The organism is Nitrincola salilacus (assembly GCF_046271865.1).
Taxonomy (GTDB): domain Bacteria; phylum Pseudomonadota; class Gammaproteobacteria; order Pseudomonadales; family Balneatricaceae; genus Nitrincola; species Nitrincola salilacus.
Genome location: NZ_CP176580.1, coordinates 3,339,797 through 3,397,467, shown reverse-complemented (window position 1 = coordinate 3,397,467; position 57,671 = coordinate 3,339,797). Strand labels below are relative to the sequence as shown.

The window sequence follows — 57,671 nt, the reverse complement described above, 5'->3', positions numbered from 1 at the left end:
TAAAATCGCCGAAACCACATGCTGCGTCAGGTTTTCATCTATCCTGATACATGACTGAGGACGTGCCGGGTAGTCAGGCACAGTCAGAAATAATGTCATTAACAGGAGTGTGATATGGATAACAAGAATACCGGTTCTGCTGGTCAATGCCCCGTGATGCATGGCGCCAACACTGCCAGCAGCAAAACCAATATGGCCTGGTGGCCAAATTCACTCAACCTTAACATCCTCCACCAGCACGACACCAAGACCAACCCTCTGGGAGAGAGCTTCAACTATCGTGAAGAGGTGAAAAAGCTTGATGTCGCTGCCCTGAAAAAAGATCTCACCGCTCTGATGACCGACAGTCAGGATTGGTGGCCAGCCGACTGGGGCCACTATGGTGGTCTGATGATCCGTATGGCCTGGCATGCTGCCGGCACCTATCGTGTCGCGGATGGTCGCGGTGGCGCGGGGACAGGTAATCAGCGTTTTGCACCGCTCAACTCCTGGCCGGATAACGGTAACCTCGACAAGGCGCGCCGTCTGCTCTGGCCGATTAAGAAAAAATATGGCAACAAGCTCAGTTGGGCCGACCTGATCATTCTCGCCGGTAACGTGGCCTATGAATCGATGGGCTTCAAAACTTTTGGTTTTGCGTTTGGTCGCCCAGATATCTGGCACCCGGAAGAGGACATCTACTGGGGCTCCGAGAAGGAGTGGCTGGCGCCGACCGATAATCAGAACAGCCGCTATTCCGGCGAGCGTGATCTGGAAAATCCGCTGGCTGCGGTGATGATGGGGCTGATCTACGTTAACCCGGAAGGGGTTGATGGCAAGCCTGATCCGCTGAAAACCGCGCAGGATGTACGCGTCACCTTTGAACGCATGGCGATGAATGATGAGGAAACAGTCGCGTTGACCGCTGGTGGTCATACTGTCGGTAAAGCACATGGTAATGGTGATGCCAGCCTTCTTGGACCAGAGCCTGAAGGCGGCGATGTTGAGGATCAGGGTTTTGGCTGGCTGAATAAAACCAAGCGTGGAGTCGGGCGTGATGCCGTCACCAGTGGCCTGGAAGGTGCCTGGACCACCAATCCCACCAAGTGGGACAACGGCTATTTCGAGTTGCTGCTCAACCATGAGTGGGAACTGAATAAAAGCCCGGCTGGTGCCTGGCAGTGGGAGCCGGTCAGCATCAAGGAGGAAGATAAGCCGGTGGATCCGGAAGATCCATCCATCCGTCATAACCCGATCATGACTGATGCCGATATGGCGATGAAGATGGACCCTGAGTATCGCAAGATCTCCGAGCGCTTCTACAAGGATCCGGCAGCTTTTGAAGATGCCTTCGCCCGTGCCTGGTTCAAGCTGACTCACCGTGATATGGGGCCGAAAGCCCGTTATATCGGTCCTGAAATACCCCAGGAAGACCTCTCCTGGCAGGACCCGGTCCCAGCCGGCAACAGCAATTATGATGTGGCTGACGTGAAAGCAAAGATTGCAGCCAGTGGCCTGAGCGTCAGTGACATGGTCACAACTGCCTGGGACAGTGCACGGACTTTCCGTGGTTCCGATATGCGCGGTGGAGCCAACGGTGCCCGTATCCGTCTGGCACCTCAGAAAGACTGGGAGGGTAACGAGCCCGCCCGTCTGGCAAAAGTGCTGAAAGTGCTGGAAGGCATTGCAGCTGAGACAGGTGCCAGTGTGGCGGATGTGATCGTATTGGCCGGTAATGTCGGCATCGAGCAGGCTGCTCAGGCCGGTGGTGTGAAGGTTGATGTACCTTTTGCGCCGGGCCGGGGTGATGCCACACAGGAGATGACTGATATTGATTCCTTCAGCTATCTGGAGCCGGTTCATGATGGCTTCCGTAACTGGCAGAAGAAGGACTATGTGGTCAGTCCTGAAGAGATGCTGCTGGATCGCGCCCAGTTGCTCGGCCTGACGGCACCTGAAATGACGGTGCTGATCGGCGGGATGCGTGTGCTCGGCACCAACCACGGTGGTACGTCACATGGCGTGTTTACGGATCGTGTCGGTGCCCTGACCAACGACTTCTTCGTCAACCTGACCGATATGGCCAACACCTGGAAGCCGGTGGGCAGGAACCTGTACGAGATCCGTGATCGTAAAACCGATCAGGTGAAGTGGACTGCCACCCGTGCGGATCTGGTATTCGGTTCCAACTCCATTCTGCGCTCCTATGCTGAGGTCTATGCTCAGGACGACTCGAAAGAGAAGTTCGTGCAGGATTTCGTCAAGGTCTGGACCAAAGTGATGAATGCCGATCGGTTTGATCTGGCCTGATCCACGCTGAGTGATCCGCAGGGCACCTCCTTCGGGACGTGCCTTGCTTCCTTTCTGCTTCCCCGTTATCTGCTCCCTGTCAGTTTTTGCTCACCCCTTGCCATTGTCCATTGTTACTGATAGCCGGATAGATCCTGTATCATGGCCGTTTTCAACGACCAAGACCAAGCCATGCTGATCTTTAACCGTGCAGATATTGCCCTGATAACGAGCCAGGCGGCCTTTCAGCGGGGTGAGCGATATTATGAACAGGGACGGGTAATCCTGCTGACTCAGAAACATGATGCCAGCCGTATCCGCGCACTGGTGGCAGGCTCCGGCTCAAGGCCCTATGAAGTGGATCTGCAGCAGGATGAGGATGGTCTGTATGGGCTCTGTTCCTGCCCGGTGGGTCATGACTGCAAGCATGTGGTGGCAACGGCTCTGACCTGGCTGGAGGAGTATGGCAGCCATATGTCACGTGAGACAGTGGATGAGGCTCTGCCATCCTGGGAACTCTGGCTGGCATCGATGCCGACGTCGGTGGCTGATAAAGTGCCCGGCGCGCTTGAGCTTGCCCGTCACTATCTACTGTATGAGCTTCAGCAGTCTACCACCGGGCGTCTGGAAATGAGCATGCAGAAGGGGTATCTGAAGAAGAATGGCGACTGGAGCCAGTTGCGTCACTACAACCCGGATCTGTACCGTATCAGCTACGACGCGCCTGAGTTTATGACCCCGCAGGATCTGGCCGTGTTGCGGTTGCTCAAGGGCAGTGAGAACCCCTTCTATGGTTATGTGCTGGAGGGGGAGCGTGGTGCACTGTTGTTACAGCAGATGTTGCTGACGCAACGTCTGCGTATGAAAGAGAGTGGGGTATGGATCAGAGCGGGCGCCGAACAGCCACTGCTCTGGCATTGGCAGGAGGTAAGGGAGTTCTGTCAGTTGCAGCCGACTTTGAGCGATGGGCGGGTGTGTCAGGTCCTGCCCCTGACACCTCCTTTTTACCTCTGTGAACACCCGACTGACCTCTCGACCGAACACTCGACTGAACAACAGTATGAAACAGGCCGTTTGCTGACCGATATGCCGGCCAATCAGGTTGCTCATCTGGCATCGATGCCGGCAATTCCCCAGTCTGATCTGCCGCGCGCTGCACTGATGCTGCGCCATCGGTTCCGAACTGATCAGCTGCCCTTGCCCGAAACGGTTGATGAGGTGGAGGAGATCAACACGTTCACCCCGATCCTGACGCTGATCTCATCGGTGGGTGACGATGACATCCGCTTACCCGGGATGCTGGTGACATTCGACTACGGAGGTTATCGGATAGCCTTCAATACAGATGAATATTCCGATCAGCAGGTGGATCAGGTGGTCACCCTGGAGGGCAAGTCCCGGTTGGTACGGCGGGACAACGAGGCCGAAGAGGGCGTATTGCAGCAGCTCGCTCAACTGGATCTGCGGATCTATGGGTATGATGAGTCCGGGGCATGGATCTGGCAACCGATCAGCAGTTCTGCAACTGAGTTTCTGAGCCGTTGGCAGTCCCTGCTGGATAACTCCCTGCCAGCGCTGCAGGCACAGGACTGGCAGGTGGAGATAGACCCGAGTTATAACTTTGAGGTGAGTCGTACCGCCTTTGAAATCAATGTCAGTGATGGCGCTGATCACTGGTTTGAATTTGGTCTGCGCCTGCCACTGGGTGAGCAGTTGCTGGATACCCGCGAGGTGATCGCCGAGTGGCTGGCGCAGGGGATGCCGGATGAGCTGGTATTGATGTCTGAGAAGGGCTGGTTGCGGGTTGATGCAGCCCCGTTGCACCCTGTGCATGGTCTGATTCTGGAGCTCTATCAGCAGAACAGGTTGCAGTCTCCGGTCACACTACCGCCTTTCCAGGCGGTGCAGTTGATTGAGCAGGCGGATCTGGATCTGCGCGAAGCACCACTGACCGAGGAACTGATGCAGCAGCTGAAATCCTTCAATGGGCTGCAGCCTGTTCAGACCCCCTCAGGGCTCAGGGCAGAGTTACGGCCCTATCAGCAGCAGGGGCTGGCCTGGCTGGATTTTCTGCAGCAATACGGCTTTGGCGGCATCCTCGCAGATGATATGGGGTTGGGAAAAACCCTGCAGACACTGGCCCTGATTCAGCGGATGAAGGAGCTGGGCAGACTGACCAGTCCGGCTATGGTCATCGCACCGACCAGTCTGATGGGGAACTGGCTGCATGAGGCCCGTCACTTCACACCGGATCTGCGTGTCTGCCTGGTACATGGCCCTCAGCGTGCTGAGCAGTTTGAGCAGATGGTCGGCAGCGATCTGGTCGTGACCAGCTATCCGTTGCTGCTGCGGGATCAGCCACACTACGCCGATATCAACTTCAGCCTGCTGGTATTGGATGAGGCGCAGGCGATCAAGAATCCCAAAACCAAACTGGCGAGCGCCGTGCGCAAGCTGACGGCACAGCGCCGCCTATGCCTGACCGGCACACCACTGGAGAACCATCTGGGCGAACTCTGGGCGTTGATGGATTTTGCACTGCCTGGCTTGTTGGGCGGATGGGCAGCGTTTAATCAGAATTTCCGCAACCCGATTGAGCAGGATGGCGATAGCAACGCTCAGCAGTTGCTGGCCAGGCAGGTCGCGCCCTTCATGCTGCGCCGAACCAAGCGTGAAGTGGTGGCAGAGCTGCCGCCGAAAAGTGAGATGGTGCAGCATGTCGAACTGGGTGGACGTCAGCGTGAGCTGTATGAAGCGATCCGGGTCAGTATGGAAAAACGGGTGCGGGATCTGATTGCCAGCAAAGGTCTGGCCCGCAGCCGGATCGAGTTTCTGGATGCGCTGCTGAAGCTGCGCCAGGCCTGCATTGATCCGCGGCTGGTCAAACTGGATCAGGCCGCCAGCATCACCCAGAGCGCCAAACTGGAGTGGTTGGCGGATAATCTGCCCGAGATGGTGGAGGAGGGACGCCAGATCCTGCTCTTCTCTCAGTTCACTCAGGCGCTGGCGCTGGTCGAAGCACTGCTGATCAAGCAGGGCATCGAGTATGCCAAACTGACCGGCCAGACCCGCAAGCGTCAGCAGATGATCGACCGTTTCCAGTCGGGTGACGCGCGGGTCTTTTTGATCAGCCTCAAGGCCGGTGGTAGTGGTCTTAACCTGACTGCCGCCGATACGGTGATCCATATCGATCCTTGGTGGAATCCGGCAGTCGAACAGCAGGCAACCGATCGCGCCTACCGCATCGGGCAGGACAAGCCTGTGTTCGTCTACAAACTGGTGGCCTCCGACACAGTCGAAGAGCGTATTCAACAGATGCAACAGAAAAAACAGGCACTGGCCGATGCACTGTTTGATGCCACAGGCAGTGCCCGCCTGCCATCCGATGGTGAGCAGTTACTCGCACTGCTGGCGGGGTGAGACTAGCCTGTCTGCTCCAGAATCTGGATGGTTTTTATCGGATCAGCCTCAATCAGTGTCAGTAGCTTCTTGGTTGGACCAGACGGATTGCGGCGTTTGGTCTCCCAGCTTTTAACAGACTCAATGCTTGCGCCAATGATGCGGGCGAACTCCTGTCGTGATTTGCCAGAAACCTCCCGTATTTTTTTTACATCCGGGGTGCTGAAATGATGGACAGCAGAGTCTGCTGGTAAGAGATCGCCTTTCTCAATGGCAACCATCTCCTCGGCACTGGCGAGGAGATCAGAGAACAGTTCGTCTTTCATGTCTAACTCCGTCAGTTGAGCTTATCTGTGATCGCTTTGAGTTGGGTTTTCTGGCTATCAGTGAGGTTGTCCTGCTCATTTCATTTTCCGTGTACCTAGTACATGGCAATAGGTACATTGTACCCTTTTTAGGGAGGATGTACAGAGGCCCTCATGTTGGGAGATGGATATTCACAAGATCGGAGATTTGTCTGACTCAGGAGAGAAATCCCGCTGTGCGCGGTGTATCGACAGCGGGTCATGCGGTGACTACTTCGCCTCCATCCTTATTCCGCCATCCAGTCTGATCACTTCTCCGTTGAGGTAAGGGTTCTGGATGATATGAGAGGCCAGTGAGGCGTATTCGGCTGGGGCACCGAAGCGTTTCGGGTGTTGTACCATCTTGATCAACGGCTCGCGCACCTCATCCGGCATCGCCATCATCATCGGTGTATCAAAGATACCCGGTGCGATGGTCATGACACGGATACCGACTCCGGCCAGGTCGCGTGCGATCGGCAGAGTCATGCCGCAGACACCCGCTTTGCTGGCACTGTAGGCGGCCTGGCCGATCTGTCCATCGAAAGCGGCAACAGATGCAGTGTTGATGATCACGCCACGCTCGCCGTTGGCATCCGGTGTGTTGTTGGCCATTTCGGCAGCAGCCAAGCGCAGTACATTGAAGGTGCCGATCAGATTGATGTTGATCACCTGAGAGAACTTCTCCAGCGCCAGTGGGCCATTACGTCCGACCGTCTTGCCGGCTGGGGCGATACCGGCGCAGTTGATGCAGACATGGATCGTGCCGAAGGCTTCCACCACCTGGCGAATGGCGCTCTCGACAGAGGTGGCATCGGTGACATCCACGCGGGCAAACAGGGTATTACTGCCGAGCTCTGCTGCCAGTGCCTCTCCAGCCTCCTGATTCAGATCGAAGATCGCCACTTTGGCTCCCTGAGCAGCCAGTTGTTGTGAGGTGACCAGGCCAAGGCCCGATGCGCCGCCGGTGATGATGACGACTTTGTCTTTGATATCCATGGTGTAATCCTTGAAAGGTTCAGTATCTGGTTGTCAGTAAAATCACGTTATCGCTCAGCGAATCTCATTAAGCAGTTCTCGGGCGATGATAATGCGCTGTATCTCGCTGGTGCCCTCGTAGATCGAGGTGACGCGCACATCACGCGCATGGCGTTCCAGTGGGTAATCCTGAATATAGCCATAACCACCGAGCAGCTGCAGCGCGGTGTAGCAGGCCTGGTTGGCTTTTTCCGATGCAAACAGCTTGGCCATCGAGGCTTCCTTGGAGAAGGGCAGGTCGCGAGATTTACGATCTGCCGCGCTCATCAGCAGCAGACGGGCAGCTTCCAGGTCAGTATAGGTATCCGCCAGCATCCACTGCAGGCCCTGAAAGTCGGCCAGAGGTTTACCGAACTGCTGGCGCTCGGTGATGTACTGGCGCGCATAGTCCATGGCCGCCTGCGCGACGCCAAGTGCCAGGGAGCCGATACCGATGCGCCCACCGGCTAGTTCAGTGATCGCAATCCGGTAGCCCTGATTCAGCTCGCCCATCAGCGCATTGGCTGGCACGCGGCAGTTCTCAAAGCGCACTTCGTTGGTACAGGAGGCGTGTTGGCCCATCTTCTTTTCCGCCTTGGAGATGATCAGGCCGGGTGTGCCACGCTCCACCAGAAAGCAGGAGATCCCTTTGCCACGCGGCAGGGTGGAATCGGTCACCGCCCAGACAACAAAGACGCCTGCATACTCGGCGCTGCTGATAAACTGTTTTGTGCCGTTCAATACCCATTCATCGCCATCGCGCACGGCGGTGCTGCGCATGCCGGCCGGGTCGGAACCGGCAGTGGCTTCGGTCAGGCAGAAGCTTCCAGCCGGATATTCGCCGCTGCAGATGCGTGGCAGATAGGTGGTTTTCTGCTCTTCGCTGCCGACTGCCTGAATCACCTCTGCCACCATATTGGTGACTGACACTGATACTGCCGTTGAGGCACAGCCTCGGGCCAGCTCGGTGATCGCCAGGCTGAAGGCGATACTGTCGGCACCAGTGCCGCCATACTCGGGATCGATCGTCAGCCCCATAAAGCCAAGTTCAGCCAGCTGCGAGAGGATGTTCAGAAACATCTCTCGGTCACCTGTCTGATCCAGTTTTTCGGCAACCGGTGCGAGTTCGTTGTCGGCAAACCGGCGGGCCATCTCCTGAATCATCGTCTGTTCTTCTGTGAAGCTGAAATTCATGGGGCTCTCCTCAGTCTATGAGCAATAACAACTACTATCGCCTGAATACAGGTTACATAAAATGACAAAAATTGACTGATTGAGTCACATAATGTGACACTTGTATCGATTATCCACTCCTAAGGGCAAAGCATGGCAACGGTCGATATACAGTATGTCAGAGCGGCACTGAACTGTGTGCGGCGCAGGGGGGTGGGCGTGGACAGGTTGCTGATCGAAAGCGGCATCGATGGCGCTCTGCTGGATCAGCCAGGTGCACGGGTGCATGGTGACCGCATGACACGGCTGGTGCAGCTGATCTGGATCTGGCTGGATGATGAGTTCATGGCCTGCACCGAGCATCCGTGCAAGCGGGGCGTATTTGCGCTGATGGCGCGCCATGCGTTGCATTATGAAACCCTCGATGCGGTGCTGGAGCAGGGGATACAGTTGTATAACCTCTTTACGGATGATATCTGGATGCAACTGAGCCGACAGGGGGATCTGGCGCGTATCGAGATCCGCTTTGCCCGGCCCGACCTGGACCCGGACGGCTTCTTCAGAGAGTTCTGGATGGTGATCTGGCACCGTTTTGCCAGCTGGCTGGTGGGGGAGAAGATACTGCTCGACAGCGCCGGGTTTGATTTTGCTGCCCCTGCGCATCTGAATGAGTTGAAGTATCTGTTCCCCTGTCGGCATCAGTTCGATCAACCCGCACTGACCTTGGCTTTCAGCGCCGACTATCTGGAGCGCGCAGCGGTCAGAACACAGCAGGATCTGGCGGTGTTCCTCAGGCGCTCACCGGCGGATCTGATCACGATTCCTGGGCGTGAGAGCAGTTATGAGGCACGTATCCGTTCTTTGCTGCTGCATCAGAGTACAGAGGTGCTCCTGTGTCCCTCACTGGAGGTGCTGGCCCATCACTTCAATATCAGCAGTCAGACTCTCAGACGTCGGTTACGGCGCGAGGGCACCTCCTACCCGGCGATCAAGGCAGGTATCCGTCAGGATCTGGCGATCGAAAAATTGCTGTTGCACAAGCTCAGTATCGCGGAGGTCTCGCGGCAACTGGGATTCAGCGAGCCGCGAGCATTCAGTCGTGCTTTTCGGCAGTGGACCGGGTTGACGCCTGCGGCATATGTGGAGCAGCAGCGGGGTGCTCAGCGCTTCAGATGATCCAGCGGCAAGTCTGTTTTATAGCGCACCTGCTTGAGTGAAAAACTGCTGCGGATGCTGTCGATCCCCTCGATCAGTGTCAGGTGATTATCCAGAAAACGTTGGTAGGCCATCAGATCCGGCACCACAACACGGATCAGATAATCAAAATCGCCGGTCATCAGGTAACACTCCATCACCTCCGGCCACTGGGTCACGGCCTCCTCAAACGCCTGCAGATCCTTCTTCAACTGATGGCTGAGCGACACCTGAATAAAAACATTCACCGAAAGACCCAGCTTCTGTGCTTCCAGCAGCGTCACCTTGCCACGGATAAAACCCTGCTCCTCCAGAATCCTGACCCGGCGTGAGCAGGGAGAAGGGGAGAGGTTCACCTTATCGGCCAGTTCAAGATTGGAGATGCTGCCATCTGCCTGCAGCTCCTCCAGAATCCGGTAATCGATCTTATCCAGTGGATGTTGGTTCATCTGTATTCCTGACGACTGATGTGCATATTGAGCAGAAGTGTAGATGGCCTTTATTGAGCCTGATGGGCTGTCATGGTGTCAATATTGGCTTATCTGTAATGTGTTGTCTTATTTATTAGTGATCTGTGCCAATAATTATTTATCCCGCGCAGACTTTGGCACAAGTAACTACGCCTCTCATGGTAATTTTTTACACATTAAAAATATAAGATTCTGAGGCCTGCTAACCATGCTGTTCGACAAGGAATACCAGCTTACCGACCGTTATGCTCTGAATGAGGGGCGTGCATTCATGACCGGCATTCAGGCGCTGGTTCGACTGCCATTGATGCAACGCCAACTGGATATCCAGCAGGGGCTGAATACCGCTGGTTTCATATCCGGCTATCGTGGTTCACCTCTGGGTGCCTATGATCAGGAGTTGTGGCGCAGCAAGTCATTTCTGGCTGAGCATGATGTGCATTTTGAGCCAGCAATTAACGAGGACCTGGGTGCGACTGCCGTCTGGGGCACGCAGTTGATCGACTACTACCGCGAAGATGCCACCAAGGATGGCGTCTTCTCTATCTGGTATGGCAAGGGGCATGGTGTCGATCGTTCGACCGATGTGTTCCGCCAGGCCAATGTGCAGGGCACGGCAAAGCATGGTGGCGTGCTGGCGCTGGCAGGCGATGATCACACCGCTGAGTCCTCCATGTTTCCACACCAGACTGACCAGGTGTTTGAAGCAGCGATCATGCCGATCCTGTTTCCTGCCTCGGTGGATGAATATCTGACGATGGGGCTGGCCGGTATCGCCCTGTCGCGCTACTGCGGCCTCTGGGTGGCGATGAAAACCATCACCGAAACGGTGGAAAGCGGCGCCTCGATCGAGATTCCTGAACTGCCACAGTTTGTGATCCCTGATGATTTCGAAATCCCGAAGCATGGCTTGAACTACGACTGTCATCTGAGCTGGCCCGCTGAGCGGATCGAATATGAGCGGCGCATGATCGAGGAGCGTGCCCCGGCAGCTCATGCGTTTGTGTATGCCAACAAGATTGACCGCGTGGTGCTGCAGGCACCCCAACACCGTTTCGGTATCGTGACGGTGGGTAAGGCGCATGGTGATCTGCTTGAAGCGTTTCGTCAGCTCAAGATCAGTGACGCCCAGCTTCAGGCGGCCGGTATCAGCATCTATAAGGTGGGCATGAGCTGGCCGCTGGAGCCGCGCGGTATCCGTGAGTTTGCCGAAGGGATGGAGTCGCTGCTGGTGGTGGAGGAGAAGCGCCCGCAGTTGGAGAAGCAGATCAAGGAGCAGCTTTACAACTGGCCAACTGATCGTCGCCCCCATATCTACGGCAAGCGCGATGAGCAGAACCGTGTACTGCTGCCCGAGGTGTTTGCTTTCACGCCCGAGATCGTGGCGCGTGCGTTGGCTTACTGGCTGCGCGATACCCCGCTGGGTATGCAGATGATGCAGCAGCTCGATCTGATCCCTGTGCCCTGTACCGCGGCAGGCAATCCTGGCATTGCACGTGCGCCCTATTTTTGTGCCGGTTGTCCGCACAACACCTCGACCAAGGTGCCTGATGGCAGTATCGCCGGTGCCGGAATCGGTTGCCATATCATGGCGTTGAGCATGGATCGCAAGGCTAAAACCTTCACCCATATGGGCGGCGAGGGAGTCCACTGGGTGGGGCTGCACCGCTTCTCCACCCGCAAGCATATGTTCCAGAATCTGGGTGATGGCACCTATCAGCACTCAGGGCTGCTGGCGATCCGGCAGGCGGTGGCGAGCAATATCAACATCACCTACAAGATACTCTACAACGATGCCGTTGCGATGACCGGCGGGCAGAAGGCCGAGGGTGAACTGTCACCTACACGCGTGGCCCGACAGGTGCTGGCCGAAGTGGTTAACCGGGTTGCGCTGGTCAGCGACGATATCGCCAGGTTTGCCACCGATCGTGAATTGCCGGCTGAAGTGACACGCCATGATCGGGAAGAGCTGGATGCTCTGCAGCATCAGTTCCGGGAGATAGAGGGGGTCACGGTGATTATCTATGAACAGACCTGTGCGGCGGAGAAACGTCGTCGTCGCAAGAAAGGATTGTTGAGCGATCCTGATCGGCGTCTTTTTATCAATGACCGAGTATGCGAGGGTTGTGGTGATTGTTCGGTGCAGTCCAACTGCATCGCGATTGAACCGAAGGAGACTGCTTTCGGGCGTAAGCGTCAGGTGAATCAGTCCACCTGCAACAAGGATTTTTCCTGCGTGAAGGGTTTCTGCCCCAGCTTTGTCTCGGTCGAGGGCGCCCGGATCAGCAAGCCGGATCAGGGACAGGTCGAGTCTCTGGAGCAGCATGCGCTAAGCAATATACCCTCTGTTGTACCGCCTGAGATTCAGGACAACTATGCAATTCTGGTTGCCGGAATCGGTGGCTCCGGGGTGCTGACGATCGGTGCGCTGCTGTCGATGTCGGCTCATCTTGAGGGTAAAGGTGCCACGACGCTTGATTTCACAGGCCTGTCGCAGAAGAACGGCGCAGTGGTCGCGCATGTCAAACTGGCACCGACTCCCGCCGATATTCATGTACCGCGTATTCTGGATGGCAGTGCCAATCTGCTGCTCGGCTGCGATATGGTGGCAGCGATGGGCAGCATGGTTAAGTTATGCAAGGGGCTGACCCGCTCGGTGATCAACACCGCCGAGGTGCCGGTGGCCGCCTTTGTCGAGAACAACGATCTGTTCTTTCCCGCCAGTGAAATAAAGAATGCTTTTGTGGCCCAGACCTCGGCTGAGGCGGTGGATCTGATCGATGCGACCGGCTTGGCGGAAGCTCTGTTTGGTGATGTGATCGCCACTAATCTGTTCATGGTCGGCTTTGCCTTCCAGAAGGGACTGATCCCGCTGAGCGAATCTTCCATCGAACGGGCGATTGAGCTTAACGGTGTTGCCGTGACCTTCAATCAACGCGCTTTCCGCTGGGGGCGTCTGGCAGCAGCCGACCGGCAGGCGGTGTATCACCTGATTGAGCAGTACAAAGGGGGATCTGAGAGCAGTAATCAGAGCACTCCTCAGAGCCTGCAGACCTTGGATGAGAAGATAGCGCAATTCCACCGTGAACTGATTGACTATCAGAATGAAAACTATGCTCAGTCCTATATGAATCTGATCAATGAGGTGCGCCAACAGGAGCGGGAGCGACTGGGAGCTGAGGGTGAGCTGAGCAGTCTCGCAGCCCGATACCTGTACAAGGTGATGGCCTACAAGGATGAGTATGAGATTGCACGTCTCTATACCGATGATGTCTTCAGACAGAAGCTGTCGGCGCAGTTTGATGGCGACTTCCGACTCACCTTCCATCTGGCACCACCATTGCTGGCTCGTCGTGACAAGCTGACTGGTCAGCCAAGAAAGATGGCGTTTGGTGAATGGGTGCTGCCGCTGTTCAAAGTGATGGCACGAATGAAGCCACTGCGAGGTAGCCGTTGGGATCTGTTCGGTTATACCCAGGAAAGAAGAGCAGAGCGCCAGTTGGTTCAGGACTATCGGGCACTGATTACAGAGGTGATGGGCGGTGTCACCCAGCATAACCGCGCACTGGCCTGCCAACTGCTGGCTTTGCCGGAGCAGGTGAAGGGCTATGGGCATGTCAAAGAAAAAAATCTGACCCGCATGCAGGACGAATGGACCCAACTGCGAGCACGCTGGGAGGGGGGTGGGCAGGAGGTGGCAGAGCTACCGCTACGATTGATGGAGGTTTGATCCGAATAAACTGCGTATTCAGCAGGACAAGAATGAGTAATATTCAGGTTATTGAGAGGCTTCCTGCTTGTCTTGATGAATGGTTTTGCTACACTGTACATAATTTGAACAAAAGCAGAGTTGTGTTAAATGGATATCAGTTCAGCGCTGAGCAGTTTTTCCAATCTTGGTGCCAATATCGGTGTTGCCGCTAACCCGACTGGTGCCAATGCTGATCAAGCGTCTACTAATCGTAATGAGCCCTCTACCTCCTCTGCGGTCGCGCAGGGTCGTGCCGAGGCGGGTATTCAGGTCAATATCAGCAGTGCAGCACAGGAAGCGTTGCAACAGGAGCTCAATGGCCAGCGTGTCGGCAATGTGAGTCAGACAGAGTTGACTTATAACAATGCCGGTCAGTTGGGAAACAATCCAGTAGCCGCTGGCCCGTCTGACAATGCCGGTGCCCAGGCCAGTCCACAACCAGCGTCTGACGCTGATGATATCCGCAGCAGCGCGCTGGATAATCTGACATTGGGTCTTGGCGCTGGCGAACCACAGCAAACATCCGCTCTTGAAAACTCTGAGCGTGAAGCCGTCGAGTCCATCGGTGGCGAAGTCTTCTGATTTTCCTCTTTCCACACCAGCCTGAATCATTGATTCGGGCTGGTGTTTCTTTGTGTAACTGATCATCGCTCAAGGATCGATAAGCTTTCCACCTTTGCCAAGATAATTGGGTTGCCTGCAGGACAGGTGTATGATGGGTCACTGATGTAAGAGCTTCTGTTCGCAGAGGTTTTTGCTGTCCGGTTGCAAGGCATATCTATCCAGGGATTGAGCGCATGCTGTCTTTTCTGCAAGGCTTTGCCATAGGTCTTTTTCTTATGTGTGGCCCATGGTTTATTACAGGGCTGTTCAATCCGGGGCTGGTGCTGCCGGATGATCGGGCCGATCGTTTGAATGTGTTCAAACGCTATCTGTTCGTGATCCCTTTTCTCAGTTTTATTTTGGGCCTGACCTCTCTCTGGGGTGGTTTCGGGCCTAGTCTTGCCGGTTGGTTGTCGGGGCTGGGTGCGCTGTTTGTCTGGGTGCCTGTTGAGCACAGGGTGCGTGGCTTTCTGAACAGGCGTCGGCTGAAAAAAGCGCAGCAACAGGCGCAGGCTGAACTCCAGGCAAACAGGGCCGCACATCTGAAAGAGCAATCGACCGCGACCCTGGATCTGGATGACCCGGCAGAGCAGAGTGATCCGCTTGTTAAATCCCTGCAGCGGTGCAAACGCCAGCTCAAGAATGTGGCGCTGGATCTTGCGCAGCCGGACAGGTTCTATACTCGATATATAACCCTGCAAAGCCTGCTCGCGCAGCGCTTTGAGTCGGGAGAGCTGGCGATGCAGCGTTCACAGACGTTGATTCAGGATGTGTATGGCAGCGTCATTCATCGGCTTGATCGCATGGTTGAGCTGCAGGTGCAACTCAATGCTCTGGATCCGGCTTTTATCCGGCGTCGACTGGATGATACAACTCTGGTGGGCACAGAGCGGCAGGCGCTGCAGGCACGCTGGGCGCTGGTAGAGACAAGCAAGCAGCATCTGGACAAGCTCACGGCAGATAATGAAGCGGCGCTGACGGCACTGGATACCACCAGTATTGCGCTGATGCAGTTGCAGACATCCGATCCGGGTGTTCCTGATGCCGATAGAGTCATGGCCGAGCTGGATCGATTCAATCAACGTGTTGCTCAGTATGAACACGCCACACAATCAAGGAAGGCACAATAATGAAGCCACTGGCATTACCTTCACCGGAGCAGCTCGAAAAGGAGCTGGAACTGAACAGTGCGGCACCTGAGCCGGAGCAGACGGCCGATGAAGCGGCCCGTTATGTCGAATCTTTACTTAAACAACCCCCTCAGGCACAACGCAGCCAGATTGATCAACTGGGGCTGGAAGCTCAGGCTGAGTCAGCTCGCCAGGCCAACTTGTTGAATACACCGATGGAGCAGCTCGCGGGTCATAGTAATGATGCCAGCGAGGTGGCCCGCGCCTTGAGTGATCTGCGCAACATGATGCAGCAGCTCAAACCGGATCACCAGGCGCTTGAAGCAAAAGGGGTGGCGGGCCTGTTGAGCCGACTGCCTGGCGTTGCGACACCAGTACAGCGTTACTTCAAGCGGTTTGAAACCGCACAGGATACCCTTGATCGACTTATCAAGGGACTGGAAGCGGGCCGGGACCGACTGAACCGTGACAATGTCACGCTGACCCATGATCAGCAGGATATGCGCACTGCACTGGGCGCCTTGCAACACCATGCCGCGCTTGGGCAGAGGATAGATGAGTCCTTGCAGACACATATCGCCCAACTTGATGGCGAGACTGAGTCGCCCGCATTTATTGAAGAGGAGCTGATTTTTCCATTGCGTCAGCGGATTATGGACCTGCAACAGCAGCAGGCCGTGTGCCAGCAGGGGATACTGGCGATAGAGGTGATTATCCGCAACAATCGCGAGTTGATCCGCGGTGTTGATCGTGCGCTGAATGTAACCCTCTCAGCGCTTCGTGTGGCTGTCACGGTAGCGCTGGCATTGGCCAATCAGAAACTGGTGCTGAACCATATCGATGCCTTGAATGAGACCACCAACGATATGATCGCCGGCACTGCTCAGGCGCTACGCCAGCAGGGTGTGGATATTCAGACACGGGCAGCATCAGCTCAACTGGATATGCAGGTGCTGGAGCAGGCCTTTGAAGATATGCTGGGCGCTCTGGATGATCTGTCGAGCTATCGGCAAAAAGCGTTGCCGACCATGGCTGAGCAGATCAAGCGTATGCAGGATCTTACCAAACGTGGGCAGGCATCAATTGATACGCTGGCCTCTGATGAGCAGGCAGCAACCTGATGTGGCGCCATTCGTGGCGCCTGCACCCTGTTTCAAACTGTCTGTGACAAAAACTGCCAGAGCATGCGCAGCGCCAACAATGTGAGCAGCACGGCAAAGGTGCCTTCAATCCAGGGCCTGAAGGTCAAAAATTTCTGACGTGTGGCGGTGGCTGACAGTAGCAGTGCCACCAGAAGGTACCACAGGGTGTCGATACTCATCGCCAGTAGTGCAATCAGCCCTTTGGTGCCCAGTGCATTTCCGGCTTCAAAGAACTGGCTGAACAGGGCAACAAAAAACAGCGGGACTTTAGGGTTCAGAAACGCAATCAGAAAGCCATCACGCCAGGCCTTCCTGGATGTGGTCGGTTCAGACAGTGTTGTGGGAGCGGGACGAAGCGCACTGCGGCCAGCCTGCGTGGCGAGGTATAACAGAAAGAGTGCTCCTGCGACCTGAATGATCGATCCCAGTGCCGGTACTGCCACCATCACCGATGCGATACCGATCACACTCAGGGCCGCATAGATGCCGATCCCCAATCCGTGTGAGAGGGCCGCTATCATTCCCTGTTGCCTACCACCGAATACACTGTGCTTGACGATGATCGCAAGGCTTGGGCCAGGTGACATTGCTCCCAGTAGAAAAATTCCAGCCAAAGTCAGCCATTCACTCCACTGCAACATGCCGGGTAAATCCTTTTAGATATAAAGAAAGTGTTGTTTACACTACCTTTTTCATGAATGCTGATCAAGTCGTGGTTAATGATTGAGAATTGTCTGCAAGGGGTATCTGGAGTAGTGTAATCAGCTTGACTAATATTAAGTTAGGTTGGACTGATGTTCTTTTCTCCTCGCTACACTCGTCTGGTTTTCACTGTCCTGATGTCTTTTTACATGGTCAGTATCATGACGCTGGTGATCACGCTGGTGAATACAGGATTTGAAACTGGCGTTTTACTGCGCTGGCTGAAGGCGTTTATCGTGGCCTGGCCGATTGCTTTTATGCTGATTCTGGTTGGAGCACCCAAGCTGCAGCAACTGTCAACAAAACTGGTACGTCAACTCTGACCTGAAACCAGCAGGCACTACAACTCATCCCGTCATGAACCGCGCAACCCTATCTGCAGAATAAGTAAATTATGTGAGAAAGGTCTTGGCTGGGCGAGGTTGATCTATCTTGTAAAGACAGGTCTCGCCTATCGATCTGTTTGATCGTGTCTATGTTACTCAGAGATTGTACATGTAATAAAAGGTGTTTATTCTAGGTAATACCCCGGTAGGATACGCATTTTGTTTGAACACGCAGTTCAAGGGCTTGGGGGGCTGAGAGTTTTCTTCATGTTGCTTGAGCCAGGTGCTCATTGACCAGGAATACAGGATGCGTTTTGCCTTCCTAAGTGGTGTATCCAACTATTTTGCCTCCTCTCTGGCAGCCTCCACACTGCTACAGTTTGCTTTGCGCATCACACTGGTCGTGATTGCCGTTACGTTTGTCAGCTACTGGCATATTGTATCAAGCCTGCATGATATCAATGATGATGGCCTGCGCAATTATATCTCCGAGCGCGCACAGAAAGAGAGTGGAATCTTCCGCTCAGCCGAAAGCAATCACACGATCGCCAAAGCGGTATTCACTGAATACTGGCAGGACCAGCATGCGAGTGAAACGCTGGACTTTGATCAGATCTGGCAACGTTTTCCTGACGGCACCGTACGTATTCCCCAAGCGGTATTTGATGGTGTGTCACGCTCGGACGGTAGCCGCAGCCACTCCATTTCAGGCTTTGCAGGATTAGGGGCGCCGATCGATGATCAGGAGTTTCGTAATCGACTGGTGATGTCCTACTGGCTGATTTCGCGTTTTGGAGAGGCCTGGAGTAAGGATTTTCCGAACTTTTATATCACCATGCCGGAGAACGTTGTTCTCGGATACTGGCCAGGCGTTCCCTGGGGGCTTGAAGCCGAGGCTGAGTTCGATATCACTCAGGAGGAGTGGTACTACGTGGCTGCCCCCGAACATAATCCAGAGGGAGGAACAGTCTGGACCGGGCTCTATTACGACTTCACGGTGGATCAGTGGATGGTATCCAACATCACACCTGTGGAGGTGGATGGTCGCCATCTGATCAATTTCGGCCATGATATTCTGCTCAATGATCTGTTTGAACGTGTTTTTAATGATCATCTGGAGGGAGCCTACAACTTTATTATCCGCAAGGATGGGCGTCTGATCGCGCATCCGGATAAGGTGGATGCATTACGTGAAGCAGAAGGAAAGCTTTTTATTGAAGAGCTGGAAGACCAGGCACTTTCATCCATGTATCAAAGGATCATGCAGGGACTCTCCCGGCAGTCCGGCGATGAACTGCTACTGGACGATAAAGCGAATGATGTGCTGCTGGCAGTGGCTCCCATGCCGGGCCCGGACTGGCTATTTGTCACGGTTTATCCTAAATCTCTGCTGACCTCTGTTGCACTGGAAACGGCTCAATTTATTCTCTGGTTGGGGCTGATCTCGCTGGTGCTGGAAATGATCATGTTGTATCTGGTATTCCGCCGCAAGGTCATTGCTCCCCTGAATACCTTCTCATTGGCATCTGACCATGTCGCGAGTGGGCGCTATGATCTGAATCGTGTTAATGGTATGCCACTGTTGCTGCAGCAGCGCAATGAAACAGGAATACTGGCGCGTACTTTTCAACGTATGGCCAGTGATATACAGAGCTATGGTCTGGAACTCGAAAGCAAGGTGGAAGCGCGCACAGAGCAGTTGAAACTGGCCACGGAAGAGGCGAAGAAAGCAGATCATGCCAAGTCCGATTTTCTGGCCCGCATGAGCCACGAAATTCGTACCCCGATGAATGCCATTATCGGGCTGAGCCGCCTCACATTGAACACATCGCTGGATCCGGATCAACGTGCCTATCTGGAAAAGATCCAGCTCTCCGCTGATCTGTTGATGGGCATCATCAATGACATACTTGATTTTTCCAAGATCGAGGCAGGTAAGTTGACGCTGGAAGAGGTGCCTTTCCGGCTGCATGAGGTGATGGATAATATCTCTCAGGTTATTGCTCTGCGGGTTGAAAGCAAAGGCCTGACATTCGTCAGCGAGATAGATCCGGACGTACCGCTTTATCTCAAGGGTGATGCGTTACGGCTGGGGCAGGTTCTGATCAATCTGGTCAATAATGCGGTCAAGTTCACTGATCAGGGGCAGGTGGAGATGAAAGCCTGGAGTGAACGATCAACCGACCATCAGGTAACGCTGCATTTTCTGATTCAGGACTCGGGCATCGGCATGAATGCTGAGGATATGAAAAACCTCTTCAATGCATTTTCGCAGGCCGATGGCAGTATTACACGTAAATATGGTGGAACCGGGCTCGGGCTTGCGATCTGTAAACAGTTGGTTGAGATGATGAATGGCCGTATCTGGGCGGAAAGCGAACCAGGTAAAGGTAGTCAGTTCCACTTCACGGCTGAGTTTGCGCTGTCTGACGGTTGTCAGTTTGAGGCGGCTGATAGCAGAATGACCTGTCAGGCTGTGGATGGGATGGCATTACCGGAACTTGGGCTGATGCATCAGGCTCGCATTCTTCTGGTTGAGGATAATCCTATCAACCGTTTGGTTGCTGAATCGTTTCTGGAGGAGTTTGGTGTCGAGGTGGACTCGGCCGAGACCGGAGCCGTGGCGATAGAGATGCTGAATGCCAAGCGCTATCAACTGGTTTTGATGGATATTCAGATGCCAGAAATGGATGGATTGACAGCGACCCGATTGTTACGTGCAGATCCTCGCTTCAGAGATATTCCGATTATTGCGATGACAGCGCATGCCATGTCAGGAGATAAAGAGAAGAGTCTTGAAGCTGGCATGAATGATCATCTGGTCAAGCCGGTCAATGCTGATCAACTGCATGCCCTGCTGGTCAAGTGGCTGGGAGCTGATGCGGCCGTGACCTCTTCTGCGGCAGCGGAATCGATTCAACAGGTCCAGTCATCCGGCCCTGATCTGCCGAGATCACTACCCGGTATCGATATGAGCGAAGCGGTTGAACATGCGCGTTATGACAATGCGCTTCTGCTGAAATTGCTTAAAAACTTCTATCATACCTATCATGAGCTACCTCAGAAAATTGCTGATCTGGAGACCAAGGTGGTCAGTGATCTGGCGCACACCATCAAACCACTGGCCATCTTCTTTGGTGCAAAACGTCTCGCCGACAGTTCGAGAAGTCTTGAGCATGCGCTTCGAAGTGGTGCAGAGATCGACAGGCCCCGGACGGTCTTCAGTGATGCCTTGCAGGAGGTGATGAGTGGCCTGCAGACTCTGGTGTCTCAGGCGCCTGGGGATCTGGGTGTTCTTGCCAGTTTTGATCCCGAAAAGGCAACTGAATTGTTGTATCGTCTGAAGGAGTATTTGCAGGTGGATGATGCAAATGCTGAGTTGATTGTTCCCGAGCTGCAAATGTGTCTGCCGGGTGAGCAGTTTGCATCGATCCTGACAAGGCTTGAATACTATATTGATGATGTTGAGTATGCACAGGCGCTTGAGCTGGTCGATAGTCTTTTCAGTAAATTACTTGATGAGAAAACGACATGAGTAGTGCGCCGCTGGAAAGACAGCAGAAAATATTGATCGTGGATGATGAGTTGCTGAATCGTAAGCTGCTGGCCGATATTCTGCGTGAAGACTATCGGGTGATTCTGGCTAAAAACGGGGAGCAAGCGGTTGACAAGGTCAATAGGCATCAACCGGATCTGATTCTGCTGGATATCATCATGCCCGGTGAAAACGGCTATCAGGTGTTAGTGGCCCTGAAAAGCAATCCGCAGACTCAGGATATCCCGGTGGTATTCATCAGTGCACTGGATACGGATCGTGACGAGGAGAAGGGGTTGGTTCTGGGTGCGACTGACTACATCTCCAAGCCCTTCAGAAAATCTCTGGTCAAGGCCCGGATCGATAATCATATGCGTATGGTGAGTCAGCGAAAACTTCTGGAAGAGTTGGCGAATCTGGATGGCTTGACCAATGTCGATAATCGGCGCTGTCTTGAGCAGAATCTTGATGAGGAGTGGCGTCGTTCGCAGCGCAATCAGCAGCCTCTGTCGTTGGCGATGTTGGATGTGGATCACTTCAAACAATTCAATGATCACTATGGTCATGGCGGCGGCGATAAAGTGTTGCGCCAGGTCGCCAGAACCATGCGATCTCAGATAAAAAGACCCGGAGACAAGGTCGCGCGATATGGTGGTGAAGAGTTTGTCATCCTGTTGCCTGAAACCACGCAACAGGATGCTGAGTACATCATGGAAAATATGCGTAAAGCGATCATCGATCTGAAAATCCCACACGGTTACTCGGAGACAGGGCCTTATCTGAGCGTCAGTATTGGCGGAGCGACCATCCTGCCAAGCGAGCGTGAAGGGCCTGTGACTCTGCTTAATAAGGCCGATGCCTCACTCTATCGAGCCAAACACCAAGGGCGCAATCGTGTGATCTGGGATCAGTAGTTACCGATATTAACTACGAGCCTTTTGTATCAAATGATGCTGCCATAACCAGTTCAGGATGCGCGTGCTGTGTTGAGCGGGTAGTTGATGACTCCACTTTTCAATCAGTATCTCAGGTGTATCGCCAGGCACAAATAGCCTCATCAGCGGCACCAGCTCAACATGTTCAATAAACGCAATGGGCCGTTCAAGGCTCGGATGGCTCAGTGCCTGCGCGGAAGTGATAAGATCCCCCTTGAGTATCGGTAACTCTGTAAAACTCACAGCAGGGTGTAACATCAACTTACACTCTGGGGGGATGGGTGATGTCTCAGGTAGAAACTCTATCTCAAGAGTAGAGTCGACTGCATGCCCAGCGGCACGGGTCTGCCAGAACTCTGTGGGGGTCTCTGCTGCCTGCTCGGCATAGAAACGATTCGCCCAACGCTGATGGCGAGTGATGTTTTCCCGTTGTCGCTGCCTGTAAAACTCAGCCGCCAGATCACTGAGTGTTGGAAAGCGGATCTGTGTATGAACCACCACGGCGGCCTGAAGCGCCATGCTGATGGCAGATTGCACTCCCTGAGATGAGATCGGGTCCAGCGTGACACAAGCATCCCCAACTCTGATGAATCCTTCCCCGACAGGCATGTCACTGTAACTCGCGCTGGCGCTGCAGGCGGTGATCGGTCTAATCATGTGGCCACTCAGGCAGTCTCTGAGCAGGTTGGATCTGCCCAGTTGTTCGCGATAAAAAACCTCCAGTTGATCTCTGCGACTGCCTGTAGGGTGCAGGGCGGAGTGTCGAGAAGGGTGTCGAGAATCGACAAATACACAGGCGTTAACGAGGCCGCCGGGCAGGGGGGCACTCCAGAACCAGGTGTTTTCACCGGCTTCCACCCGGCTTTCGGTGCCGTGCATGGCACTGTTTTGCCAGTACCCATACAGAGCCAGAGTCGCTGCCCCGAGGCGTGTGCGTTTACCAGCCACAGGGGACGACTGGCCACCGGCATCGATAAGATAGTCACAGTGCAGTGTCTCTGGGCCATCTTCACCGTTCAGACTCAATTGCCATCCATCTGAGCCATTTTGAGTGACTTTGGTGATACGTATGGGCTGACGTACCCTGACGCCGGCTTCTTGAGCGGACTCCAACAGCAACTGATCGAAAATACCTCTATCGACCTGCAGCCCGGGCTCACCCTCATAGGTTTTCAGACGTGTTTCGCCGGCCCAATGGATGATGGCCTGATGGGGGCGGAGAAAACCCGCTTTCTCTACTTGCTCACGCAACTCAAGTTGATCAAGCAGCAGCAGGATGGCAGGTGTCAGCGACTCTCCGATGTGAGGGCGCGGAAAGGCTGACTGCTCAATCAGGCATACGTCGTGTCCCAGTTCTGCCAAGCGCTGAGCAACACTGCAGCCAGCAGGTCCTGCACCCAAAACGCAGATCTGTACCCGAACTGAATCATTCATTAGCAAAATTACCAGCTGTCAAATCTATTGCCCAAAACGAGTGTGTCATTTATGGTTAGGCAGCTCCATGAAAAACGTTATAGCATCATCACACAACAAAAATAACATAGTTCACCTGATCTGGTCAGAGATCCTTCTCATGTCGAACAGCTCAGGTTCTGGCCTGCACAAGGAGATACCGTGATGCCCTCTGCCATGAGTAAACATCTGGCCAACTTTCCCACTTCCACCCTTGCCGCAGCGCTGACTGCAGCGGAATGTGATCCAGACCTCGGAAAACCCGACGACTTCACCTGGCGCGATTATCTGCTGATGCTGCTGCGTATCGATGCCGGTATCGAGCACGCCTTGATGGTGCAGTATCTCTATGCTGCCTATTCGCTCGGTGGTGAGCAGGTGCCGCCCGACAAGCGCCCAATGGTGAGACGCTGGCAGCAGACTCTGCTCAGCATCGCCAAGGAGGAGATGGGGCACCTGATCACGGTCCAGAATGTGATCACCTGCCTGGGTGGTGCAATCAGTCTGGAGCGCGAGGATTATCCCTGGGACCATGACTTTTACCCCTTTCCGTTTGAACTCGAACCCCTGACGCTGGACTCGCTGGCCAAGTATGTCTATACCGAAGCGCCGATCGGCTGGGGCGAGCAGGGCCGTTTGTCAGGTGCGGCAGAGCAGGTACACACAGTTCTTCAGGAAAGGCATGAGGGGTTACGCAAGTCGATACTGTCCCGATTGGAGGCTCAACCCGTTCCGCCAAAACCGGATGGGGTGAAATCGGTCGCGGCACTGTTCAAGGTGATTCTCGGCATACTGCAGGATCCGAGCCGCCTGTCAGAGGATGACTTCAATGCTGCCAGCTATGCCTGGCAGGCGAGCTGGGATGCCTGGTCCTGCAATCATGGTCAGCGCTCAGGGGAGGAGGCGGCCGATGAAAACCAGTTTCAGGGGATGCCTGGCGGTGCCCGGACCTGTCCGACCACGGCGGATCTGATCATTGTACCGGTGGCGACCCGCGATGATGTGATCGATGCGCTGCAGCAGGTGGCAGAGCAAGGTGAATCGCCTCATTCAGAACAGGAGCAGTCGCACTTTGCACGGTTTCTGCATATCTATGATGAGTTCAGCACTCACTTTCCATCGGGTTGCGAGACGCAACCGGCGCGAGAACTGCCGATCAATCCCACCACCTTTGCCAATCTTCATCAGTCCGATGGTGATATGGCACGGCGCTCAACCCGCATCACACATCCTGAGAGCGTCAAATGGGCTCAGTTGTTTGATCTGCGTTATCGTCTGCTGCTGACCTTTCTGGCCCACTCTTTCAGGCTGGCGCGGGCCGTTAATCCCAATAAGGGGGCAGGTACTTATCAGGCGGTGGTACACAGAGCGTTTGGTGAAATGTATAACTTAAAGGCGATATCCGAGATTCTGGTACGACAGCCCTTGGATGCGGATCCTGACCTGCCATTTCGACCTGCCGGACCTCCGTTCCAGATGCCCTATACGCTGGAGCTGCCGGAAACTTCCAGCAGTTGCTGGTTGCAGTATCTGGAAATGCTCAAGGCCTGTGGCAACCTGCGCGAGGCATTGGAGCAGAATGGCGATCTGTCTCCACGCGAAACTGAGTATCTACAGACTCAGGCCAATGCTGATCGTGCTTGCGCAGATTGGCTGAATACCCAACTTGAAGCCGCGAGAGTCAGTGAGGAGGTTGCACCATGAAGCTGGTTGATATTCGTCTTCTTCCATCCATGGCAATTGCGCGGCTGGGTTCAGCCAGTGAGCCGTTGGATAACTATCAAATTGAAACCGACCCCAAAGCACCGCTGGATTTTCGGCGCATCACCCGTGCTGAAACCTTCATTGTTGATACCGAGAGCGGTGAGATCACCGACGTTTTGCCACCGAGTGACCAGCCACCGGCATTCAAAAGCGGTAACCGAATTCGGCCAGTGGCGCCGTTTATAGAGGCGTTTGCCAGTGTGGTTGATGACTCGGGTGAAGAACGTCTGGTGCCGCTGGATATCCATCTGATCGAACAGATGGGGCTGAGTGTACGTTGGCAGATCGAGGCTGGTAATCTCAAGGTCTATCGCCGTACGCGCAAGGAAAAGGACAAGGTACTGGCGCGACTGAAAAACATTGACGATCATCAGTTGCACCCACTGAAGGGTGAGTGCCGTCATTTCATCAAGGATGAAACTGGTAAGCGCAAGCATATCCCGCTGGGCAAAATTCAGTTCATTAAACCGACACCTGATTTTCCCGAGATACGTCTGCGTTTCACACCCGGTACCGGTGATGTTTATGGCAGTACGCCGATCGACCGACCAGACGGACCTGATGCACAGACTATGGGCGGCCCGACCTGGTCTGATATCGATATTCCACCGGAACGCATCCTGTATGACAGCGAGCGAGGTACCTGGAACGGAAAATACCGTGACGATAACCCAACGCTGAATACCCTGTCGCAGGGGCTCTATGCGGCTTACGGCAAGGCGCCTTACTTCAACTACTATGATGACCCACAACCGGCGCGGGGCTATCTGGATGATGCCTGCGATGGCATCGTCACACTGGAGTTACTGGATCGTAAGGGGCGGACCGCTTTCAGCGCCAAGGCGCGTTTCTGTGCAGCGCCTCCGATCTTTGCACCCGACTCCGAGTTTGTGCGCACAGTGCAGGATGATGTGCTGCAAGTGCTGCTCGGACCGAGCGTCGACAACCCAGAAGGCGTGCCGATAGAGGCTGCGCTGGATATCGTGCGGCGAGCCTACGAAACCGTGCGCTTCATGAATGTGGCCGTGCTCAATGGTGATACGGTGAAGGGGCGACCGAATCATGCCGATACCATGCCAGCGGATGATTCAAGCGATTTCAACCGCCCTTATGCGCCGGTCATGGCCCCGCATTCGATCGATACTCTGTCGATCACGGCGCTGCATCAGCAGCTCTACACCACGATGAGCAGCGGTGCGGCACCCTGGTTTTATGATCTGATGCGCAAGCCAACCGAAACGGCAGATCTGTCTGACAAGGGGCGGCGCAAGATGCCAGCGTTGATGTCTGGTGCCGATACCTGCTATCTGGCACTGACCTACCGCCAGTTGGATACGATCAAACATGCCGGGCAGAATGTCATGTTTGATCAACCGGCCTCGCCGCCGGAAGAGCCTGCTCTGACGCCACGCAATCTGACGGCGCAGCTGATGTATCGGGGGCGTGGCAATCCGGTCAATGCCCATATTGCCTCATCCGTCGGCAACTGCTGTCCGGGTCTGGAACTGGATTTTCGCAGTGTCTGGAAGCGAGCCTTTGAAGGGATCACGCTGGTGGAGCATGACAACTTCGTGCTGGATGCCGAAGTGGAACATGCCGATCTGAAAGGGCATCGCCTGCTCAGTATCGAAATCCCGGATGAGCAGGGCAAAGTTCAGGTCTGGCCGGTGGTGGTGCAGGCGACAGGCCCCTCGGCGGATGGCGACAGTGTCGGGCCTTTGCCATCAGCAGACAGCAACGATTCCATCGTCAATCTGGAGTGGTCGAATACCCTGTCGCATATCTGGAAGTTCAAGGGGCAGTACCTGTCCTGTCGGTTTACCCGTGAAAAGATGCCAGACAGCCAGGTACTGGCCGATATCCCGAAAAAGCAGACCATCAAACGCAAACTTAAAGTACGTGATTTCTTCGAGGAGGACTCGACGGTTATCAATGAAGCGCTGGCCAGCCCCGGCGAGCTGACTCAGGGGCTCTGCTCACCCTGGCAGAACGATTTCCGTGAGTGCGTCTGCTATTACTGGGCCTCCAGCCGACCTGATTATGTCAATGTCGAACCGTCTGCCGATGGGGCCAGTCATGGTGATAATTGGATGCAGAAAAAACGTACCGGTCAGTATGTGGTGGATGATTATCGGGATAACCGCATGATCAACTATCAGGAGCTGTTTACACAGTGGGAGACCTTACTCAAGTTTCAGATCGGAGGCCGTGATGTCGCAGACGACCCGAGCGGGGATTGATCCAGAGGCGTCTCGCATCCCGCTGGCAGCAGATCCCTCGGTGCAGGCGGCGACAGATCATATGCGTTCATCACAGCCGCGATCACCTGATCTGCATCTGTGGCGCAATGCGGAGCAGGCGCAGTTGTTGGTGGTCAATGGCAGTCGGCTGTTCGACCTGAATCCTCAGTTGGAGCAGCAGGTGCTGCAAGCACTGGATCAGGGTACGGAGTCTGATCTGCTGAAACGGCTTGGTATAGACGGTGCGCCGATGATCAATGATCAGGCCCCGGATAATCTGCCCGTGCATGCGTTCTCTCTGGCGATTGCACAGAAGTGTAATCTCGGCTGCAGTTACTGCTATGCCCAACAGGGGGATTTCGGTGGCACAGCGAAGAGTATGGCGCTGGACACCGCGTTGCAGGCAGTGGATACGCTGATAGACCAGACTTCGGCAGGAGGGCGTTTCAATCTGGCCTTTATGGGTGGGGAGCCGCTGGTCAATCGGGAGGTATTGATCGCAGCCACCCGTCATGCCCGCCAGCGTGCAGACAGACTGGGGCTGACGCCACTATTCTCCATCACCACCAATGGCACGCTGCTGACAGAGGCCGATGCTGATTTCTTTGAGGATCATGGATTTGCCGTAACCCTGAGTCTGGATGGTGTGGGGCATATGCATGATGCCCTGCGTCCCTTCAAGGGCGGGCAGGGCAGTTTCGATCGCATCATGCGCCGTGTGCAGCCGCTGCTGGATCGCCAGCACACTATGCAGGTCTCGGCGCGCGTCACGGTGACCCCACGGAATCTGGCGCTGCGAGAGATGCTGGACTGGTTCCTGGAAGCGGGCTTTCACAGTGTCGGTTTTTCGCCGATGCTCAACTCACCGACCGGGCAAGATGAGATGGACCGGGCGGCACTGGCCGAGATGCTGGCGCAGATGATCGACTGTGGGCGTGAGTTTGAACGCCGCTCAAGACTGGGGCAGCGTTATGCCTTTTCCAATCTGCTCAATGCGCTGCGTGAGCTGGAGAAGGGCACGCATCGGCCCTATCCCTGCGGCGCGGGTGCGGGTTATATGGGCGTGTCAGCCACGGGCGATCTGTTTGCCTGCCATCGCTTCGTCGATGATGCTGCCGGCGCGATGGGGACTCTGCAGCAGGGTGTGGATGCTGCAAAACAGTCAGACTGGCTGGCGGAGCGGCATGTCCATCAGCAACAGCCCTGTAACAAGTGCTGGGCGCGTTATCTCTGCGGCGGGGGTTGTCATCATGAAGTGCTGGGCAGTGGGCGGCACGCCTGTGATTATGTGCGTGGCTGGCTGGAGTACTGTATGGGGGCGTATCTGAGGATGATGCCTGAGTTGCAAGGTGGCGATAATGTGAGGGCATGACAGCAGGAGAGGGCATCGGGACATCAGTTCCATTCTGAGGAGTGACCTATTAGACTTGAGCTATCAAGTAGCCTGACTCTTACTCCAGATATCAGGCGAAATACAACGCTGATACGGTCACTATGACGGCAAACATATCCTACCCTGCGGGCATTGGCCCCGGTTATCGCTATCTGCCACGCATCTTGCTGGGATGCTTCGTGCTCTTGGTACTGCTGTTGGCAGCCACTGACCGCTGGATGATATCTCTTGAGATCAGCCAGACGGCCGAGCGTTCGGTGCAGCGTCTCGGGGCTTATCGAACCTCGCTGGATACCACGATCAACCGCCATCACTATCTGCCGCGAATACTGGCGTCCGATCCTCGTATCGTCAGTGCGCTGGCCAATGATGCCGGGGATAACCCGGGTGCGGAAGAGTTGATGTACCTGTCAGTATTGCTGGAGTCAATCAATCGCGAAGCGCAATCGGATCAGATCTTTCTGATGGATACGAGCGGCATGACTCACTGGTCGAGCAACTATGACTCGGTGCATAGCTTCGTGGGCAGTAACTATTCATTTCGTCCCTATTTCAGCGCGGCTATGGCGGGACAGGCCGGTTTTTACTTTGCCGTTGGCGCGACATCCGGCGAGCCGGGGCTGTTTCTGTCATCACCGGTATACAGTGATCTGGGCGATATTCTTGGTGTAATAGTCGTCAAAATCGATCTGCGACCACTTGAGCAGAGTTGGTTGGCGTCCGGTGATGCTGTCTGGGTGACTGATCAGGAGGGGATTATCTTTCTGTCTTCATCGCAGCGTTGGCAATATCATGCCACCCGACCGCTGGATGAACTTCATCTTGATCAGTTGGCACAGACACGGCAGTACGGAATGAGTCCGGTTATGGAATTGATGCGACTGGAAGAGTGGCAGGGAGAGCAGTGGCAGGCATTTGATCTGCAGGATGAGGGTGAGCAACTGGCTTTTGCCTCAGCGATCAGAGACTATCCCTGGCAGATGCACCTGCGAGTCCCGCTGTCTGAGATCCGCTACCAGGTACGTATAAAACAGAGCTTGCTGTTGCTGCTTGGGGTGATGTTGGCGGGTGCGATGTTGTACTACCGTGAACGTCATCGTCGCCACGAAGCACAGCGTGCGCTGCAGCAAGCCAATGAAGTCCTGGAACAACGTGTTGAGGAGCGCACCCGCGATCTGAAAGAGGCGCAGGCGGCGCTGGCCCAGAACCAGAAACTGGCTGCTCTTGGGCGCATGTCATCCGCGATAGCACACGAAATTAACCAGCCGATCACCGCACTGAGAAACTACACGGCCAGCAGCCGCCTGTTGCTGGAACGCAACAGTACCGATATCGTAAAGCAGAATCTGGAAAAAATGGATGCGCTGACCGAGCGACTTTCGGCGCTGTCACGCCAACTGAGAATTTTTTCTGGCAAGCGTAACACCGGCAGTGCTCCTGCCTCTCTGCATGCACCGGTATATTATGCGCTGGATGTACTGCAGCCGCGTCTGGATGCTGTGGGTATCGATTGTCGGGTCGATCTGGGTGAGGAGTGCTGGGTACTGGCGAATGCGATGATGCTGGAGCAGATTCTGGTTAATCTACTCAGTAATGCGATTGATGCGCTGTCCGATCGGGAGGATGCACGTATCTTCATCCGTCTGACTCAGCAGGATGACTCCCGGGTATCATTGCAGATTGGCGATAATGGGCCGGGGATGGATAAGGAGTTACAGAGCAAGGTGTTTGAGCCTTTTTTTACCACCAAATCAGTCGGAGAGGGGATGGGACTGGGGCTGGCGATCAGTTACAGTCTGGCGCATGATATGGGCGCAGAACTCACCGTCAGCAGCGAGCCGTCCAAAGGAACCTGCTTCTCACTCACTTTCAAGGCCGTGATGGCGCAACCCTTTGAGGCAAGTGCATGAAACCATCCCTGCAAGCTGTGATCATCGATGATGACCCGGCTGCTCTGGAGTCGCTGGAGCAATGGCTGATGCTGGCCGATATCCAGGTACAACCCTTTTCCGATGCGCGCAAGGCATTAGAGATCCTGCAACCTGATTATCCGGGTATCGTGATCAGCGATATCCGCATGCCCGGCATGGATGGCATGAGTCTGCTGAAAGCGGTGGACAAACGCATTCCCGTCATTTTGATCACCGGACATGGCGGGATATCGCAGGCAGTCGAGGCGATGAAACTGGGTGCCTATGACTTTGTCGAAAAGCCTTACAAGCCGGACCGTCTGGTTGATATGGTCAAGCGTGCCTGCGAGCAGCGTCAGGTGACCCTGGCGATGGCACCACAGCATCAGCAGAGCACCGACGATGGGTTGGAGAATTTCGTGATTGGCCATTCTGATTCAATCCGCGTATTGCGCCAGCAGATCAGAGGGCTGGCGCAGGTCAATGCCGATGTGATCATCGCCGGAGAAACCGGTACCGGGAAGGAGAGGGTGGCTCGCAGCCTGCATAAGTTGAGTATCCGCCGCGACCACCCGTTTGTGGCGATCAACGTTGCCGCGATTCCCGAAAATCTGCTCGAGAGTGAACTGTTTGGACATGAAGCCGGTTCGTTCACCGGCGCGGTGAAAAGTCAGCCGGGCATCTTCGAGGCAGCCAATAACGGCATTCTGTTTCTGGATGAGATAGAAAGCATGCCGATGGCGTTTCAGATCAAACTACTTCGTGTACTGCAGGAGCGCGAAGTCACTCGCGTCGGTTCGCGCAAACCCATCTCACTGAACGTACGCATCATCTCTGCAACTAAAGAAGATCTGCGTCAGGCCGCCACTGCGGGCCGTTTCCGTGAGGATCTCTATTATCGGCTGATGGTGGCTGACATCCATCTGCCCCCTCTACGTGATCGCCCCGGCGATATTCCGCTGCTGTTTGGTCACTTTCTGCGTGAAGCTGCCGCGGCTAACCAATTGCCGGCACCGGAGCTGAGCTATGAAGATCTGGTGGCACTGGAGATGCATGAATGGCCCGGCAACGTGCGCGAACTCAAGCATACCGCCGAGCGCTATCTGCTGACACACAGCTTTAACGACATCTCGATTCAGGAACTGCTGCAACTCGGTTCAACCAACCGCCTGGCACCGAGCAGCGAAGAGGGCTCGCTGACTGCCCGGCTTGAGCAGGTCGAAAAAGCTTTGCTGAGCGCTGAACTGGCCCATCACAAAGGCAGTATCAAAGAGGTGATGGAGGTCCTCGACCTGCCACGTCGCACCCTGAATCAGAAAATGCAGAAATACGGCCTCCGCCGTGAAGATTTCATCTAAAAAATAGTAGCGATAAGCAAAATTTTGCCTATTGAGGTGATTGGATGAGCGGAATTTTGCTTACTGATCAGGCTTCATATTGTTAATTGATTGTAATGTATAGAGTTTGTGTACTGGCACATCCTTTGCTATACACATAGAGTACGCAATGTACGCACTACAACAATAATGTGGAGAAAAACCAATGCGTCGTATAAGCAAAGTGCTTTGTGCTGCAGCCCTGATGGTGAGTGTTTCAGCGGTGCAGGCACAACAGAACCTTTCTATCGCCACCGGTGGTACCGGCGGTGTCTACTATCCGATCGGTGGTGGTCTGGCTGAGCTGATCAGCCGTCATATCGATGGCTATACCGCGGTTGCCGAAGTGACCGGAGCCTCGGTTGAAAACATGGGTCTGATTCACCGTGAAGATTCTGATATGGCATTGGCACTGGCTGATACTGTATATCAGGCATACAACGGCACTGGCCAGTTTGAAGGCCGTAAGCTGGATGTACTTGCGCTGGCTTCGATCTATCCTAATGCGGTCCAGATTGTCACCCTGGCAGACTCCGGGATTACCTCACTGGCTGATATGAAAGGCAAGCGTGTTTCTGTCGGTGCACCAGGTAGTGGTACTGAGTTGAATGCGCGTGCACTGCTCGAGTCTAACGGCATGAGCTATGATGACTTCTCGGTTCAGCGTCTGAACTTCAATGAAACTGCTGATGCGCTGCGTGATGGCGATATCGATGCAGGCTTCTGGAGTGTTGGACCACCAACCAGCTCAATTCTGAGCCTTGCAACTACGCGCGATATTACTATGATCAGCCTCGGACTGAGCGAAATTGCCAATGCTCAGATGGCTGAACCGGTATTTGCGCCTTACACACTGCGTGCCGGTCTGTATGAAGGTGTTGATAAAGCGATCGAAACTGTTGGTATTCCTAACGTACTGACAGTTAACTCCGGTATGGATGAAGAGCTGGCCTACCAGGTTACCAAGCTGCTTTTCGAGCGTGTAGAAGATCTGCGTGCCATCCACCCGGCTGCCAATGATACTACTGTTGAGTTCAGTCTGGTTTCTACACCTATCCCACTGCACCCAGGTGCCATTCGTTATTACGAAGAGATCGGCGTGAGCGTTCCTGATCGTCTCAAGCCATAGTCTTGGAAATTAGTCTTAAGCAATAGTCTTAAGCATAAGTCTCATGCGGGCCGGTGCGATGCGCCGGCTCCGCAGCGAAACAGACGACCCTTAGACAGACTGAGCCTCCCGGCAGACTGGAAAATCACCATGAATAATTCAATTGTAGCTCCTTTGCAGCCGGCTACCTCGTGGCAGCCGCTGGCACATTCCGGCCCTGTTCCCATGCGCTGGCTGATTGCGATACTCGGTATTTCTCTTTCGTTGTTCCAGCTTTACAGTGCGGGCATACAGCCTCTTGGCCTGTTTTATCAGCGTAGTATCCATCTTGCGCTGGTGTTGATGCTGGCATTTCTGATTTTTACACCTTTTGGCTCCAGGCGGGGGCCGATTGCTTCGATAGTTGATATGGCGTTTTTCGGCGCATCCATACTGTCTGGTTTTTATCTGGTTTTTAATCTTGATGAGATCTTTGGTCGCGCCGGTTTCTGGAATCAGATGGATATCACTGTCGCTATTATCGCGACGGTGACACTGCTGGAGGCCAGCCGACGAGCTGTCGGTCTGGGACTGACAATAATCGGTCTGGTTGCCATTATTTACGCCATGGCGGGGCCGCGAGGTGAGCTGCCCTGGATTGGCGAGTGGTTGCCAGGGATATTGAATCACCGGGGCTATACCCTGGACCGTGTGGCGGCGCAGATGTATCTGGGGCAGGAGGGTATATTCGGCCTGCCTCTGGGTGTTGCTGCAACATTTGTCTTTGTGTTTGTTCTTTTTGGTGCATTGCTTGAGGTGACGGGTGCCGGAAAGTTCTTTATCGATCTTGCGTTTGCGGCGACAGGTCAGCAACGCGGTGGTCCTGCCAAAGCAGCAGTTCTGGCTTCTGCCAGTATGGGTTCTATCTCTGGTAGCTCCATTGCCAATGTCGTGACAACTGGCGCATTCACCATCCCCTTGATGAAAAAGCTGGGTTACAAGCCTGCGCAGGCAGGTGGAATTGAAGCAGCGGCCAGTACCGGTGGTCAGATCATGCCACCACTGATGGGAGCAGGTGCCTTCCTGATCGCGGAGTACACCCGCGTACCCTATATGGATATCGTCAAGGTCAGTATTTTCCCGGCATTGCTCTATTTTGCCACCGTGTATCTGTTTGTTCATATCATTGCTGTTAAGCAGGGTATGCATGGTTTGCCGAAGAAGGATTTGCCAGTGCTGAAAGAGGTGATGGCACGTGGCTGGTTCTTCCTTGCGCCCTTGATTCTGCTGGTCTATCTACTGGTGAGCGGTGTTTCGCCGATGCGTGTTGGTTTCTATGCGGTTATCGGGATCATCGTCGTGGCTGGCATTAATGGATTGTGGCTGGCGATCCAGCGGGGTCAAAAGCAGAATCGACTTAAAGAGGAGGTGGTTACCGCCTTCAGGGTTGGCTTTGTGAAGCTGATGCACGGTCTTGAGCTCGGTGCCCGCAATGCGGTGTCGGTGAGTATCGCCTGTGGTGTTGCCGGTATTGTCGTGGCGGTGGTGGGGCTGACAGGGCTTGGTCTGAAGTTTTCCTCCATGATGATCGCCTTCTCGGGCGGTAATATCCTGCTGGCCCTGCTGCTGGTCATCATTGCGAGCCTGATACTGGGTCTTGGCTTGCCGGTTACAGCGAGCTATATCGTGTTGATCGTGCTGGTCGGCCCGGCATTGACCAATGAGTTCGGAATCCCATTATTGATTGCGCATCTGCTGGTGTTCTGGTATTCACAGGATTCGAATGTCACACCGCCGGTGGCACTGGCCGCCTTTGCGGCGGCCGCCATCGCAGGAAGTAAGACCATGGAAACCAGTGTGCAGTCCTGGAAATTTGCCAAGGGACTTTATCTGATTCCGCTGTTCATGGTGTTCAATCCAGAAATCATTATGGGTGGACCGCTGGAGGTGCTGCTCTGGAATGGGTTTATTATCATTCTGGCCCTGATTGCGTTCGCAGCGTCGATCGAAGGGTATCTGTTCACCTGGATGCAGTTCTGGATGAGAGGTTTATTGGCACTGGCGGTCATCGGGGTCTTTTATCCCTCCTTTCAGGTGGAGATACTGAGTGCTGGTGTCATGTTGGTACTGCTGGCCTTTAACTTCCTGCAGTATAAGCAGCATGGCAGAAAAGTAACCACCTCATCTGAAATGGTGTCGTAAGGGGAGTGTTGTAAGGAGAGAATTGAGGTCTGCGGATCTGGTTTCTTATGCTTTTTTGTTATTCCATCTGTGCGTGAGTTGTCGTTTGCTGTATAAACGGCAGCTCACGAAACGAGCCATTCAGAAGCTCGAAAGTCAGCAGGTGGGGAGAGATGGAAGGTATATTAAAGCAGCCGCAGAATCTGGCGAAGCTATTACAGTCATTAGTGGACGAGGCTGGTAGTCTGCCGGTTGAAGGGGAGGTCGCCAATTATATTCCGGCACTGGCAGCCGTTAATCCTGATCAACAGGGATTGGCTGTAGCGACGATCGACGGGCAGGTGGTCAGTGCTGGTGATGCCACCGTTCCCTTTTCCATTCAGAGTGTGTCCAAGATTTTCGGGCTGGTCATGGCGATGAACCGGGTCGGCGATCAGCTCTGGAAACGGGTACATATGGAGCCTTCCGGCCAACCCTTCAACTCCATCGTTCAGTTGGAGTGGGAGCATGGCATTCCTCGTAACCCTTTTATCAACGCCGGTGCCATCGTGGTGTCGGATATCCTCGCAACGCACTACTCAGCCTGTAAAACAGCGCTGGTCAGTTTTGTTCGTCAGCTTGCCGGTTGTGAAACCATCTATCCGGATCAGGCGGTTTATCTGTCGGAGAAGTTGCACGGTAACCGCAATGCATCATTGGCTTATCTGATGAAGAGCTTCAACAATATTGAAGCGGAAGTACAGGATGTGCTCGACTACTATTTTCATCAGTGCTCATTGAGCATGACCTGTGAACAACTGGCGGTCAGCCTGTCGTTTCTGGCCAATCGCGGGGTTCATCCCCTCAGTGGCCAGCAGATCTGCACGCGGCGCGATGCCCATCGAATCAATGCGATCCTGTCCACCAGTGGCATGTATGATCAGTCGGGTGAGTTTGCCTTCACGGTAGGTTTGCCAGCCAAGAGCGGCGTCGGTGGCAGCATTATCGCGGTGGTCCCTAACTACGGTGTGATCGTGGCCTGGAGCCCTCGCTTGAACAGCTTCGGCAACTCCTGCCGTGCTATGCATATGATCACTCATCTGGCCGAGCGGCTGGGGTTGTCGGTGTATTGATGATTCGTGTGAAGGGATCTTATATCCTCCCCTGAGCCTCTACCTGAGGCTCGCTATGTAATTTGAGATATGCTCTAACTTTTCCGGGTCATCATCTACAAAGGTGACTTTAACTGAAACGAATGGCGTGTCGGCCCGGTTGTCGAAAGCCTCAATCCGTGAAACGAAACCATTAACACGAGCGACGCCATCGCCCGATAGCTGCTCTATATCAACAACCACTTGTTCAAGAATGCCGGGAAATGCGCTGTCTTCATTTTTAATAACCACCAGTACATCGCGCAGGCTGATATCCTTGATGGCACAGCGAAAAAACTGATCACTGGTACGCAGCTGTGCCAAGCCTTTGGGTTTTGCCCCGGCTTTCTGTTGTGTCTGTGGTTTAGCTGCGGTTGTCTTGGTTGTTTCAGCAGGCTTGCCGAACAAGAGCTTCTGCATCTTCCCTTCCAGCTGTGCTGCCGAGAAGGGCTTACCCAGATAGTCACTCACGCCCGATTGAATCGCTTTTAAAATGTAATCACGTTCACCACGACTGGTTGCCATGAGAAATGGGGTTGTCTTGTACTGCTCTTGCTGGCGCGTCCACTGTAACAGTTCTAAGCCTGACATCTGCGGCATTTCCCAGTCACAAATAATCAGATCATAATGACCCTTTTCCAGGCATGACTGCGCCTCTTTACCGTTATACGCAGCGACAACCTCGGCTTTTGGAAATGCAGTACGAACAATACGCGTCACGTGTGTACAGATTGCCTTAGCATCGTCAACGACTAATACTGATAAACCCATCCCGTGCTCCATTGAAATAGTTCAATCGATGATTGAGCCACATTAACCTTGAGACAGCAATGCTGAAGGGCGCAATGTACATGATCACCCATCAGTCAGTGCGGTTCGGGCTGTCGGTTTATTAAGTCTCTTCAGGCCTGCCGATACGTCATCAATGCCGTTTTTAATGGTTGATAGGCAGACCCTGAAATCGCTGAAAATATAGCTTAAATAGCTGATTAATAATATTAATATTTATTCGTTCCCATTTGGAACGGATGAGCTGAAAAATGTGAACTTTTATGCCATCGGGGAGTGTTTTAGGGTGACTGAACCTCCTGTCGTCTAAACCCCGAGGCAAATATGAATAATAAGATAAGACGGAAGGCAGTGGTGGCGGAAGTGGGCCTGCGTGATGGCCTGCAAAGCATCTCCCTGATACTGCCGACCGAAAAGAAATGTGAGTGGATCCGTGATGCCTATGATGCTGGCATGCGCGAGATAGAGGTCGGCTCATTTGTCCCCCCCCGACTCCTGCCCCAGATGGCTGATACGGCTGAACTGGTGGCGTATGCCAAGACCCTTCCTGGTCTGTTCGTGACGGTGCTGGTGCCCAATCTCAAGGGTGCTGAACGCGCCATCGAGTGTGGCGCCGATCTGATGGTGCTGCCGATCTCTGCCAGCTATCAACATAGCCTGGCCAATGTCCGAAAAACACCAGATGAGATGATCGTCGAGATTGAGCGTATCCGTAAGGCTCGTGATTCAGCCGGATCCAATATGCTGATTGAAGGTGGTATCGGGACGGCTTTCGGTTGCACCCTGCAGGGTGACGTTCCTTCATCCGAAGTGCTGCGCCTGTTGCAGGCGGCCCTGGATGCCGGTGCGGATCGTGTCAGCATGGCAGATACCGTTGGCTATGCCGATCCCGCACAGGTCCGAGCACTGTTCACTGAGGCACGCGCAATTGCAAGAGATGCTCTCTGGCGCGGCCACTTTCACGATACCCGTGGACTTGCCTTGGCCAATGCCTTTGCTGCTCTGGATGCCGGGATTACACGCTTTGATGCCTCTCTTGCCGGTATCGGTGGTTGCCCGCATGCTCCGGGTGCCAGCGGAAATGTTGCCTCCGAAGACCAGGCTTTTCTTCTCGAAAGCATGGGCTTTGACACAGGCATAGATCTAGAGCGCCTGTTGGCGTTGCGCAACAAGGTGGTTGGCTGGCTGGCGGGTGAAGAGACGCACGGTACGCTATGGCGCGCCGGTCTGCCGAAAAACTTCACGCCTGCTCAGGCGAACACCGCAAGTTGATGAGGTTCTGATGAATACAACAGAGTGTAAACAAACCCTGCCGCTGGAAGGTGTTCGCGTTGTCGAATTCAGCCATATGGTGATGGGGCCGACCTGCGGCATGATCCTCGCGGATCTGGGTGCCGAGGTGATCAAGATTGAACCCGCTGAGGGTGATAAAACACGCAAGATGAGCGGGCTGGGTATGGGATTTTTCCGCACCTATAACCGTAACAAGAAAAGCATGGTTCTGGATATCAAAACAGAGGAGGGCCGTCAGACTCTGATGGATCTGCTGGCCACCTCCGATGTGATGCTGGAGAACTTTCGTCCCGGTCTGATGGATTCCCTCGGTTTGGGCTATGAAGTCTTGAGTCAGCGTTTTCCATCATTGGTCTATGTTTCGCATAAAGGTTTTCTGCCGGGGCCTTATGAGAAACGCCTGGCACTGGATGAAGTGGTTCAGATGATGGGCGGTCTGGCTTATATGACCGGTCCCGAAGGGCGGCCATTACGAGTAGGTGCTTCGGTGAATGACATCATGGGAGGCATGTTCGGTGCGATTGGTGTTCTTGCTGCGTTGATCGAGCGTGGCAAGACAGGACAGGGCAAGGAGATCCAGAGTGCACTGTTTGAAAACTGTGTATTCCTTTGCGCATCACATATGCAGCAGTTTGCCATGTCGGGTGAAGCGGCGCCGCCTCTTCCTTCACGCGTATCACCCTGGACAGTGTACGACGTGTTCAGTGTCGGAGGTGGCGAGCAGCTGTTCATCGGCGCGGTCAGCGACAAGCAATGGATACAACTTTGCGAAGTGCTGGGGCGTGATGATCTGCTCGCAGATCCAAATCTGCAGACCAATGAGCAGCGCCTGCTGGTCAGGCATGAATTACTCGCGAATATTGAGAAAAGCATGCAGCAGTACTCGGCTGAAGAGTTATCGGCGCTGCTGGATAAAGCCGGCTTGCCCTATGCCCCGATCACCCGTCCTGATGAGCTGCTGCAGGATGAACATCTGATCGCCAGTGGTGGTCTGGTGCCGATTCAGGCGGATGATGGAAGTCAGGCATCTACTGTTCTTCTGCCTCTCATGCTGGGAGGACAACGCCCACCTGTTCGCATGCCACTGCCCCGTGTTGGCGAACATACGGAAGAAATACTGAAAAGCCTGGCAGGACGCAGGTGATCAGTTTGTATCTCTTAAATTGAAAACAGTCACTTAGTTGACTCAGAATACAAAAATAACAACGGAGTTGATCATGAATATCAAAATCAAAACACTGGTTTCCGCAATCACCCTCGCATCTACGTTTACGGTTGGTGTCACAACGGCCATGGCCGCTGACTTCACCATGCGCCTGACTCATCAGTTGCCGGGTTCACATCATGTTGCCAAGGCGATAGAGAGTTTTGCTGAAGAGGTCAGAACCAGCTCGGATGGTCGTGTTGACGTTGATGTCTTCGGTGGAGCTCAGCTGTTCGGCCCCTCGCAGTTCCATCCGGCCGTGGCCCGTGGCCAGGTAGAAGCTGCATCCATCGTCAGCCTCTCCTGGGGTGGAACCATTCCTGAAATGCAGGTGTTCGGTATTCCCTATCTGATCACTGGTCGTCAGCAACTGGAGGCATTTCCCGATTCGGATGCTGCGGCCTATCTGAACAAAAAATTTGAAGAGCGCGGTGTCAAGAATATCGGCTGGTTGCTGGACGCCAACAACGCGGTTGTCACCTCTTCAGGCAAGCCCCTGATTGCGCCGGAAGACTATCGTGGTATCAAGATCAGAGGGCTCAGCCGCATCTTTGACAGTGGCTTGATCGCCATGGGGGCCGCACCTTCGACCATGCCGGGTTCTGAGGTGTATCAGGGGTTACAGACGCGAGTGATTGATGCCGCCATTACCAGTGTGGGGGCTGCCTATTCACGTCGCTACTTTGAAGTTCAGGAGTATGGTGTTGCTTCACCGCTGATCACGGTGTATCAGAATATCGTGGTTAATCCGGGTTGGTGGAACTCTTTGCCCTCGGATCTGCAGGAGGTGATCTCGACGGCTGCAGCGAATGCCGGTCGCAGCCTGATTCCCGCCACTGACGAAGTGGATCCTGAAGGTGTTGCAACTCTGGAAGCAAATGGTGTGAAGGTGACTGTACTGACGCCTGAACAGATCAATGAGATCGAACGTGTCATGCGCCCTGCCATTGTAGAATCCTTCACTGAGGCTGTGCCGGATGTTGATGAGTTGATCACTCTGATTACACAGCTCTAAACCGGAAGTGTCCCGCTCTTTGGGTCAGGTGTATTGCACCTGACCCAGCCCAACACTTTTCACAGCTCTCGTAATAAAACCCGATAGGCTATATATGGGTACTCATAAACAGAAAGCTGAACGACAGACAGATAAGCCCCTGCCACTGGTAGTCCGAATACTGGGTAAAGCTGTCTATCTGATAACGACAATCGGGATGGTGATTTCAGCCACCGGTGTTCTGATCGCGCTTGCGCTGATCGGTTATTCGGTTGTCACTCGATATCTTATCGGCCAGCCCTCTCTCTGGGTGGATGATGTGATCGGTTTTATTCTGGTCGCGATCGTGATGTTTGGTGCGTCGTCGGTACTCAGAGACGGTAAGCACCTGGGTGTAGATCTCTTTACTGAGCGCCTTAAACGTTCTGGGCAGCGATGGGCTCAGGCCTGGGCGATGCTGACGGTTATGTGTGTCGCTATCTTTCTGATAGTGGATGGCTGGCAGGTGGCGATGTTCTCGAAAATGCTGGGTATGAAAACTCACGGCTATGTCGAGTTTCCCATCTACTGGATGCAACTGCTGATGCCGTTGGGTGGTGTGATGTTGGTGCTGGTGGCAGTGGAGTCGCTTGCCAGATTGATCTGTGGTGCCTCGGCTCACAATGAACCCTCAGACGGGGAGGCAAAATAGATGTTGACCATAATCATGATTCTGGCAGGTCTGGTGCTGTTGCTGTTTACCGGGCTGCCCATTTTTGCTGGCCTGTCTATCTTTGGTGGTGCTCTGTTACTCGGTGCACCGGGTGGACTCACAGCGCTGACCGATATTATTTTCACCAAAATCAGCATGTATGTGCTGGTGGCGATTCCTCTGTTTGCCTATATGGCACACATCATGATACGTGGCCGCATTGTTGATGATCTCTATGGCACGGCTTACACCCTGACACGCCATCTGCCCGGTGGTGTGGGGATAGCCACGATACTGGCCTGCATGATCTTTTCCGCCATATCAGGTTCCAGTGTGGCAACAGCGCTGACCATCGGCGCGGTGGCGATTCCACAGATGATCCGCTACGGCTACGACCCGAAAATTGCCTATGGTCTGGTGGCGGCTGGTGGAACATTGGGAATTCTGATTCCACCCTCCGGGCCGATGATCATCTATGGTGTAGCAACCGATACATCGATCGGTGGACTGTTTATGGCGGGTCTGTTGCCCGGGCTGATGCTGGCGTTGATCTTCATGATCGCAACCGCCTTCCATCAGCGTCATGCCAAGCGCGAAAAGCGGGCAACATTGCGCGAATCTGGCGTAGCCATTCGCAAGTCAGGCTGGGCACTGCTCCTGCCGACTCTGGTGCTGGGTGGCATGTATCTGGGGGTCTTTACGGCAACTGAAGCCGCGGCTGTGGGCGCTCTGTTGGCACTGTTTGTCGCCACAGTCATCTATCGCAGTGTTGGCATCAAAGAGATCTGGGAGTGTGCTGTAGAAGCCAGTCGCACTTCTGCGATGCTGTTCATGATCCTGGCTGGCGCTGCAGTGTTCAGCCATGCCCTGACTAAAATGATGATACCTCAGCAGATCGTGCAGTTGGTGGTATCGCTGGATGTCAGCGTCTTCGGATTCCTGCTGGCGATGATGTTGCTGATCTTTATTCTGGGTATGTTCCTGGAGTCGATTGCGATCATCCTGATCACCTCTCCCGTCATTTTACCGGTACTGGTATTGCTTGATATCAACCCTATCTGGTACGGCGTTCTGCTGGTGATCAATCTGGAACTGGCGATGATCACGCCACCAGTGGGGATGAATCTGTTTACGATAAAGGCCGTCACCAATGCACCAATCGGTCAGATCATTCGTGGTTCAGCACCCTTTGTGCTGTTGATGATGCTGGGATTGGCACTGGTGCTGTTGTTTCCGCAGATTGCGATGTGGCTTCCCAACAGAATGTTGAACCCGGGTGTTTGAGACTTATCTTTAATTGAATGGAGTTAGGTATGGCTGTTTATCGATATGAGGATAAAACCCCGCAGATCGACACCGAAGCCTGGGTTGCTGAAACGGCCGATGTGATCGGTGATGTGGTGCTGAGCAGGAATAGCAGTGTCTGGTATCAGGCGGTGATTCGTGGTGATAACGAGCAGATTGAGCTGGGCGAGGGTAGTAATATTCAGGAGGGCGCCGTATTGCATACGGACCCTGGCTATCCGATGCGTATTGGGCGACAGGTCACGATCGGGCATCAGGCGATGCTGCACGGTTGCACGATCGGAGATGGCTCCCTGATCGGTATTCAGGCTGTGATTCTCAATGGTGCCGTTATCGGCAAGAACTGTCTGGTCGGTGCTGGTGCAGTTGTGATAGAGGGGAAGGTGTTCCCCGATAATTCATTAATCATAGGTTCTCCCGCCAAGGTGTTACGCACCTTGTCAGACGAGGCGATCGCTCAGATGCATGGCAATGCGGATGGCTATGTGGCGCGCAGTAAAGCTCATAAGGAGCGCTGCGAGCGTATCGCCTGACTTTGCAGCTGGTTCAGACGTTCGAGAGGGTCTGGATCAGCTGTTTTTTTCCTGAGTATTGGCTGTCAGATGATCAAACAGCAGTCTGGCGGGGACACTGAGTCGTGAATAGTCGCGGACACAGACGACGAACTTGCGGGTTGTCCAGGCATCCTCCATCTGAATCACTTTGATGTTCATCGCCGTCTCATAAATCCGTGCGACCTCCAGCGGTACAATGGCGATTGCCAGATCCGAATCGGCAATACGGCAGGCGGCGTCAAATGTTGTGACATGAACACGCAGGCGTATCTGTTTTCCCATCTGAGCGGCTTTTTTCTGCAATGTCTGGCTGACAATACTGCCGGGCAGTATCTCAACATGGTCATAATCAAGTGTATCCTTGAAGTGGATCCGATCATATTGACTCAGTGGATGGTCGGAATGGACCACCACGACCAGTTGGTCATCCAGATAGGGGCGGCAGTAAAGGTTCTTGGTGTCGGATTCTTCCCAGCAGATACCGATATCACCCTGACCTTCCTCTATGGCACGCATGATCAGTGAGCTGACCTTTTCCTCTATACTGACCTGTACCTTTTCATAGGTTTTCATGAATTGACTGATCTGCCGGGGCAGAGACTGGCAGACCACCGACAGGCTGGCAAAAATGCGCAGGTTGCCCTGAATCTCATCGGTGAACTCACTCAGCTCAACATTCAGACTCTCCTGAATATTGATCATCTTGCGTGCTGAGGCGAGCAGTGCCTCACCCGCTGGTGTCGGTGTTACACCACGCTTACTGCGTTCAAGCAGAGTCACTCCGGCCTGCTCCTCCATGGCCAGAATGCGCTTGCTGATGGCGGAGGGTACGATGGCGATCTGTTCAGCCGCATGTGCGATACTGCCTTCATCACACACAGAGATGAACATTCGCAGTGATTGAATATCGAAATAACGCACGTCTCGCTCCTGCCTGTTTGTCGTGTTCATCATATCAAAAAGATACAGGGCTGGTATTCTCATCAAGCAGTATGGGCAGGGATTAGATTGATGCGGTTGGCTTGTATGGGCCATAATGCGCATTGCAGAAAAAATGATGAGAGCAGAGCAATGCCACAACTGATATTTCATGGTGTTAAGAGCGACGATGTCAAAATCTGTTCGGTTGCACTGATTGAAGAGTTGGCGCAGGTGATGGAAACTTCAACCGATAACTTCCTGCTGGAGGTGATCAACTCTGTTCAGATCTTCAACGGAAAGGAGGAGAGTAAGCCCTATCCTTTCGTGGATGTTCGCTGGTTTGAGCGTGGGCAGGTGGTACAGGATGCCAGCGCTTCTGTCATCACACATCACCTGAACGGGGTGGGGTATGATCCGGTTGATGTGATTTTTACAGCCCTTCGTAAGAATGCATACTATGAGAACGGCACTCATTTTGATACCTGAATACCAGCTCTGGTAGATCAGTCGCTGAGTTCAGTGTTTTATAGTAAAACCGACAGAGAACGATAAAAACAGATGCATTCAAGCGAAAAAACCAATCACCCTAATCGCTATATAATGACCCATATCATGCTCTGGGTTTTTATTCCGATGTTGATCAGCATCGGAGTTTTTAATGGCTATCGTATCTATAACGATCACCGTTTAATGCTGAATCAGATTGAGCAAGATGTTGTTGGTTCTTTGCATCTGATCAATGAAGCGATCACTATTTTAGAATCTCTGTTCGAAAATAGAATGAGCGATGGCCTGGATCTGTTTATGGAGGAGTATTTCCAGTCGGGTGGTGACCCTGGAAAAATTGATCTGGAAGATTTGAGTGCTCGTCTGAATGATCAAATGGATCTGTATATCATCAATGCTGAAAGCGTTATCCAATACACCACGCTTGAGCAGGATCTTGGCCTGGATATGAAAAATCTGGGCGGCTTTTATGACTACCTTGAACAGGTTCGTGCTGCGGGAGCTCCACAAGTGGATCCTATCAGTAAAGAAACCCTGACAGGGCTCTATCGTAAATATGCGTATGCCCCGACACCTGATAAAGAGTGGATTCTTGAGCTGGGCCTTAAAAACAGCGTTATTGCATCCTATCTGCAAGCGCTTGATCCGATTAGTGTTATAGAGCGCTTGGTCAGTAATAACTCTGTATTGAATGGAATCCGGATGATCGACAAAGATGGCTGGGAGATCTCCATGTCTACGCCGAGTCGGGTGGACGATGTCATTGCTGAACGTGCTTTTCAGGTTGTCGAATTTTCACGAGTGATTGAAATTAATCAATGGGACAAGACATTACGCTATATTCAGATATCATCTGATGGTGATTTTAAATGGGGCGTTTTAGATCAGGTCATAGAGCTGGATTACAATCGCTCATCGTTGATGTCCGGCATTATTGCCAACCTATTGGTTACTGTATTCAGCATTCTTATCTGTCTGGTGTTGGCACGCCGCTTTCGTAGAGTGGAACTGGAGCTGCGCCAGCATGCCGTTTATGACGTTTTGACCGGTATTTATAATCGACGTTATGGGATGAATATGCTCGAAAGAGAAGTGATCAGGTCAAAACGGCTGAACTCACCTTTTTGCTGCCTGCTGATCGATATAGACCATTTTAAATCCATTAATGATAATTATGGACATGATGTTGGTGACCAGGTTTTGAGGCGCGTCAGTCAGGAGTTGCAGAAGTTTATCCGTCCTTATGACAGCTTCTTCCGCTATGGTGGCGAAGAGTTCATGATACTCATGCCTGGCTTGACGCTGCAGGAGGCTTACAGTTGTGCTGAACGTATGCGAGAGATCTGTGAGTCAGTAAAGTTTTCGTTGAGCAAAACAGAATCTGATTTGAGTATTACATTCAGCGCCGGAGTGGCTCAGTGCCAACCGAATGATACCCATAAAACCTTAATCAAGCGCGCCGATAAAGCGCTCTACGAAGCGAAACGCAGCGGACGAAACAGGGTTCTTTCAAGCGCTGCTTGATGTGGTCCTTCTCTCATCAGGCGGTGCTGCAAGACCCAGAAGTTCGTAACTGCAAAATTTGACATACAAATAATAATCACTATCATTCGTCTTTTCTTATCGATATGTAAGAGGGGCCGATGCACCAGTCAGGAAAGTTACTCCCGTTTCTCATTGCTCTTTCTACTCCCTCCATTGCGTTTGTTGCCATGGCTCAGGATGCGACCACTAGCGACTATGTTCTGGACACCCTTGTCGTAGGTGCTGAACGGCAAAACTCACAGGTTGATGAGCAGACAAAAGCCACGACAGTGATTGATCGTGAACAGCTGGAAACACAATTCCAGACTGCCAGAAATCTTGGTGAGATTCTGTCTAAAACAGTCCCGGGAATGGCGCCTGCCAGCCAGACATTGACTAATTTCAACCAGACCCTTCGCGGGCGGAATATGTTGGTCCTGATTGACGGTGTTCCACAGAATAACAGTCGTAATGTCAGTCGCGATCTCATGAATATCGATGTTTCAAATATCGAACGCATTGAAGTGATGCGCGGCGGCAGTGCGGTATATGGCAGTGGCGCTGCTGGAGGGATTGTCAGTATTACAACTCGCCGTAATCGTGCTGAAGCCATCAGTCGACTTGGTGTGCAGAACTCACTCTCCAATCTGAAGGGAGACAGTATCGGCTATCGAGGCGAGCAATCATTTGGTGGTGGTAACGACCAATTTGACTATGGCTTGAATCTGGCCTGGGAGCATCAAGGCGCTTCGTACGATGGACGTGGAGATTGCATTGCACCTGAGCCGAGCCAGGGTGATCTGTCTGATTCCGATAGCCTGAGTATTGCCGGTAAGTTGAGCTGGTATCTTGATGAAGGCACGTTGACCTTGTCTGCCAATCATTTTGATGCTCAGCAGGATACTGACTATGCGTCTGATCCTGCAGTCAATCAGTTGGCACCGGGTGATATCAGAGCCAGAGCTATCAATGGATTACAGCTCGATGATCAGAACAGAAACCGCAACAGCTTTGTCAATCTGTCTTGGCAGGCAGACGATACTCCTTTGGGCATGCTGGATGCTCAGGTTTATTACCGGGATTATCATGCCCGGTTTACACCTTTTGATGCGCGAGCGTTCGCTGCCTACCAGGAGCTGGTACAGACCTATTTAGATAGCGAAACGCTGGGCAGTCGTCTGACAATCAATACCGAGTTGACGGACCAGGCACTGCTCAGATGGGGAGCGGATCTGAGTCGGGAAAAATCGGAAATGCCAGTCACCACATTTGATGGAAATGAGTTTGATGCCAGTGGAGGACTGGTCTTTATCAACACCGGTGATAGGCTTTTCATGCCACCCATCACTCAGGAAAATGCCGGTATTTTTGTGCAATTGGAATATGACTTTACGGACCGCCTGAGGGCTGAGGTCGGCTCACGCTATGAATACGCATCCGCTTCATTTAATGACTTCACCACTCTCGGTCAGCGCAATGCTATTGAAGGTGGCAAGGTCAGCTTTGATGATTTTCTGTTTAATGCAGGGCTGGTTTATCAACTGAATGACACTCTCAATGTGTATGGTAGCTTTGCTCAGGGCTTTGAGCTTCCCGATCTAGGGTTGCAGCTACGTATTGCGCCCGCCGGTTTTGATATCACTGACTCTCAGTTGAATCCTATCAAGACAGATAGCTATGAGATGGGTATCCGTGGTGATTGGGACCACACTCAAGCCAGTGTCGCACTGTTTTATAACACCTCTGATCTTGGGCAGGTTCTGATTCAGGACTTCTCATTTGCTCAGCGACGTGCAAAAGAGAGAATCTATGGTGTAGAGGCCACTTTGGATCATTATCTTGATGATCAATGGAAGCTGGGTGGTTTGATCACCTGGATGGCTGGTGAGAACTATAACGAAAGTGCTCAAAGCTGGAAGGCCTTGAATAGCTATCGTATCCCACCGCTACAGCTGAGGGCACATGTTGAGTACAGCCCGAACAGTGATTGGTTGCATCGCCTGCAAGTCAATCATAGCGGCTCGCGTGATGATGCCTTCAAGGATCAGGTTGGATTCGGCAGCAGAAAAGTCACTCGCTATACGACACTGGATTACAATGCCCGTTACCAATCTGGGCAGCACAGCTTTGATCTGGGTATAGAAAATCTGCTGGATAAGGATTACCACCATGTCTATGGCCAACTGCTGCGGGATGGCCGAAACACCAGCCACATCCCCGCCAGTGGCGCGACCTTGAAGCTGGGTTATCAGTATCGGTGGTGATGATTTCAGCGTAGAACTGTCGGTGGTTTTTATCACGCGGTATTAAAAAGCAACGGCGCTCTGCTCTGGACAGAGCGCCGTAATGGATCAGGCTGCGTTCTGAGCCTGTTCAGGTAGTGGGGTTCTGATCAGATGATCAAAGGCACCCAAGGCTGCCGTGGAGCCGCTGCCCATGGCGATGATGATCTGTTTGTAGGGCACGGTGGTGACATCACCGGCGGCAAAGATGCCCGGCACAGAGGTTTCACCGCGTGTGCCGATCTCGATCTCGCCGCGTGGGCTTAGCGCGATATCACTGTCCTTCAGCCATTCGGTGTTTGGTACCAGTCCGATCTGGACGAAGATACCTACCAATGTCACCTCTTTGGACTCACCTGAGGTACGATCGGTATACACCAGGCCGGTGACCCGCTGTCCGTCGCCCTTGACCTCGGTGGTCAGTGCTTCCTTGATAATGGTGATATTGCTCATCGAGCGCGCTTTGCGCTGCAGCACTTCATCTGCGCGCAGTGTGTTGTCAAACTCCAGCACCGTGACATGCTCGACGATGCCGGCCAGGTCGATAGCTGCCTCGATGCCCGAGTTACCACCACCGATCACGGCAACACGCTTGCCCTTGAACAGCGGACCGTCGCAGTGTGGGCAGTAAGCCACACCCTTGCCACGATACTCCTGCTCGCCCGGTACATTCATTTCACGCCAGCGCGCACCGGTCGCGAGGATCACGGAACGGCTTTTCAGCAGGGCGCCATTTTCCAGTTCCAGCTCGAACAGCTCGCTGCCACTCAGTTTTGCTGCTTTCTGATTGGTCATCAGATCGACATCATACTCCAGTACGTGCTGCTCCAGATTGGCCACCAGTTTAGGGCCTTCTGTCGCCTTGACCGAGATGAAGTTCTCGATGCCGACCGTATCCAGCACCTGTCCACCGAAGCGCTCAGCCACCAGGCCGGTGCGGATGCCTTTACGGGCCGCATAGATTGCGGCGGATGCAGCAGCAGGACCACCGCCGACGATCAGTACATCGTAGGGTGCTTTGCTGCTCAGCTCAGCAGCCTGTTTTTTCTCAGCGCCGCTATCCAGTTTGTTGACGATCTCAGGCAGCGTCATGCGACCCTGTCCGAAAGTTTTGCCGTTCAGGAACACGGTCGGTACAGCCATAACGCTGCGCGCTTCAGCCTCTTCAGTGAACAGCGAGCCATCGATCATCACGCTGCTGACCTTCGGGTTCAGGGTCGCGATCAGGTTCAGGGCCTGTACCACATCCGGGCAGTTCTGGCAGGAGAGGGAGATAAAGGTCTCGAACACCATCTCGCCATCCAACTGTCTGATCTGATCGAGCAGTGCCTGTTCTGCCTTGGCGGGATAGCCGCCATTCTGCAGCAGGGCCAGAATCAGTGAGGTGAACTCATGGCCCATGGGGATGCCGGCAAAGCGCACACGCGGGGCTTCACCGGCAGGACCGATCGCCATGCTGGGCTTGCGCACATCAGCATCGGGGCGTTCGATCAGGGAAATCTTGTCTGACAGCTCTGCGATCTCATACGCCAGACCTGACAGTTCTTTGCCTTTTGGGCTGTCATCGGTGGAAACGGTTATCTCGATCGGATTAATGATCTTTTGCAGATATGTGTCCAGCTGTTGTTTGATGTTGGAATCCAGCATGAGTCTGTCCTTAAGCCCATGGATGGGCTGTATGCTGGCAACGCAGGAGCGGTTGCCAGTAAATGATTCAAGAGAAGGTGTCGGCTACGACAGCTATGGAGCTGCCGTAGACCGACGGGGGAGCAATCTTCAGATCTTGCCGACCAGGTCCAGAGAAGGAGCCAGTGTGTCAGCGCCTGGCTGCCATGCAGCAGGGCAGACTTCGCCATCGTGAGTAGCGACATACTGAGCGGCCTGGATTTTGCGGACCAGCTCTTTGGCAGAGCGGCCGATGCCCAGATCGTGCACTTCAGATACCTTGATCTCGCCTTCAGGGTTGATCACGAAAGTACCACGCAGCGCCAGGCCTTCCTCTTCGATCATCACGCCGAAGTTGCGTGAGATAGTACCTGTTGGGTCACCGATCATTGGGTACTGGATCTTCTGAATAGTGTCAGACGCATCGTGCCAGGCTTTGTGAGTGAAGTGCGTGTCGGTGGATACGGAATAAACTTCCACGCCCATCTCTTTCAACTGACCGTAGTAGTCAGCCAGGTCGCCCAGTTCAGTCGGGCAGACAAAAGTGAAGTCTGCAGGGTAGAAGAACACAACAGACCATTTACCTTTCAGGTCAGCGTCAGTGACGTTGATGAACTCACCGTTATGGAAAGCCGTGGCGTTGAAAGGTTTTACAACGGTGTTGATCAGTGTTTGTGACATTTTGTCTCTCCAGTGTGGTTAAAAAATATTGCTTAAAGTGTTTGTGTTTTAAAGGGTTACGATAACGCTTTTCGGTAACGACACCCTTCGTTACCGCTCGATGTGTATAGTAGGGATCTGATGTTTATATTGAAAATTAATTGATTAAATTTAAGTGATTGTAAAAAGCTATACGATGAGTCGTGATGTCGCATTCCCGTAACGAAACGAGTGCACTATAATAGGCGGTTTTACCTAGCCAACGGTGGACTCGTCCGCTCAGGAGTGAATGCGAAATCCATGATCAAGACACCTTACTATCTCATCGATAAAACCAAGCTGCTGCGCAATATGGAGAAGATCGCCTATGTGCGTGAACACTCCGGTGCGAAGGCGTTGCTGGCACTGAAATGCTTTGCCACCTGGTCGGTTTTTGACCTGATGCAGGAATATATGGATGGCACCACCTCATCCTCCCTGTTTGAGGTCAGGCTGGGGCGTGAGAAGTTTGCAGGTGAGACGCATGCCTACAGTGTGGCCTATGCCGATGATGAGATCGACGAGGTGTTGGCCAACAGTGACAAGATCATCTTCAACTCGATCAGCCAGCTGAATCGCTTTGCCGACAAGGCCGCCGGTGCCGTCAAAGGGCTGCGGGTCAATCCCGGGGTCAGTAACTCCGAATTCATTCTGGCCGATCCGGCACGCCCATTTAGCCGTCTGGGGGAGTGGGATCCAGCAAAGATCGAAGCAGTGATCGATCATATCTCCGGTTTCATGCTGCACTATAACTGCGAGAACAACGATTTTGATCAGCTCGATCAGTCGCTGGCGCGAATTGAAGAGCGTTTTGCTCATCTATTGCATCAGGTGGAGTGGGTCAGTCTGGGTGGTGGTATCCACTTTACCGGTGAAGGCTATCCGTTGGATCGCTTCTGTGCCCGCCTCAAATCCTTTGCCGAGCGCTATGGGGTGCAGGTTTATCTGGAACCAGGTGAGGCGGCCATCACCCAGAGCACCTCGCTGGAAGTCACTGTGCTGGATACACTTTATAACGGCAAGCATCTGGCCGTTGTCGACAGCTCCATCGAAGCGCATCTGCTGGATCTGCTGATCTATCGTCAGGAGGCGAAAATGGCCCCCTGTGATGGCCCGCATACCTATATGGTGTGTGGTAAATCCTGCCTTGCCGGAGATATCTTCGGTGAGTTCAAGTTTGATCATGAACTGCAGGTCGGTGATCGTCTCTCTTTTGAGGATGCTGCCGGTTATACCATGGTCAAGAAGAACTGGTTCAATGGCGTGAAAATGCCTTCGATTGCCGTGCGTCAGTTGGATGGGCGCGTTGAGGTGGTCAGGGAATTCACATTTGATGATTTTGCTAATAGCCTCTCCTGAGCGAGGAGGTGACCGATTGAAAAAAGGTCGAGTTGAGGAAATGAAATGAAGAAAAATGTTCTGATTATAGGTGCAGGGGGGGTGGCCCAGGTTGTGGCTCACAAATGCGCACAACACAATGATCTGCTGGGCGATATCAACATTGCATCGCGCAGCATTGAAAAGTGTCACCAGATCATAGCCAGTGTGAACGAAAAAGGTGCCATGAAGGTACCGGGTGTGCTTGAAGCGCATGCGCTGGACGCTCTGGATGTCGAAGCAACCAAGGCGCTGATCGAGAAGACGGGTTCTCAGATCGTGATTAATGTCGGGTCTGCTTTCGTCAATATGCCGGTTCTGACAGCCTGTATCGAAGCAGGTGTTGCGTATCTGGATACTGCCATCCATGAAGAACAGGATAAAATCTGCGAAACGCCACCCTGGTACGGCAATTACGAGTGGAAGCGTCGCGCAGTCTGCGAAGAGAAGGGTATTACGGCGATTCTGGGTGTCGGTTTTGACCCGGGTGTTGTCAACGCCTATGCCGCTCTTGCTGATCGTGAATACTTCGACAAGATCGACTCCATCGATATTATCGATATCAACGCGGGTAGCCACGGCCGCTACTTTGCGACCAATTTCGACCCTGAGATCAACTTCCGTGAGTTTACCGGAGAGGTCTGGTCCTGGCAGAACAGCCAGTGGACCAGCAATCAGATGTTCGAAATCAAGAAAAACTGGGATCTTCCGGTTGTCGGCAACAGCCAGACATTCATGACCGGACACGATGAGGTCCATTCGATTTCACAGAATCTTGATGTGCCGAATGTCCGCTTCTGGATGGGCTTCGGTGAGCACTACATCAATGTATTCACCGTGCTGAAAAATCTCGGCCTGCTATCTGAACAGCCAGTTATAACGGCTGAAGGGCTGGAAGTGGTGCCGCTCAAAGTGGTTAAGGCAGTACTGCCTGATCCTGCATCACTGGCACCGACCTATACGGGCAAGACCTGTATCGGTGATCTGATCAAAGGCCAGAAGGATGGCCAGGAACGCGAAGTGTTCATCTATAACGTTGCAGATCACGCTGAAGCCTATGAAGAGGTTGGCAGCCAGGGTATCTCCTACACGGCGGGTGTTCCACCGGTGGCGGCTGCGATCCTGATTGCACGTGGCGACTGGGATGTCGGCAAAATGGTGAACGTTGAAGAGCTTCCTCCACAGCCATTCCTCGGTCTGTTGAACCAGATCGGTCTGCCGACACGCATTCGTGACGAGCAGGGTGATCGCGCACTGCACTTCGACTGATCCGCTTCTGCTGAATGGATCGCACAGAAACCAGCTGCCCCAGAGTGGCCGGTTTTATGCCCAAGGATGGGCAGTATGCTGGCAATGCAGGAGCAATTGCCAGCCATTTGATCACCGCAGCCTGATTATCTGATCCCGGCTGAATCATCCTTTGGCAACACGACCCACTCCGGTTCCTCATACTCTCCGATCACGGTGATCTCACAGGTGCGGGCATGCTTTTCCAGTATCGCTTTCACGGTGGCGTCGCGTCGGTCATCCTTGGCATCACGGTGCGCCTTGGATTCCCAGGTTGCGATCGCCAGCAAGGTGTCTGGCTCGCCAATTTTGCGATGCAGATAGGTGCCTTGGGCGCCGGGTGTACGCTGAATAATCTCGCTGGCTTCTATCCAGGCGGCAGCATACTGCTCCACCGTATAGCCTGGCTTCATGCGCACTTCAAAGATGAACTTCATGGGCTGACTCCTCCTGAGGCAATCGGTGATCACATCAAGTATTGCAGCTCAGCCCTGAAGGTCAAAGGTGCTGTTCTACCCAGGCCTTGAACTGAGCAGGTGGCAGAGCGCCAGACAGACGATCAACTTCTTTGCCCTGTTTGAACAGTATCAGTGTGGGAATGCTGCGGATACCGAAGCGTTGCGCGAGTCCCTGTTCTGCCTCAGTATCGACTTTGCCGAGGCGCACCGAGGGCTCCAGTGCTGCTGCAGCCTGTTCAAAAACAGGCGCAAACTGTTTGCAGGGGCCGCACCATGATGCCCAGAAATCGACCACCAGCGGCAGGTCCGAACTGGCATGTGCATTGAAATTGGCCTGTGTCAGGTTGATGGGGTGCCCGCTGAACAAGGGTTGTTTGCAGGCGCCGCAACGACCTTCTGTAGAGGTGCGGTTGCTGGGTACCCGGTTTTTGCGATGGCAGTGCGGGCAGGCAAGAATCTGTGAATCGGACATGGCAGTTTCTCCGGTGTTTGTGCTTAGATGGTGGTGGTTGAGATATATTTCAATCCTCTTATCTATTTTCTATCCCATGATCAGGAAACATCAGGATGAGTCTGATTTTGCGACAGCTGGCCGTAGGGGACCTGCAACCCCTCTCACTGGAGATAGCACCGGGCGAAATTCTATGCCTTTCAGGAGCCTCCGGCAGCGGTAAAAGCCGTCTGCTGCGGGCCATTGCTGATCTTGACCCGCATCAGGGCAGTGTATGGCTGGAGGGTACAGAGCAGTCGAGTGTATCAGGGCACTGCTGGCGGAGCTGGGTACGTCTGGTACCTGCTGAGAGTCAGTGGTGGTTTGAAACGGTAGAGGAGCACTTTCCAGCTGACAAAGAGCAGGATCTTTCCGCGTTGGGGTTGAAGCAGGAGATGCTTAAATCGCCGGTGAGTAGGCTCTCATCCGGCGAAAAGCAGCGGCTGTCACTGGTAAGGGCATTGGCGGTAGCACCGCGAGCTTTGTTACTGGATGAGCCGACAGCTAATCTTGATCCGGATGCCACTGAGCAGGTTGAGCGCTGGTTGCTGCAGTCAATCAGGGCGCAACAATGGCCCGTGATCTGGGTGGCGCATGATCCGGAGCAGATAGCGCGTGTGGCGAGTCGCCATTGCCAGCTTAAAGCAGATCAACTGAGGGAGGTTCGCCATGGAAGTGATTGATCTGGCCTGGTGGCAATTGGGGTTGGCGGCACTGATGGTGGTCGCGCTGGCGATCTGTTCGCACCTGGTGCGTCTGGGGGTGGAGAAGAGCCTGCTGATTGCAGCCGTTCGCACGGTGGTGCAGCTGAGTCTGATCGGTCTGGTGCTGGAGGCTCTGTTTGCTAACACTGCGCTGCTCTGGGTTGCGCTGATGGCGCTGGCAATGCTCTTGATTGCTGGTCGTGAAGTGACTGTACGCCAGAAACGACGTTTAGCAGGTGGCTGGGGCTTCGGCATCGGTACCCTGTCGATGTTTCTATCCTCCTTCGCAGTTACGATTCTGACACTGACGGTGATTATCGGCCCCGATCCCTGGTATACCCCGCAGTATGCGATTCCTCTGCTGGGTATGATGCTGGGTAATACCATGACCGGGGTGGCGATCAGTCTGGATCGCTTGACCGAGACCGCCTGGCAACAGCGTGCGGCAATCGAAAGTCGCCTGATGCTGGGGCAGACCTGGCAGCAGGCGATAACCGATATACGCCGCGATGCAATGCGCAGCGGCATGATACCGACGATCAATGCAATGGCGGCAGCGGGTGTCGTCAGCCTGCCGGGGATGATGACCGGTCAGATACTCGCCGGCAGTTCGCCTGCGCTGGCGGTGAAATATCAGATACTGGTGATGCTGACCATTACCGTCGGGGTAGGTTTCGGAACGCTGGCAGGCGTCACGCTGGCCAGTCGTCGATTGTTTGATGGCAGGGAGCGCTTGCGTATGGATCGTCTGGTCTAGCAGGTTGTCAGACTCAGTGCGGATCGACTGCGGAAAGCCGGTTTTGGTTTGTAATATCAAAGCTGCTTGCCCATACTTCTCCCATCTGAACAGATGGATCCTCGTGGAGATAGATGATGAAGGGCAATAAACAGGTTATCAAAGAACTCAATAAGGTGCTGGTATCGGAGCTGACTTCGATCAACCAGTACTTTCTGCATGCGCGCATGTATCGCAACTGGGGGCTGAACGAGCTCGATGAGGTGTGCTACAAAAAATCGATCAAGGACATGAAGCAGGCTGATAAACTGATCGAGCGGGTTCTGTTTCTGGAAGGGCTGCCCAACCTTCAGGATCTGGGCAGGCTGAAGATTGGTGAGGATACGGTTGAGATGCTCGGCTGCGATGAGGCGTTCCAGAAGGAGCAGCTCGAACTGCTGCGTCATGCCATAGCCTTGTGCGAAAAAGAGCAGGACTACATCAGCCGCGAGCTGCTGGAAGATATTCTGGAGTATGAAGAGGAGCACCTCGACTGGCTCGAAACGCAGCAGTATCAGGTTCAGAATCTGGGGCTGGAAAACTATCTGCAGTCTAAAGTGTAAAGGGAGAATAACGAGATGAAAGGCAATACCCAGATAATCGCTGCGTTGAATAAATTGCTGGCAAACGAGCTGGCGGCGATGGATCAGTACTTCATTCACTCCCGCATGTATCAGGACTGGGGCTTGAACAAGCTGTATGAGCGTATCGATCATGAGTTCGATGATGAAAAGGGCCATGCTGCCAAGCTGATTGAGCGTATTCTGTTCCTGGAAGGCACGCCGGATATGTCCACACGTGATGCGATCAATGTGGGCAAGGATGTACCAGCGATGCTGCAGAGCGACCTTGATGTTGAGTACAAGGTGGCAAGTATGCTCCGGGACGTGATCGCGCTGTGCGAAAAAGAGCAGGATTATGTCACGCGTGAGATGCTGGAAACCCTGCTGGATGATACCGAGGTTGATCACGCTTACTGGCTGGAAAAACAGCTGGGTCTGATCAAACTGCTCGGTCTGCAGAACTACCTTCAGTCGCAGATCTGATTCTGCTGGTTTAATTGTTCTGCTGGTCACTTCCGCTTATGCTCAGAGGTCAATGCCGACACATTTATGTGACGGTGACACTATCTGAGCATAAGAGGTGAGTGGATGTCTGAACAGGCATTTCAGCGAGCAATACTGGCTGAGCTCAAGCGTATCGCCAGTGCACTGGAGCAGGATCATCGACCCTCGGAGGTCGATTGGCACAGGGTTGAAGCGGGTGTCTGGCGACAGCGCGAGAATGACGGCTGGATCGAGCCGATCAGTGCTGCCAGCCCGGTGGCACTGACTGATCTTGTAGGAATCGATCGCCAGCGTGAGCGAATCGTTACAAATACCCGCCAGTTTTTGGATCGGCTGCCAGCCAACAATGTGCTGCTCTGGGGCGCTCGCGGAACAGGCAAATCCTCGTTAATCCGTGCTTTGCTGCGTGCCTATGCAGTAGAGGGCTTGCGCGTGCTGCAGGTGGATCGTGATGATCTGCTGCACCTGCCGGCGATTCTGTCGCATCTGTCGTCACAACCTTTCCGTTTTATTCTCTACTCTGATGATCTCTCTTTTGAACGCAATGATGCCAACTACAAACG

General features: G+C 53.6%; 46 protein-coding genes (1 of these 46 cut by a window edge). 34 read left to right on the top strand and 12 right to left on the bottom strand.

Features of this window, described 5'->3' with window-relative positions; genetic code table 11:
* The first annotated feature begins 114 nt into the window (after nucleotides 1-114).
* On the top strand, nucleotides 115-2,289 hold the full coding sequence (gene katG / locus ACK3CJ_RS15730; protein ID WP_409523159.1) for a catalase/peroxidase HPI: 2,175 nt from the start codon (nucleotides 115-117) through the stop codon (nucleotides 2,287-2,289).
* Nucleotides 2,290-2,460: 171 nt separating this feature from the next.
* Nucleotides 2,461-5,688: an SNF2-related protein gene (locus ACK3CJ_RS15725; protein ID WP_409523158.1), complete on the top strand. Its 3,228-nt coding sequence runs from the start codon at nucleotides 2,461-2,463 to the stop codon at nucleotides 5,686-5,688.
* A 2-nt stretch (nucleotides 5,689-5,690) separates the two neighbouring features.
* On the opposite strand, the gene nadS is transcribed toward ACK3CJ_RS15725, so the two are convergent.
* The 3 genes from nadS to ACK3CJ_RS15710 all read right to left on the bottom strand — a co-directional run bounded on the left by nadS (nucleotide 5,691) and on the right by ACK3CJ_RS15710 (nucleotide 8,222).
* Nucleotides 5,691-5,993 (bottom strand): NadS family protein, encoded by a 303-nt coding sequence (nadS, locus tag ACK3CJ_RS15720; protein WP_409523157.1) that lies wholly within the window; start codon nucleotides 5,991-5,993, stop codon nucleotides 5,691-5,693.
* A gap of 249 nt (nucleotides 5,994-6,242) precedes the next feature.
* A complete protein-coding gene (locus ACK3CJ_RS15715; protein WP_409523156.1) occupies nucleotides 6,243-7,010 on the bottom strand; it encodes a 3-hydroxyacyl-CoA dehydrogenase in 768 nt (255 codons plus the stop codon).
* A gap of 54 nt (nucleotides 7,011-7,064) precedes the next feature.
* Entirely contained in the window at nucleotides 7,065-8,222 is a 1,158-nt protein-coding gene (locus ACK3CJ_RS15710; protein ID WP_409523154.1) for an acyl-CoA dehydrogenase family protein, read from the bottom strand.
* A gap of 132 nt (nucleotides 8,223-8,354) precedes the next feature.
* Between ACK3CJ_RS15710 and ACK3CJ_RS15705 the strand changes: the two genes are divergently transcribed.
* Complete coding sequence (locus ACK3CJ_RS15705; RefSeq protein WP_409523153.1) at nucleotides 8,355-9,377, top strand: AraC family transcriptional regulator; 1,023 nt, start codon at nucleotides 8,355-8,357, stop codon at nucleotides 9,375-9,377.
* Here the strand turns inward: ACK3CJ_RS15705 and ACK3CJ_RS15700 are convergent.
* On the bottom strand, nucleotides 9,362-9,844 hold the full coding sequence (locus ACK3CJ_RS15700; protein WP_409523152.1) for an Lrp/AsnC family transcriptional regulator: 483 nt from the start codon (nucleotides 9,842-9,844) through the stop codon (nucleotides 9,362-9,364). The genes ACK3CJ_RS15705 and ACK3CJ_RS15700 overlap by 16 nt on opposite strands.
* Before the next feature lie 229 nt (nucleotides 9,845-10,073).
* On the opposite strand from ACK3CJ_RS15700, the gene ACK3CJ_RS15695 reads away from it, so the two are divergent.
* The 4 genes from ACK3CJ_RS15695 (at nucleotide 10,074) to ACK3CJ_RS15680 (ending at nucleotide 16,470) form a co-directional block, all read left to right on the top strand.
* Nucleotides 10,074-13,595: an indolepyruvate ferredoxin oxidoreductase family protein gene (locus ACK3CJ_RS15695; protein WP_409523151.1), complete on the top strand. Its 3,522-nt coding sequence runs from the start codon at nucleotides 10,074-10,076 to the stop codon at nucleotides 13,593-13,595.
* 129 nt (nucleotides 13,596-13,724) lie between these two features.
* Nucleotides 13,725-14,198, top strand: coding sequence for a hypothetical protein (locus ACK3CJ_RS15690; protein ID WP_409523150.1), 474 nt, complete (start codon nucleotides 13,725-13,727; stop codon nucleotides 14,196-14,198).
* A gap of 215 nt (nucleotides 14,199-14,413) precedes the next feature.
* Entirely contained in the window at nucleotides 14,414-15,349 is a 936-nt protein-coding gene (locus ACK3CJ_RS15685) for a cobyrinic acid a,c-diamide synthase (protein ID WP_409523149.1), read from the top strand.
* Nucleotides 15,349-16,470, top strand: coding sequence for a toxic anion resistance protein (locus tag ACK3CJ_RS15680; RefSeq protein WP_409523148.1), 1,122 nt, complete (start codon nucleotides 15,349-15,351; stop codon nucleotides 16,468-16,470). The genes ACK3CJ_RS15685 and ACK3CJ_RS15680 overlap by 1 nt, the downstream gene beginning before the upstream one ends.
* Nucleotides 16,471-16,502: 32 nt before the next feature.
* On the opposite strand, the gene ACK3CJ_RS15675 is transcribed toward ACK3CJ_RS15680, so the two are convergent.
* A complete protein-coding gene (locus ACK3CJ_RS15675) occupies nucleotides 16,503-17,132 on the bottom strand; it encodes a LysE family translocator (RefSeq protein WP_409523147.1) in 630 nt (209 codons plus the stop codon).
* A 153-nt stretch (nucleotides 17,133-17,285) separates the two neighbouring features.
* Between ACK3CJ_RS15675 and ACK3CJ_RS15670 the strand changes: the two genes are divergently transcribed.
* The 3 genes from ACK3CJ_RS15670 to ACK3CJ_RS15660 all read left to right on the top strand — a co-directional run bounded on the left by ACK3CJ_RS15670 (nucleotide 17,286) and on the right by ACK3CJ_RS15660 (nucleotide 21,968).
* Nucleotides 17,286-17,516 carry a DUF2798 domain-containing protein gene (locus tag ACK3CJ_RS15670; RefSeq protein ID WP_409523146.1) on the top strand — a complete coding sequence of 77 codons (231 nt, stop codon included), beginning with the start codon at nucleotides 17,286-17,288 and terminating at the stop codon, nucleotides 17,514-17,516.
* A gap of 310 nt (nucleotides 17,517-17,826) precedes the next feature.
* Nucleotides 17,827-21,054: an ATP-binding protein gene (locus ACK3CJ_RS15665; protein WP_409523145.1), complete on the top strand. Its 3,228-nt coding sequence runs from the start codon at nucleotides 17,827-17,829 to the stop codon at nucleotides 21,052-21,054.
* Nucleotides 21,051-21,968: a diguanylate cyclase domain-containing protein gene (locus ACK3CJ_RS15660; RefSeq protein ID WP_409523144.1), complete on the top strand. Its 918-nt coding sequence runs from the start codon at nucleotides 21,051-21,053 to the stop codon at nucleotides 21,966-21,968. The genes ACK3CJ_RS15665 and ACK3CJ_RS15660 overlap by 4 nt, the downstream gene beginning before the upstream one ends.
* Nucleotides 21,969-21,977: 9 nt before the next feature.
* Here the strand turns inward: ACK3CJ_RS15660 and qhpG are convergent, their stop codons facing one another.
* Nucleotides 21,978-23,423: a flavin-dependent monooxygenase QhpG gene (qhpG, locus tag ACK3CJ_RS15655; protein ID WP_409523143.1), complete on the bottom strand. Its 1,446-nt coding sequence runs from the start codon at nucleotides 23,421-23,423 to the stop codon at nucleotides 21,978-21,980.
* Nucleotides 23,424-23,606: 183 nt separating this feature from the next.
* On the opposite strand from qhpG, the gene ACK3CJ_RS15650 reads away from it, so the two are divergent.
* From ACK3CJ_RS15650 to ACK3CJ_RS15615, 8 genes are all read left to right on the top strand, one after another.
* Nucleotides 23,607-25,145 (top strand): ferritin-like domain-containing protein, encoded by a 1,539-nt coding sequence (locus ACK3CJ_RS15650; protein ID WP_409523142.1) that lies wholly within the window; start codon nucleotides 23,607-23,609, stop codon nucleotides 25,143-25,145.
* Nucleotides 25,142-27,445 carry a hypothetical protein gene (locus ACK3CJ_RS15645; protein WP_409523141.1) on the top strand — a complete coding sequence of 768 codons (2,304 nt, stop codon included), beginning with the start codon at nucleotides 25,142-25,144 and terminating at the stop codon, nucleotides 27,443-27,445. The genes ACK3CJ_RS15650 and ACK3CJ_RS15645 overlap by 4 nt, the downstream gene beginning before the upstream one ends.
* Nucleotides 27,417-28,817 (top strand): radical SAM protein, encoded by a 1,401-nt coding sequence (locus ACK3CJ_RS15640; protein WP_409523140.1) that lies wholly within the window; start codon nucleotides 27,417-27,419, stop codon nucleotides 28,815-28,817. Before ACK3CJ_RS15645 ends, ACK3CJ_RS15640 begins: the two co-directional genes overlap by 29 nt.
* Nucleotides 28,818-28,939: 122 nt before the next feature.
* Nucleotides 28,940-30,748 (top strand): sensor histidine kinase, encoded by a 1,809-nt coding sequence (locus tag ACK3CJ_RS15635; protein WP_409523139.1) that lies wholly within the window; start codon nucleotides 28,940-28,942, stop codon nucleotides 30,746-30,748.
* Nucleotides 30,745-32,106: a sigma-54-dependent transcriptional regulator gene (locus ACK3CJ_RS15630; protein ID WP_409523138.1), complete on the top strand. Its 1,362-nt coding sequence runs from the start codon at nucleotides 30,745-30,747 to the stop codon at nucleotides 32,104-32,106. The genes ACK3CJ_RS15635 and ACK3CJ_RS15630 overlap by 4 nt, the downstream gene beginning before the upstream one ends.
* Before the next feature lie 184 nt (nucleotides 32,107-32,290).
* Nucleotides 32,291-33,253: a TAXI family TRAP transporter solute-binding subunit gene (locus ACK3CJ_RS15625; protein WP_409523137.1), complete on the top strand. Its 963-nt coding sequence runs from the start codon at nucleotides 32,291-32,293 to the stop codon at nucleotides 33,251-33,253.
* A 204-nt stretch (nucleotides 33,254-33,457) separates the two neighbouring features.
* Nucleotides 33,458-35,413 carry a TRAP transporter permease gene (locus ACK3CJ_RS15620; protein WP_409526602.1) on the top strand — a complete coding sequence of 652 codons (1,956 nt, stop codon included), beginning with the start codon at nucleotides 33,458-33,460 and terminating at the stop codon, nucleotides 35,411-35,413.
* Nucleotides 35,414-35,565: 152 nt separating this feature from the next.
* Nucleotides 35,566-36,504: a glutaminase gene (locus ACK3CJ_RS15615; RefSeq protein ID WP_409523136.1), complete on the top strand. Its 939-nt coding sequence runs from the start codon at nucleotides 35,566-35,568 to the stop codon at nucleotides 36,502-36,504.
* A gap of 39 nt (nucleotides 36,505-36,543) precedes the next feature.
* Here ACK3CJ_RS15615 and ACK3CJ_RS15610 read toward each other — a convergent pair whose 3' ends face one another.
* Nucleotides 36,544-37,293: a response regulator gene (locus tag ACK3CJ_RS15610; RefSeq protein ID WP_409523135.1), complete on the bottom strand. Its 750-nt coding sequence runs from the start codon at nucleotides 37,291-37,293 to the stop codon at nucleotides 36,544-36,546.
* 342 nt (nucleotides 37,294-37,635) lie between these two features.
* Here ACK3CJ_RS15610 and ACK3CJ_RS15605 point away from each other — a divergent pair, with 342 nt between their 5' ends.
* The 6 genes from ACK3CJ_RS15605 to ACK3CJ_RS15580 all read left to right on the top strand — a co-directional run bounded on the left by ACK3CJ_RS15605 (nucleotide 37,636) and on the right by ACK3CJ_RS15580 (nucleotide 43,331).
* Nucleotides 37,636-38,583, top strand: a complete 948-nt coding sequence (locus tag ACK3CJ_RS15605; protein WP_409523134.1) for a hydroxymethylglutaryl-CoA lyase — start codon at nucleotides 37,636-37,638, stop codon at nucleotides 38,581-38,583.
* 10 nt (nucleotides 38,584-38,593) lie between these two features.
* Nucleotides 38,594-39,748 (top strand): CaiB/BaiF CoA transferase family protein, encoded by a 1,155-nt coding sequence (locus ACK3CJ_RS15600; RefSeq protein WP_409523133.1) that lies wholly within the window; start codon nucleotides 38,594-38,596, stop codon nucleotides 39,746-39,748.
* Nucleotides 39,749-39,821: 73 nt separating this feature from the next.
* On the top strand, nucleotides 39,822-40,823 hold the full coding sequence (gene dctP / locus ACK3CJ_RS15595; RefSeq protein ID WP_409523132.1) for a TRAP transporter substrate-binding protein DctP: 1,002 nt from the start codon (nucleotides 39,822-39,824) through the stop codon (nucleotides 40,821-40,823).
* A 94-nt stretch (nucleotides 40,824-40,917) separates the two neighbouring features.
* A complete protein-coding gene (locus ACK3CJ_RS15590; protein WP_409523131.1) occupies nucleotides 40,918-41,493 on the top strand; it encodes a TRAP transporter small permease in 576 nt (191 codons plus the stop codon).
* Nucleotides 41,494-42,777, top strand: a complete 1,284-nt coding sequence (locus ACK3CJ_RS15585; protein ID WP_409523130.1) for a TRAP transporter large permease — start codon at nucleotides 41,494-41,496, stop codon at nucleotides 42,775-42,777. It begins immediately after the preceding gene.
* A 29-nt stretch (nucleotides 42,778-42,806) separates the two neighbouring features.
* Complete coding sequence (locus tag ACK3CJ_RS15580; RefSeq protein ID WP_409523129.1) at nucleotides 42,807-43,331, top strand: gamma carbonic anhydrase family protein; 525 nt, start codon at nucleotides 42,807-42,809, stop codon at nucleotides 43,329-43,331.
* A 36-nt stretch (nucleotides 43,332-43,367) separates the two neighbouring features.
* Here the strand turns inward: ACK3CJ_RS15580 and ACK3CJ_RS15575 are convergent, their stop codons facing one another.
* Entirely contained in the window at nucleotides 43,368-44,273 is a 906-nt protein-coding gene (locus ACK3CJ_RS15575; protein WP_409523128.1) for a LysR family transcriptional regulator, read from the bottom strand.
* Between the two features lie 150 nt (nucleotides 44,274-44,423).
* On the opposite strand from ACK3CJ_RS15575, the gene ACK3CJ_RS15570 reads away from it, so the two are divergent.
* From ACK3CJ_RS15570 to ACK3CJ_RS15560, 3 genes are all read left to right on the top strand, one after another.
* On the top strand, nucleotides 44,424-44,759 hold the full coding sequence (locus ACK3CJ_RS15570; RefSeq protein ID WP_409523127.1) for a DUF1904 family protein: 336 nt from the start codon (nucleotides 44,424-44,426) through the stop codon (nucleotides 44,757-44,759).
* A gap of 126 nt (nucleotides 44,760-44,885) precedes the next feature.
* Nucleotides 44,886-46,304 carry a GGDEF domain-containing protein gene (locus tag ACK3CJ_RS15565; protein ID WP_409523126.1) on the top strand — a complete coding sequence of 473 codons (1,419 nt, stop codon included), beginning with the start codon at nucleotides 44,886-44,888 and terminating at the stop codon, nucleotides 46,302-46,304.
* Nucleotides 46,305-46,423: 119 nt separating this feature from the next.
* Nucleotides 46,424-48,568: a TonB-dependent receptor gene (locus ACK3CJ_RS15560; protein WP_409523125.1), complete on the top strand. Its 2,145-nt coding sequence runs from the start codon at nucleotides 46,424-46,426 to the stop codon at nucleotides 48,566-48,568.
* 87 nt (nucleotides 48,569-48,655) lie between these two features.
* Here the strand turns inward: ACK3CJ_RS15560 and ahpF are convergent, their stop codons facing one another.
* Together ahpF and ahpC are read right to left on the bottom strand one after the other, a co-directional pair.
* Entirely contained in the window at nucleotides 48,656-50,233 is a 1,578-nt protein-coding gene (ahpF, locus tag ACK3CJ_RS15555; protein ID WP_409523124.1) for an alkyl hydroperoxide reductase subunit F, read from the bottom strand.
* A gap of 129 nt (nucleotides 50,234-50,362) precedes the next feature.
* Nucleotides 50,363-50,932 (bottom strand): alkyl hydroperoxide reductase subunit C, encoded by a 570-nt coding sequence (gene ahpC, locus ACK3CJ_RS15550; RefSeq protein WP_151703114.1) that lies wholly within the window; start codon nucleotides 50,930-50,932, stop codon nucleotides 50,363-50,365.
* Nucleotides 50,933-51,211: 279 nt separating this feature from the next.
* On the opposite strand from ahpC, the gene nspC reads away from it, so the two are divergent.
* Both nspC and ACK3CJ_RS15540 read left to right on the top strand, forming a co-directional pair.
* Nucleotides 51,212-52,309, top strand: a complete 1,098-nt coding sequence (nspC, locus tag ACK3CJ_RS15545) for a carboxynorspermidine decarboxylase (protein ID WP_409523123.1) — start codon at nucleotides 51,212-51,214, stop codon at nucleotides 52,307-52,309.
* A gap of 45 nt (nucleotides 52,310-52,354) precedes the next feature.
* The gene (locus ACK3CJ_RS15540) at nucleotides 52,355-53,596 is read left to right on the top strand and encodes a saccharopine dehydrogenase family protein (protein WP_409523122.1); all 1,242 of its coding nucleotides are present in this window, start codon (nucleotides 52,355-52,357) and stop codon (nucleotides 53,594-53,596) included.
* A 125-nt stretch (nucleotides 53,597-53,721) separates the two neighbouring features.
* Here the strand turns inward: ACK3CJ_RS15540 and ACK3CJ_RS15535 are convergent, their stop codons facing one another.
* Nucleotides 53,722-54,051, bottom strand: coding sequence for an antibiotic biosynthesis monooxygenase family protein (locus ACK3CJ_RS15535; protein ID WP_409523121.1), 330 nt, complete (start codon nucleotides 54,049-54,051; stop codon nucleotides 53,722-53,724).
* A gap of 61 nt (nucleotides 54,052-54,112) precedes the next feature.
* Entirely contained in the window at nucleotides 54,113-54,544 is a 432-nt protein-coding gene (trxC, locus tag ACK3CJ_RS15530) for a thioredoxin TrxC (RefSeq protein WP_409523120.1), read from the bottom strand.
* Nucleotides 54,545-54,639: 95 nt separating this feature from the next.
* Here trxC and ACK3CJ_RS15525 point away from each other — a divergent pair, with 95 nt between their 5' ends.
* From ACK3CJ_RS15525 to ACK3CJ_RS15505, 5 genes are all read left to right on the top strand, one after another.
* Nucleotides 54,640-55,245, top strand: a complete 606-nt coding sequence (locus ACK3CJ_RS15525) for an ABC transporter ATP-binding protein (RefSeq protein WP_409523119.1) — start codon at nucleotides 54,640-54,642, stop codon at nucleotides 55,243-55,245.
* Nucleotides 55,232-56,023 (top strand): ABC transporter permease, encoded by a 792-nt coding sequence (locus tag ACK3CJ_RS15520; protein ID WP_409523118.1) that lies wholly within the window; start codon nucleotides 55,232-55,234, stop codon nucleotides 56,021-56,023. The genes ACK3CJ_RS15525 and ACK3CJ_RS15520 overlap by 14 nt, the downstream gene beginning before the upstream one ends.
* Nucleotides 56,024-56,139: 116 nt before the next feature.
* Entirely contained in the window at nucleotides 56,140-56,604 is a 465-nt protein-coding gene (gene bfr, locus ACK3CJ_RS15515) for a bacterioferritin (RefSeq protein ID WP_151703261.1), read from the top strand.
* Nucleotides 56,605-56,619: 15 nt separating this feature from the next.
* A complete protein-coding gene (gene bfr / locus ACK3CJ_RS15510) occupies nucleotides 56,620-57,087 on the top strand; it encodes a bacterioferritin (RefSeq protein ID WP_409523117.1) in 468 nt (155 codons plus the stop codon).
* 105 nt (nucleotides 57,088-57,192) lie between these two features.
* Nucleotides 57,193-57,671 carry the 5' portion of an ATP-binding protein gene (locus ACK3CJ_RS15505; protein ID WP_409523116.1) on the top strand. 409 nt of this gene lie beyond the right edge of the window, so the window shows 479 of its 888 coding nt (coding positions 1-479); its start codon is at nucleotides 57,193-57,195; the stop codon falls past the right edge of the window.

What these genes read in the sequence shown, in the direction of transcription:
- nspC (WP_409523123.1), top strand. Translation starts at nt 51,212, where the DNA reads ATGATCAAGACACCTTACTATCTCATCGATAAAACCAAGCTGCTGCGC.
- ACK3CJ_RS15695 (WP_409523151.1), top strand. Translation starts at nt 10,074, where the DNA reads ATGCTGTTCGACAAGGAATACCAGCTTACCGACCGTTATGCTCTGAAT.
- ACK3CJ_RS15620 (WP_409526602.1), top strand. Translation starts at nt 33,458, where the DNA reads ATGCGCTGGCTGATTGCGATACTCGGTATTTCTCTTTCGTTGTTCCAG.
- ACK3CJ_RS15580 (WP_409523129.1), top strand. Translation starts at nt 42,807, where the DNA reads ATGGCTGTTTATCGATATGAGGATAAAACCCCGCAGATCGACACCGAA.
- qhpG (WP_409523143.1), bottom strand. Translation starts at nt 23,423, where the DNA reads ATGAATGATTCAGTTCGGGTACAGATCTGCGTTTTGGGTGCAGGACCT.
- katG (WP_409523159.1), top strand. Translation starts at nt 115, where the DNA reads ATGGATAACAAGAATACCGGTTCTGCTGGTCAATGCCCCGTGATGCAT.
- ACK3CJ_RS15630 (WP_409523138.1), top strand. Translation starts at nt 30,745, where the DNA reads ATGAAACCATCCCTGCAAGCTGTGATCATCGATGATGACCCGGCTGCT.
- ACK3CJ_RS15650 (WP_409523142.1), top strand. Translation starts at nt 23,607, where the DNA reads ATGCCCTCTGCCATGAGTAAACATCTGGCCAACTTTCCCACTTCCACC.
- ahpC (WP_151703114.1), bottom strand. Translation starts at nt 50,932, where the DNA reads ATGTCACAAACACTGATCAACACCGTTGTAAAACCTTTCAACGCCACG.
- trxC (WP_409523120.1), bottom strand. Translation starts at nt 54,544, where the DNA reads ATGTCCGATTCACAGATTCTTGCCTGCCCGCACTGCCATCGCAAAAAC.
- ACK3CJ_RS15525 (WP_409523119.1), top strand. Translation starts at nt 54,640, where the DNA reads ATGAGTCTGATTTTGCGACAGCTGGCCGTAGGGGACCTGCAACCCCTC.
- ACK3CJ_RS15690 (WP_409523150.1), top strand. Translation starts at nt 13,725, where the DNA reads ATGGATATCAGTTCAGCGCTGAGCAGTTTTTCCAATCTTGGTGCCAAT.
- ACK3CJ_RS15725 (WP_409523158.1), top strand. Translation starts at nt 2,461, where the DNA reads ATGCTGATCTTTAACCGTGCAGATATTGCCCTGATAACGAGCCAGGCG.
- ACK3CJ_RS15625 (WP_409523137.1), top strand. Translation starts at nt 32,291, where the DNA reads ATGCGTCGTATAAGCAAAGTGCTTTGTGCTGCAGCCCTGATGGTGAGT.
- ACK3CJ_RS15680 (WP_409523148.1), top strand. Translation starts at nt 15,349, where the DNA reads ATGAAGCCACTGGCATTACCTTCACCGGAGCAGCTCGAAAAGGAGCTG.
- ACK3CJ_RS15570 (WP_409523127.1), top strand. Translation starts at nt 44,424, where the DNA reads ATGCCACAACTGATATTTCATGGTGTTAAGAGCGACGATGTCAAAATC.
- ACK3CJ_RS15605 (WP_409523134.1), top strand. Translation starts at nt 37,636, where the DNA reads ATGAATAATAAGATAAGACGGAAGGCAGTGGTGGCGGAAGTGGGCCTG.
- ACK3CJ_RS15590 (WP_409523131.1), top strand. Translation starts at nt 40,918, where the DNA reads ATGGGTACTCATAAACAGAAAGCTGAACGACAGACAGATAAGCCCCTG.
- ACK3CJ_RS15660 (WP_409523144.1), top strand. Translation starts at nt 21,051, where the DNA reads ATGAGTAGTGCGCCGCTGGAAAGACAGCAGAAAATATTGATCGTGGAT.
- ACK3CJ_RS15600 (WP_409523133.1), top strand. Translation starts at nt 38,594, where the DNA reads ATGAATACAACAGAGTGTAAACAAACCCTGCCGCTGGAAGGTGTTCGC.
- ACK3CJ_RS15615 (WP_409523136.1), top strand. Translation starts at nt 35,566, where the DNA reads ATGGAAGGTATATTAAAGCAGCCGCAGAATCTGGCGAAGCTATTACAG.
- bfr (WP_409523117.1), top strand. Translation starts at nt 56,620, where the DNA reads ATGAAAGGCAATACCCAGATAATCGCTGCGTTGAATAAATTGCTGGCA.
- ACK3CJ_RS15635 (WP_409523139.1), top strand. Translation starts at nt 28,940, where the DNA reads ATGACGGCAAACATATCCTACCCTGCGGGCATTGGCCCCGGTTATCGC.
- ACK3CJ_RS15560 (WP_409523125.1), top strand. Translation starts at nt 46,424, where the DNA reads ATGCACCAGTCAGGAAAGTTACTCCCGTTTCTCATTGCTCTTTCTACT.
- ACK3CJ_RS15685 (WP_409523149.1), top strand. Translation starts at nt 14,414, where the DNA reads ATGCTGTCTTTTCTGCAAGGCTTTGCCATAGGTCTTTTTCTTATGTGT.
- ACK3CJ_RS15670 (WP_409523146.1), top strand. Translation starts at nt 17,286, where the DNA reads ATGTTCTTTTCTCCTCGCTACACTCGTCTGGTTTTCACTGTCCTGATG.
- nadS (WP_409523157.1), bottom strand. Translation starts at nt 5,993, where the DNA reads ATGAAAGACGAACTGTTCTCTGATCTCCTCGCCAGTGCCGAGGAGATG.
- ACK3CJ_RS15715 (WP_409523156.1), bottom strand. Translation starts at nt 7,010, where the DNA reads ATGGATATCAAAGACAAAGTCGTCATCATCACCGGCGGCGCATCGGGC.
- ACK3CJ_RS15710 (WP_409523154.1), bottom strand. Translation starts at nt 8,222, where the DNA reads ATGAATTTCAGCTTCACAGAAGAACAGACGATGATTCAGGAGATGGCC.
- ACK3CJ_RS15565 (WP_409523126.1), top strand. Translation starts at nt 44,886, where the DNA reads ATGCTCTGGGTTTTTATTCCGATGTTGATCAGCATCGGAGTTTTTAAT.
- ACK3CJ_RS15585 (WP_409523130.1), top strand. Translation starts at nt 41,494, where the DNA reads ATGTTGACCATAATCATGATTCTGGCAGGTCTGGTGCTGTTGCTGTTT.
- ACK3CJ_RS15675 (WP_409523147.1), bottom strand. Translation starts at nt 17,132, where the DNA reads ATGTTGCAGTGGAGTGAATGGCTGACTTTGGCTGGAATTTTTCTACTG.
- ACK3CJ_RS15700 (WP_409523152.1), bottom strand. Translation starts at nt 9,844, where the DNA reads ATGAACCAACATCCACTGGATAAGATCGATTACCGGATTCTGGAGGAG.
- ACK3CJ_RS15520 (WP_409523118.1), top strand. Translation starts at nt 55,232, where the DNA reads ATGGAAGTGATTGATCTGGCCTGGTGGCAATTGGGGTTGGCGGCACTG.
- ACK3CJ_RS15665 (WP_409523145.1), top strand. Translation starts at nt 17,827, where the DNA reads ATGCGTTTTGCCTTCCTAAGTGGTGTATCCAACTATTTTGCCTCCTCT.
- ACK3CJ_RS15705 (WP_409523153.1), top strand. Translation starts at nt 8,355, where the DNA reads ATGGCAACGGTCGATATACAGTATGTCAGAGCGGCACTGAACTGTGTG.
- ACK3CJ_RS15645 (WP_409523141.1), top strand. Translation starts at nt 25,142, where the DNA reads ATGAAGCTGGTTGATATTCGTCTTCTTCCATCCATGGCAATTGCGCGG.
- bfr (WP_151703261.1), top strand. Translation starts at nt 56,140, where the DNA reads ATGAAGGGCAATAAACAGGTTATCAAAGAACTCAATAAGGTGCTGGTA.
- ACK3CJ_RS15535 (WP_409523121.1), bottom strand. Translation starts at nt 54,051, where the DNA reads ATGAAGTTCATCTTTGAAGTGCGCATGAAGCCAGGCTATACGGTGGAG.
- ahpF (WP_409523124.1), bottom strand. Translation starts at nt 50,233, where the DNA reads ATGCTGGATTCCAACATCAAACAACAGCTGGACACATATCTGCAAAAG.
- dctP (WP_409523132.1), top strand. Translation starts at nt 39,822, where the DNA reads ATGAATATCAAAATCAAAACACTGGTTTCCGCAATCACCCTCGCATCT.
- ACK3CJ_RS15540 (WP_409523122.1), top strand. Translation starts at nt 52,355, where the DNA reads ATGAAGAAAAATGTTCTGATTATAGGTGCAGGGGGGGTGGCCCAGGTT.
- ACK3CJ_RS15610 (WP_409523135.1), bottom strand. Translation starts at nt 37,293, where the DNA reads ATGGGTTTATCAGTATTAGTCGTTGACGATGCTAAGGCAATCTGTACA.
- ACK3CJ_RS15640 (WP_409523140.1), top strand. Translation starts at nt 27,417, where the DNA reads ATGTCGCAGACGACCCGAGCGGGGATTGATCCAGAGGCGTCTCGCATC.